This window comes from Thiomonas sp. FB-6 (assembly GCF_000377645.1).
In the GTDB taxonomy this organism is placed as follows: Bacteria; Pseudomonadota; Gammaproteobacteria; order Burkholderiales; family Burkholderiaceae_C; genus Thiomonas_A.
Genome location: NZ_KB898491.1, coordinates 1 through 52,531 on the forward strand (window position 1 = coordinate 1; position 52,531 = coordinate 52,531).

The window sequence follows — 52,531 nt, forward strand, 5'->3', positions numbered from 1 at the left end:
CGAGCGTAGCGAGGAGGGCAGTCCAGTGAGCGCCGTGCACGGCCGCTCCGAAGCGGCGCTCCACTCCCTCGGGGAGTCGAGCGTAGCGAGGAGGGTAGTCCAGTGAGCGCCGGGGACGGGCGGCGGCCGGGGCGGCGCCTGCGCGCGCTGCTGCAGCCCGTCCAATCGCGTCTGGGAAGCCTGCGCCGCGGGTGGGCCTCGATCGGCCCGCAGGCCCTGGCGGCGCTGCTGGCGGCGCTGGCGGGCGCCATGCTGGTGCGTCCGCAGTTCGCGCACGTGGCGGGCTCGCTGCGCGTGCTGAACGATCCGCAGGCCGTGCTGGGCCTGGCCGACCTGCTGGTGCTTCCGCGCGTGCTGCTGGGCCTGGGCCTGGTGCTGATGAGCTTCGGCCTGCTCGCGAGCGCGCGCCTGGCCTGGGTGATCACGCTGCTGCTGAGCCTGCTGGGCGCTGGCGACGCGCTGGTATCGCTCCACCACACGGGGCCCTTGTTCGTGATGTGCCTGCTGCAGCTGGCCGTGCTGCTGCTGTGGGCGCGCCGCTTCAACCGCAGCAGCATTGCCGCGGGTTCGCTGTTCGCGCTGCTGAGCATCGGCAGCCTGCTTCTGTACGGGGTGCTGGGCAGCCTGTGGTTCGGCGCGGGCTACGCGCCGCCCATCCGCAACCTGGGCACGGCGCTGTATTACTCGGTGGAGACCATGTCCACCGTGGGCTATGGGGACATCGTGCCGCGCAGCCCGCACGCGCGCATGTTCACGGTCTCGCTGATCGTGCTGGGCATCTCGGTGTTCGCGACCACGCTGTCGCTGATCATCGGCCCGGTGATCGGCGGAAGCATCAAGCGGACTCTGGAGGGTCGCATGCATAAGCAGCAACGCCGCAATCATTACGTCATCCTCGGCATCTCGGCGCTGGCCTACACGACCTGGAAGGCGCTGCAGCAACGCGGGGTGCCGGTCACCGTGGTGGTGTCCGCGGCCGCGAATTCCCCGTTTCCGCCCGAGGCCGACGTGGTGGTGGGCGACGCCAGCAGCGACGAGGTGCTGGAGCAGGCGGGCGTGCCCCATGCCAAGGCGGTGCTGACCCTGCGCGAGGACGACGCCGAGAATGCCTTCGCGGTGCTGGCGGTCAAGGAACTCGCCCCGGGCGTGAAGACCATCGCCGGGGTCAACGATGCCCGCCACGTGGCGAAGATCCGCCGCGTGCAGCCCGACATGCTGTTCGCGCCGCAACTGCTGGGCAGCGACCTGCTGGTGCGCTCGCTGTTCGACGAGCCCATCGACAACCAGACGGTGGCCCGGCTGCTGTTCGCCGACTCGCTCTGATCCGCGCGACTCGCTCGACACGCGCGCCGTACGACCTGGATCAAGGGCGGCACCGACGCGCCTTGCTAAGCTGGGCGCGACAGGACAGCCGGGGCGAGCCATGGAATCAGCCGAGCCACGCGACGGGCCGCCGTTCTCGCTGCGGCCCAGGCGTCTGGGTGTCGATACGCACCACGAACCCGTCGTGGTGCTGCGTGCCGACTCCCCGGTGGTGCGCGCGGAGGGCTTCGAGGCGCATGCGCGCATCGAGGTGCTGGGCGAGCGCGCCAGCATCGTCGCCACGCTGAACATCCTCAGCTCGGGCGGGCTGCTCGGGCCCGACGAGGTCGGCTTGTCGGAGGCGGCCTGGGCACGCCTGCAGCCGGGCGCGGGCGAGCGCCTGCGCTTTCGCTTCGCGCGCCCCAGCGACGCCATGAGCCACGTGCGGGCCAAGATCTTCGGCAAGCACCTGAGCGAGGGGGCCTTCGAGGCGATCATCGGCGACACCGTGGCGGGGCGCCTGTCCAACGTGGAGATCGCCGCCTTCCTGGTGGCCTGCGCCGCGGGCAGCATGAGCCGCGCCGAGGTCAACGACCTCACGCGGGCCATGGTGCACAGCGGCGCGCGCATGAGCTGGCCGCATGCGCTGGTGGTGGACAAGCACTGCATCGGCGGCCTGCCCGGCAACCGCACCACGCCCATCGTCGTGTCCATCGCCACCGCGCTGGGGCTGATCATGCCCAAGACCAGTTCGCGCGCCATCACCTCCCCGGCCGGCACCGCCGACACCCTGGAGACCATCACCTGCGTGGACCTCGACCTGGCGCGCATGCGCCGCGTGGTGGAGGCCGAGGGCGGCTGCATGGTGTGGGGCGGGGCCATGAACATGAGCCCCGCCGACGACCTGCTGATCCGCGTGGAGCGCATGCTGGACCTGGACAGCGAGGCGCAACTGGTGGCCTCGGTACTGTCGAAGAAGGCGGCGGCCGGCTCCACCCACGTGGTGATCGACATCCCCACCGGCCCCACGGCCAAGGTGCGCAGCGCCGAGCAGGCACAGTCGCTGCTGCGCGCTCTGTACGCCAGCGCCCACGCGCTGGGCCTGCGCATGGTGGGCCTGATCAGCGACGGCTCGCAGCCCGTGGGCCGGGGCGTCGGCCCGGCGCTGGAGGCGCACGACGTGTTGCGCGTGCTGCGCCGGCACCCGCAGGCCAGCACCGACCTGCGTGAACGCTCGCTGGACCTGGCCGCGGCGGTGATCGAGCTCGGCGGCCTGGTGCCCGCCGGGGGTACGGCCGCGGCACGCGAGCTGGCCGCAGGCGCGCTGGACGACGGGCGAGCGCTGCGCAAGTTCCAGGCCATCTGCGAGGCCCAGGGAGCCTTTCGCGAGCCCGGCGTGGCACCCTTCCAGCGCCCGGTTCCATCCCCCTGCGCCGGGCGCGTGCAGGCCATCGACAACCGGCTGCTGGCGCGCGCGGCCAAACTGGCCGGGGCTCCGCACGCACGCAGCGCCGGGCTGCTGCTGGGCGCGCACGTGGGCGAGCGCGTGGAGCGCGGCCAGCCCCTGTTCGAATTGCACGCCGAATCGCAGGGAGAGCTCGATTACGCGCTGGATTTCGTCCAGGGGCATCCAGGCATGTTCCATCTGGAGGCGCAATGAGCGACCCGGCGGGTACGCCCTGGCAGCTGTACGCCATGCCCGGCAACGAGGCGCGCACCGATGCGCTGGTGGTGCGGCTGGGACCGCGCGCGCGGCGAGCGGGGCTGTGGCTGCACCGTTTCCCGGACGGCGAATCGCTGGTGCGCGTGGCGCCGCCGCCGGTTTCGGCGGCGCTGGTGTGCACGCTGCGCGATCCCGACCCGCTCACCGTGCCGCTGCTGATGGCCGCGGCCACGCTGCGCGAGCTCGGCGCGGCGCGCCTGGGCCTGATCGCCCCCTACCTGGCCTACATGCGCCAGGACCGTGCCTTCGAGCCCGGGCAGGCGGTGTCCGCGCGCATCTACGCGGCCTGGCTGTCCGGCCATTTCGACTGGCTGCTCACGGTGGATCCGCACCTGCACCGCATCGATTCGCTGGACCGCGTGTACAGCCTGCGCAGCCGCGTGGTGCACGCCGCCGCGCCGCTGGCACGCTGGATCGCGCGTGAAGTGGCGCAGCCCCTGCTCATCGGCCCGGACGCCGAGAGCCGGCAATGGGTGTCCGAGGTCGCGGCAAGCGTGGGGGCGCCGATGCTGGTGCTGGACAAGCAGCGCCGCGGCGACCTGGACGTGTCCAGCCGGCTGCCCGAGCTGAGTCGCTGGGCCGGGCGCACGCCGGTGCTGCTCGACGACATCGCCAGCTCGGGGCGCACCCTGGCCGTGGTGCTGGAGCAACTGCGCGGGCGCTCCATGGCCCCGGCGGTGTGCGTGGTCACGCACGGGTTGTTCGCGGGGGACGCGCTGGAGCTGCTGCGCGCCGCGGGAGCCGCGCGCGTGGCCTGTACCGACAGCGTGGAGCCGCCGCCCGGCGTGGAGCGCATCGCGCTCGACGCGGAGCTGGCGGCGGCGCTGCCCGAACTCTGCGACCTCTCCCAGGAGCTACTCCCATGATCCAATGGTCCTGTCACGGCGCGGCCAAGCAGGTGACCGGTTCCTGCCACCTGGTGCGCACCGCATCCGCCAGCGTGCTGGTGGACTGCGGTCTGTTCCAGGGCGGCCGCGAGCTGGCGGAGGAGAACGCCGCCGAGTTCGGTTTCGACCCGGCGGGCGTGGACGTGCTGCTGCTCACCCACGCCCACCTGGACCACTGCGGGCGCATCCCCCTGCTGGTGAAACGGGGCTTCAAGGGGCGCATCGTCTGCACCGCGGGCACGCGCGAGCTGGCCCGCCTGGTGCTGGCCGACGCGGCCGGCCTGCAGGAGGAGGATGCGCGTCGCGCCCAGCGCCACGGGCGGCGCCAGACCCAGGACGCCGAGCCGCTGTACACGCTGGCCGACGCCTTCCACGCCATGGACTTCTTCGACGGATCGGCGGAGTACGGGCTGCGACGGGAAGTGGCCCCCGGCGTGCATGCCACCTTCGTCGACGCCGGGCACATCCTGGGCTCGGCGTCCATCCTGCTGGAGCTGGAGGAGCCGGGCGGGCATTGCAGCGTGTTTTTCTCCGGCGACATCGGCAACCCCGGGCGGCCGCTGCTGCGCGACCCGCAGGCGCCCCCCAGGCACCCCGACTACGTGGTCATGGAAACCACCTACGGCGACCGCGACCACCGCGACTGGCAGGCCTCGAGCGACGAGTTGGTGCATGCCGTCTCCGACACCCTGGCGCGCGGCGGCAACGTTGTGGTGCCCACCTTCGCGCTGGAGCGCGCGCAGGAGCTGCTGTACGTGCTGGCACGGGCGGTGGAGCGCGGACAGCTTCCGCGCCACCTGCCGGTGTTCCTGGACTCGCCGATGGCCATCTCGGCCACCGAGATCTTCCTGCGCTACCCCGGCTGCCTGCGTCCGGAGTTCTCCTCGCGCCTGCATGGGCCCGACCCGCTGCAGCTGCCCGGGCTGCGCCTGAGCCGCGAAACCGCGGAATCCATGGCGATCAACACCATCCGGGGCGGCGCCGTGATCATGGCTGGCTCCGGCATGTGCAGCGGAGGGCGGGTGCGTCACCACTTGCGCCACAACCTGGGCAACCAGTCGAACAGCGTGGTCTTCGTGGGTTTCGCCGCGCAGGGAACCCTGGCGCGGCGAATCATCGACGGCGCGCGGCAGGTGCGGCTGTTCGACGAAGTGGTCGAGGTGCGGGCGCGGATCCACACCATCAACGGTTTTTCCGCCCACGCCGGGTGCACCGAGTTGCTGGCCTGGCTCAAGGGTTGCGGGCGCACGCGGCGGGTGTTCCTGGTCCACGGCGACCTGGATACCGGCATGCGCGCCTTCGCGCAGCGCCTGGAGCAGCAGGGCATCGCGCACCAGATCCCCGGCGCCGGCGAGCCGATCCTGCTGCGCTGATCCCGCCGGGGCGCGCGCCGTGCCGCGAGCGCCGGGCTGCGCCACGTCAAGGAAGCCGCGCCGCGCCGGGGGCACACTGTGCAGGCTGCCGCGGCTGCCAGGCACGCCTGCCGGGCGGGCGGCCCTGCCGGAGAGACGTGATGGACCACCCGGATTACGCGCGCAGGCGCCAGAACATGGTGCGCGAGCAGATCGCATCGCGGGGCGTGGACGACGAACGCGTGCTGGAGGCCCTGCAGCAGGTCGCGCGCGAAGCTTTCGTGCCGGAATCGGCGCGCGAGGCGGCCTACGAGGAGGTCTCGCTGCGCCTGGACGACGGCCGCCTGCTGCCCCAGGCCCACGTGCTGGCGGTGGCGCTGGCGGCGCTGGAGCTGCGCGCGGGCGAGAAGGTGCTGGAAATCGGCACCGGCTGCGGCTATGGCAGCGCCGTGCTCGCCCGGCTGGCCGCCGAGGTGCGCACGGTCGAACCCGACGCGCGCATGGCCGAGCGCGCCGCCTCCCTGTTCGCCCGCCTGGGCCTGCGCGAGCTGCATGTGCGCCACGGCGAGGCTTCGGCCGGCTGGGAGGAGCAGGGCCCCTACGATGCCATCCTCGTGCAGCCGGGGGTCGAGGCCTCTGCGCAGGCCCTGCGCGCGCAGTTGCGGGTGGGCGGCCGCCTGGTGATGGCGCAACCCGCCGCGGCGGCCGTGGTGGAACTGGTGCGCACGCGCCGCGTCTCCGAGCTGCGATTCGAGTCCGAGGACCTGGCCGACCTGCGCATCGCGCCCGCGGCCGGCGAGGCGGCGCGCGACGGCGCCGCGCGCCGCGGCGCGGACGCCGCCGCCGGGGCGCAGGCACGCCTGGCGGCGGCGGTGGGCCGTGCCGGGCAGGCCTTCGAGGACCTGGATGCCGCGGATCTGGAGCCGCTGCTGCGGCGCATCGGACGCGCGCGCGTGGTGCTGATCGGCGAGGCCACCCACGGCACCTCCGAGTTCTACCGTATGCGCCAGCGCATCACCCGCGCCCTGATCGAGAAGCGCGGCTTCGATTTCGTCGCCGTCGAGGGCGACTGGCCCGACTGCGCGCGCATCGACCAGTACGTGCGCCACGGCGAGGAGCCGGCGGCGCGCTGGAAGGCCTTCGCGCGCTTTCCGTCGTGGATGTGGCGCAATCGCGAGGTGGCCGAATTCGTCGACTGGCTGCGCGGCTTCAACGCGCTGCAGCGGCCGGCGCTGCGCACCGCCTTCCACGGGCTGGACCTGTACAGCTTGTACGGCTCCATCGAACGCGTGCTCGACTACCTCGAGCGCGTGGACCCCGCGACCGCGCGCCTGGCCCGCCAGCGCTATGGCTGCCTCAGCCCCTGGGAGGACGATCCCGCCGGCTACGCGCGCGCCACGCTGACCGCCGGCTACCGCTCCTGCGAGGCCGACGTGGTCGCCATGCTGGGCGAACTGCTGCACGCGCGCGCCAGCTACGGCGGCTACGACGGCGAGCGTTTCCTGGACGCGCTGCAGAACGCGCGCCTGGTGGCCAACGCCGAGCGCTACTACCGCACCATGTATTACGGTTCGCGCGAATCCTGGAACCTGCGTGACGGACACATGTTCGAGACCCTGCGCACGCTGCTGGACTTCCGCGGGCCGCGCAGCCGCGCCGTGGTCTGGGCCCACAACTCCCACGTCGGCGACTCGGCGGCCACCGAGATGGCCCTGCGCGGGGAATTCAACCTCGGGCGCCTGTGCCGCAAGGCCTTCGGCGAGCAGGCCTACACCATCGGTTTCGGGACCCACGCGGGGCAGGTCGCGGCCGCCGAGTCCTGGGGCGGGGACATGCAGGTGATGGATCTGCGCCCCAGCCTGGCCGGCAGCCACGAGCGCGTGTTCCACGACTGCGGCGTGCCGGGCCTGCTGCTGCCCATGCGCGAACTCGCACCCGACCCCGATCTGGCGGGCCTGCGCGAATCGCGCCTGCAGCGCGCGGTCGGGGTGCTCTACCGCCCGCGCACCGAGATGGCCAGCCACTATTTCGAGTCGGTGCTGCCCGAGCAGTACGACGAGTACATCTGGATCGACCGCAGCCACGCCGTCACCGCGCTGGACAGCCTGAGCCTGGAAGGCCAGCCCGACACCTACCCCTTCGGCGTGTGAGCCGCGGCCGGGCCGCGCTGATCCAGGTCAAGGACACGCGGGACGCCAGGATCGATACTAGATTGTGAGCTCATCCTGGTTACCCGCCGCAGGAGTTGCGCCATGAACCCCAAATCCCAGATCCAGGCCGCCCAGCGCGCCGAGGTCGAATGCTTCACCGACCTGTTCGACGCCGCGCTGGACGGATTCGAGCAACTCACGCGCCTGCAGCTGCAGACCATGCGCGAGTTCTCCCGCAACACCTCGCAGCGCCTGTTCGACGCTCTGGAGGCGCGTGATGCGGGCGACTGGGCGAAGCTGCCCCAGCAGACGCTGCGCGGCGAGCCCGACGGCGCGACCCGCTACCTGCAGGAATTCGGGCGTATCGCCGGCGCCATGCAGGCCGCCATGTCCGAGGCCCTGCAGCAGGGCGCCGCCCGTTGGCAGAGCCATCTGCAGGAAGCCGCCGAGACAGCGCCGGCCGAGGCGCCGGCCGCTCCCGCCGCGCGGCGCGCTCCCGCGGCACCCACCCGTGCGGCCGCCCGCCGCACGTCCTGATCCAGCATTCACAGGGCGGCCGGCCCCCACGGGCAACGGCGGCCCGGGGGAGAGCACCATGACGAGAATCGCCCTGGTCACCGGCGGCACGCGCGGCATCGGCGCCGCCATCGCGCGCCGCCTGGCCGCCGACGGGCTGCGCGTGGCCGTGAACTACCGCGGCAACGAAGCGGCGGCCGAGGCCTTCCGGCGCGACACCGGGCTGAGCGCGTACCGCTGGGACGTGGCTGACTTCGACGCCTGCCAGGCCGGCGTGCGCGAGGTCGAGCGCGAACTCGGCGGCGGCATCGACGTGCTGGTCAACAATGCCGGCGTCACCCGCGACGCCATGCTGCACAGGATGGACCTGCGCCAGTGGCGCGAGGTCATGCAGGACGACCTCGACGCCATGTTCCACATGTGCCGCGCGGTGATCGAGGGCATGCGCTCGCGCGCCTGGGGGCGCATCGTCAATATTTCCTCGGTCAACGGACAGAAGGGGCAGTTCGGCCAGGCCAACTACTCCGCTGCCAAGGCCGGGGTGATCGGATTCACCAAGGCGCTGGCGCTGGAGTCCGCGCGCAAGGGCATCACGGTCAACGCCGTGGCGCCGGGCTACACCGACACCGACATGCTGGCCGGCCTCGAGCCCCCGGTGCTCGAGGCCATCAAGGCGCAGATTCCGGCCGGCCGCCTGGGCCGCCCGGAGGAGATCGCGCACGCGGTATCCTTTCTCGTCGACGAGCGCTGCGGCTTCGTCACCGGCGCCACGCTGGCCGTCAACGGCGGTCAGTACATGGCTTGAGTCCTCATGGCGCGAAACCCACCCGGCGCGGGCCGGAAGCTTCCCGCGGAGCCGCCCGAAGTCGAGGCGCGCCCCGACTCCTACGCGAAGACGCTGCGCGCGCTGCAGATCGAACTGGTCAAGTACCAGAAGCACCTGATTGCCCACGACGAGCGCCTGTTGCTGATCCTCGAGGGGCGCGACGCGGCCGGCAAGGACGGCAGCATCAAGCGCATCGTCGAGCACCTCTCCCCGCGCGAGACCCGCGTGGTGGCGCTGGGCAAGCCCTCCGACCGCGAGACCGGCGCCTGGTATTTCCAGCGCTACGTCCCCCACCTGCCCAGCGCGCAGGAATTCGTGCTGTTCAACCGCAGCTGGTACAACCGCGCGGGCGTCGAGCCGGTGATGGGCTTCTGCGACGCCGCGCAGTACCAGGAGTTCCTCGACACCGTGCCGGTGTTCGAACAGATGCTGGTGCGCTCGGGAATCCGGCTGTTCAAGTACTACCTGGACATCGACCGCCAGGAGCAGCGCAGGCGCCTGCAGGCGCGGCGCCGCGACCCGCTCAAGCAGTGGAAGCTCAGCCCCATCGACGTGGCCGCGCAGGCGCACTGGAAGGACTACAGCCACGCGCGCGACACCATGTTCGCGCGCACCCACACGCTGCACGCGCCCTGGTACGTGGTGCGCGCGGCCGACAAGCGCGCGGCCCGGCTGGACCTGATGCGCCATCTGCTGAGCCACCTCGAATACCACGGCAAGGACCACGGCCTGCTCGGTGCCGACTCCGGCCTGGTGTTCGCCTATTCCGACGAGGCGCTGCGCGCCGGCCACATCGCTCCCTGACCCCGAGGCCGCCATGTACTCCCGAATCCTTCTCGCGCTGGACGCCAGCGCCACCGCCCAGCAAGCCGCCGAACACGCCATCGCGCTGGCACGCGCGCTCCAGGCTTCGCTGCGCATGGTCTGCGTGGTCGACGTGGCGGGGCTGGCCGGCGCACTGGCCGACGTGAGCCGCGTGATGAGCGACGACGCGCGCCTGCTGCTGGACGACTGGATGAACCGCGCCGCGCAGTTCGGCGTGGACGTGAGCACCGCGATCGTCGAGACCGGGCGCCAGACGCCGCGCGTGGGCGATGCCATCCGCGCCGAGGCGCGCCGCTGGGAGGCCCAGCTCATCGTGCTCGGCAGCCACGGGCGCAGCGGCGTGGGCAACCTGATGCTGGGCAGTGTGGCCGAAGCGGTGGCGCGGGACAGCCGCTGCGCCGTGTTGCTGGTGCACCCGGGCGACGCCCAGGACCGCTGAGCGGCAGGCTTCACACGGTCGGTGCCGGCCGCCGTGCCGACCGCGCGCGGGATCCGGTGCGGCTCGCCGGGTTCCAACGGCACTCTTGCACACTGACTCCATGAATGCATTTTCATGGTGTTAAGTGCTGCCAAATTGGAAAAATTTCGCTTTTTTCCGGGTCTATTCTGGTTTCGCGATTCGGCCATGCAAGCACGACGATGCTTGCGCGAGAGGGCCGGATCGGGGAGTTGGCGCCACGCCGCGGCATGGCATCCGTTCCACCAGACCCGAGAGCGATCATGTCCGAGTTCCGTCACGAAGCGCCACCGCGCGCGGTTTCACGAAGCCCCCATTCCGGCCGGGGGCCGGTCCCGAAGTGGCGCCACCGCGCGGCGCGCTGGCGTTGCGGGCTGGCGCTGGCGGCGGCCTGCGCGCTGAGCGCCTGCGGCGGAGGTGGTAGCGCCGGCAACGCCGCAGCGGGCGGCGGCGCACGCGGCCTGGGGGCACCGCCCGCGACGGCGGCCGACCAGGCCTACACCGATCCCGTGCGCTACGACATGGGGCCGAAAGCCTCGCTGGCCCTCGCGCAGGCCATCCCCGGAGCCGCGGTGAGCCACCACCGTTTCATGGTGCAAGGGCGCCTGGAGTCCTACACCGCCACCACCGGCCACCTGCTGGTGCGTTCGCCCGAGACCGGCGAGGTCGAGGCGAGCATGTTCTACACCGCCTACACCCTCGACGGCCAGCCCGCGGCGAAGAGGCCGGTGAGCTTTTTCTGGAACGGCGGACCGGGCTCGTCCAGCATCTACCTGCACCTGGGCGGATGGGGGCCGAAGACCCTGCAGATCGACGAGATGAACCTGCCTTCGTCCGCGCTGAGTACCTCGCCCGATTTCAGGCTCGAGACCAATCCCGACACCCTGCTGGGCAGCACCGACATGGTGTTCGTCGACCCGGTCGGCACCGGGCTGTCGGAGGCGGTGGCGCCGAACACCAACCAGTCCTTCGAGGGCGTCGACCCCGACGCCCGCTCGGTGCTGCATTTCATCGACGCCTGGCTGCTCGCCAACCAGCGCCAGATGTCCCCCAAGTTCCTGTACGGCGAATCCTACGGGGGCATCCGCACCCCCATCGTCGCGCGCCTGATGGAGCAGCAGGGGCCGCTGGCGCCGCAGGCCCCGGTGCTGGACGGCGTGATCCTGAATTCCCCGGTGCTCGACTACAACGCGAACTGCGACACGCGCTGGTACAACGCCCGGGCCCCCGAGCTCAAGACCCCGGACGGCGCCGTCGCCGCCGCCCCGTCGCCGGTGTCCTGCGAGGGCGACATCCCCAGCTACCTGATGGTGCACTTCGCGTCGACCCATCTGAACTATTCGATCGAGCAGGCCTCGCGGGCTGCCGACCGGGCCATGACCCTTGCGCGTGAGGTCTGGGCCCCCGCGTACACCAGCTACGAGGCCACGGTGGGCTCGGACGCCTTCCGCAAGGCCTACGCGCTTCCGTATCGCGCCAGCGATTTCCCCAGCGCGCTGCAGCAGAGCTTCCAGACCCTGGCCGACGCCAGCGGGCTGAGCGCCGACGACTGGGCGCGCGCCTTCAACATGGGCTATGTGGACTTCGGCTCGGCGCGGCTCGGCCTGAGCGACCGGCAGTGGGACCGGCAATCCAGGCGGCTGGACGTGTACAACGCCATGGTCAGCGTGCCGCCGAATGCCTGGGGCTACGTGGACTTCGACGGCCGGCCGGAGCGCTGGGCCGGGGCCTCGGACTATTTCAACAAGGCCTTCCTGGCCGCGGGGCGCAGCTATTTCAGCGACTTCCTGGGCTACCGCTGCGCGACGCCCTACGTGATCACCAACGGCGGCATGATGCGCGACTGGAACTGGCACCACGACGGCAACCTGAGCACGCTGCCGCAGACGGTGAGCGACCTGAAGGAGGCCATCGACCTCGGCGGCCATCTGCCGGTGCTGATCGTGCACGGCGAACAGGACCTGATGACGCCGTTCTTCCAGACCGTGCTGAACCTGGAGAGCGCCGGGCTGCGCGACAAGGTCGAGTTCCGCCTGTACCCGGGCGGGCACATGGTGTACCTGAGTCGCCGCAGCCACGATGCCTACAAGGCCGCGCTGGAGCGCTATTTCAGCCGCGTGGCCGGCGGCACATGGTCCCCCGACACCCCTGCAAGGAGCCTTTGATGCGTACCCCCCACCGACCCCTGTTCCGGCTGTTCCTGGGCGTCTGCCTGCTCGCGCCCTGGGGCTGTGCCGCGCTGGCCTCGGCGCTGCCCGCGGCGGCCTCGCAGCCCTCGAGCGACGCCTCGCGGCCCGACCCGTTCCAGCCTCCCCAGGGGCTGGAGGGTTTCGGAGTTCCCCCGCCGGACCCCACGGCTGCGCCTGCCGCGCCCGTCACCCCGGCGAGCGCCCTGCAGTTCATGAAGCGCGACATGCGCCACTACTTCGACCGTGCCGCGGACCCGAACACCCATCGGGTCAGCAAGGAGGGCGCGCAGCGCTCGGGCTGGGGTTACGCGGCCGAGCATTTCGAGGCCATGGACGCCAACCAAGACGGCGAACTCAGCTTCGACGAGGTCTGGCGCTACGTGCTGGCGCACATCCCGAAGGACTGACGGGGCCGGCCGCACCCTAGGCCGGAACGGCGGCCCAGGCCAGCGAGATCAGCATGCTGGCGGCCAGCCAGGCGGCGGCCGGCAGCATGCCGCGCCGCCGCGACAGGGCCAGCGCGTACACCGCCTTGAGCAGGTTGTTGCTGCCCGAGGCGATGAGCACGGCGTGGATCACCGCGGAGGCGCCGACCTGGAAGTGCCCCGCCAGCAGCGACAGCACGAAGGGGTCGATGTCGCTGAGCCCGACCACGAAGCTGAGCAGGTTCAGCCCGCCGACTCCGAAACGGGTCGTGACGAAGGCCGTCAGCCCCGCGAACACCACGAACAGCGCCGCGAACAGCAGCGCCACCGGCAGGTCCAGCGGGTTGCGCGAGGCCAGCAGCGCCGGCGCCGGCGCGGCGGCGCCGCCGGCCCCCGCCGCGCGCCGCCACAGCAGCCAGGTCACGCCCAGGCTGAGCGCGCACAGCAGCCCGAAGGGCAGGGCCAGGCGCAGCGCCGCATCGAGGTGGCCCAGCGCCGCGATCACCACCCACAGGCGCAGGTACATCATGGCCGTGGCCAGCACCGTGGCGGCCGGGGCCAGCGCGGCCGTGGCCTCGTCGCGCCGCGCCTGGCGCGCCAGCACCACGGTGGCCGCGGTGCTGGAGTACACCCCGCCCAGCAGCCCGGTGAGCAGGGTCGACGCGCGCGGGAACAGGTAGGTATGCGCGAGGTAGCCGGCGTAGGAAATGGCCGAGATCAGCACCACCGCCAGCCACACCTTGGAGTAGGTGATGGTGCTCAGGCCCGGGATCGGCGTGTCCGGCAGCAGCGGCAGCACGAGTCCCGCGATGATCAGGAACTTCGCCAGCGTGACCCCCTCGGACACCGGCATGGCGTCGGAGATCTTGCGGATCAGCGGCTTCTCGGCCAGCATCAGGATGGCCACGATGAGCACCGCGGCGACCATCCACGGCGGCTGGCTCTGGATCAGCGGGCCCAGCGCGTAGGCCAGCAGCGCGATCATGCCGGGGAGCAATTCGCCGCCGGTGCCGCCGTCGCGCCCGGCGCGCGCCAGGTCCACCGCCAGCCACAGCGCCAGCGCGGCCAGGCCGGCCAGGTACAGGCCGCGCGGCTGCACGCCGTCGAGCAGCCACAGCACGAAGCCCGCGGCGCCGATCAGGGTCAGCGTGCGCGTGGTGCCGAAGCCCACGCCCTCGTCCTGCGCGCGCCGGTAGCTGTGCAACTCCAGGCCGAGCACGAAGGCCAGCGCGGCGGTGGCCGCGAACTGCAGCAGCAGCGGCGGCAGGCTCGGGTTCATTCCAGGCGCCTGCGGGTGTCGGCGAGCAGCCGGCGCATGCGCATGAAGGCGGCGCGCTGGTCCTGCTCGCGGATGGCCTCGAAGATGCGCAAGTGGTCGTCGAGCGCCTCCTTGAAGGTGTCGGCGCGCCGCGCCGACACGCCCAGCAGCATGCCCAGGGCCGAGCCGATCACCGAGGACAGCGGAATCAGCAGCTCGTTGTGCGTGGCTTCGAGCACCGCGACGTGGAACTGCAGGTCGGCGGCCACCCATTGCTCGATCACCTGCGACGCGCGCATCGCGTCGCAGGCGCGCTCGAGGGCGCGCAGGTCCTCGGCGTCGCGGTTGCGCGCGGCCAGCATGCAGGCATTGGGTTCGATGATCTCGCGGATCTCGCCCAGCTGGCGCAGCATGTCGCCGCCGGGATCGGCCGCGCATCGCCAGGCCAGCACCTCGGGGTCGAGCATGTTCCAGGCCGACACCGGCTGCACGCGCGTGCCGATGCGCGGGCGCGCCTTGAGCAGCCCCTTGGCGGCCAGCACCTTCACCGCCTCGCGCAGCGCGGTGCGGCTGACTCCCATTTCGTGGCCCAGCACCTCCTCGCTGGGCAGGGTGCTGCCGCTGGGGTAGCCGCCGCCGACGATGCGCTCGCCCAGGCGCTGCACGACCTGCCGGTGCAAGGCGGGCCCCGCCGAGGCACCCTGGCCGGAAGGCGGGACGGAAGCGGTCTTGGTCATGGCGTCGCGAGCAAGTATTGTATGATGATTGAAAGGATCGTACACCTCAGACCTGCCCAGGAAAACGCATGGCGCCGCGCCCCCACCGCGCACCTCCGACCGGTCCGGCCGAGATCATCGGCATCGACTGGGGGACCACCCATCTGCGAGCTTACCGCGTCGCGCCGGACGGGCAACTGGTCGCGCGCTGCGAGGGCGACGACGGGGTGCTGCGCGCGCGCGGGCGCTTCGGCCAGGTCTGCGCCGGGGTGATCGAGGGCCTCGGGGCCAGGCCCGGCGAACTGCCGGTGATCCTGTCGGGCATGGTGGGCAGCACCCAGGGCTGGCAGCCGGTGGACTACCTGGGCATCGACCAGCCGCTGCGCACGCTGGGAGCCCACCTGGTGCCGCTGCGCGCCGCGGACGCGCCGCCGCGCTGCCATGTGGTGCCCGGCTACGCGGTGATGCCCGAGCAGGCCGGGCCGGAGCAGGGCATCGACGTGATGCGCGGCGAGGAGGTGCAACTGCTCGGCGCCACGCTGCTCGAACCCGATGCGCGCAACCGCATGGTGGTGCTGCCGGGGACCCACTCCAAGTGGGCGCAGGTCGGCGGCGGCCTGATCCGCTGGTTCGCCACCTACATGACCGGGGAATTGTTCGCCTGCCTGAGCCAGCACGGCACCCTGGGAGCCTTGATGAGCCGCAGCGAGGAATCGCCGCAGGCCTTCGCCGAGGGCGTGCGCCGGGCCGGTGCCTCGCGCCTGGCGGGGGCCCTGTTCAGTTGCCGGGCCATGGTGGTCACGGGCGCCATGCCCGCCGAACATGCGCGGGAGTACCTCAGCGGCGTGCTGATCGGCGCCGAGTTGCACGAGGCGCTGGGCCGCGGAGGTCCGTTGGCGCGCGCGGTCTCCATCGTCGCCTCCAGCGCGCTGGCGCGGCGCTACCGCGACGCCGCCGCGCTGCTGGGCATCGAGGCGCGCTGCCTGGACCCGGACGCCGTCTACGTGGCCGCGCTGCGCGAACTGGGCAACAAGCTGCCGGCCCCGTCCCCCTGAGCCGCCAACCCGTTCCGCGGCCCGGCCGCGGGCGCCATCCTTCGAGGAACCCGCCATGAACCCATTCCCACCACGCCATCCGGGGCTTGCGCCCGGCGCCGAGCCGCTGGTGGCCATCCTGCGCGGGCTGCTGCCGGACCAGGCGGCGGCCGTCGGCGCCGCGCTGTTCGAGGCCGGGTTTCGCTGCCTGGAAGTGCCGCTGAACCGGCCGCAGGCACTGCGCTGCATCGAGATCCTGGCCTCCATGGCGCCGCCGGACGCGCTGGTCGGCGGCGGCACCATGCTGAGCCCGCGCGACGTGGACGAGGTGACGTCGGCGGGCGGAAGCCTGATGGTGGCGCCGCATTGCGACCCGGAACTCATCGCCCATGCGGCCGCGCGGAGCATGTTCTGCGCCCCGGGCGTGGCCACGCCCAGCGAGGCCTTCAGCGCTCTGCGCGCCGGCGCGCACGCGCTGAAGCTGTTTCCGGCCGAGCAGATCGGCACGCGGGGCCTGAAGGCCTTGTGCACCGTGCTTCCTCCCGGCACGGCGGTGTGGCCGGTGGGTGGTGTCGACGAGGCGCAGATGGCCGAATGGGTGCGCGCCGGAGCGACCGGCTTCGGCATCGGCTCGCAGCTGTTCCGGCCGGGGCTGGAGGCGGCCGAGGTCGGCCGGCGCGGCGCGAGCATGTTGCGGGCCTGGCGCGAGGCCAGGGCGTAGCGAAGCCGGGGCGGCGGGGCCGCGAGCGCGCTGCGCGGCCAGGCTCAGCGATCCGGGGCGCTCCAGTCCAGCGAGCGTTGCACGGCCTGCTGCCAGCGCCGCAGCAGGCGCTCGCGCTCCGGTGCCGGCATCGAGGGCTCCCAGCGGCGCTGCTCCTGCCAGTGCGAGGCCAGTTCGGCGGTGTCGCGCCACAGGCCCACGGCCAGGCCGGCGGCGCAGGCCGCGCCCAGCGCGGTGGTCTCGCCGCACACCGGGCGGATCACCGGCGTGTCCAGCAGGTCCGCCTGGAATTGCATCAGCAGCGAGTTCACGCTCATGCCGCCATCGACCTTGATCTCGCGCAATTTCATGCCGCTGTCGCGTTGCATCGCCGCGACGATTTCCTGCACCTGGAAGGCCGTCGCCTCCAGCGCCGCGCGCGCGACGTGGCCGCGATGCGCGAAATGGGTCAGGCCCACCAGCACGCCGCGGGCGTCCGGGCGCCAGTGCGGTGCGAACAGGCCGGAGAAGGCGGGCACGAAATACACGTCTCCGTTGTCGGGCACGCTGCGTGCGAGTTCCTCGATCTCCGCCGCCGATCCGATCAGGCCCAGGTTGTCGCGCAGCCAGCGCACCAGCGAGCCGGTGACGGCGATCGAGCCCTCCAGCGCGTAGCACGGCGCCTGTTCGCCCAGGCGATAGGCCACCGTGCCCAGCAGGCCGCTGGCCGACGGCGTGGCCTGCTCGCCGGTGTGCATCAGCAGGAAGGATCCCGTGCCGTAGGTCACCTTGGCCTGGCCCGGCGCGAAGCAGGCCTGGCCGATCAGCGCGCCCTGCTGGTCGCCTACCAGCGCGGCCAGTTCGGCGCCGCGCAGGGCGCCTTCGCGGATGCGCCCGATGCGCTGCGAGGTCGACACCACGCGGGGCAGGCAGGCCGGGGGCACGCCCAGCGCCTCGCAGATCTCGGCGTCCCATTGCAGGCGCCGGATGTCGAACAGGTTGGTGCGGCTGGCGTTGGTCACGTCGCTGACATGCTGCCCGCCGTCGGCGCCCCCGGTGAGGTTCCACGCCAGCCAGGCGTCGATGGTGCCGAACAGCAGCTCGCCGCGCGCGGCCGCCTGCGCCGCGCCGGCGTGCTCGCGCAGCAGCCACTGCAGCTTGCAGGCCGAGAAATAGTTGGCCGGCGGCAGGCCCGTGCGCTCGCGCCAGCCCTGCGGCCCGACGCGCGCCACGATGTCGCGCACCAGCGACTCGGTGCGGCAGTCCTGCCAGACGATGGCGCGGCCCAGCGTGCGCCCGCTGGCACGTTCCCACAGCACCGCGGTCTCGCGCTGGTTGGCGATGCCCACGGCCGCCAGCTGCGAGGCCGCGATTCCCGCCTCGCGCAGCGCCTGCGCCGCCAGCTCGTGCACGTTGCGCAGGATCTCGGCGGGATCGTGCTCGACCCAGCCCGGCTGCGCGCAGATCTGCCGGTGCTCGCGCTGCGCCACGGCCACCACGCGCAGCGCGGCGTCGAACACCATGACCCGCGTGCTGGTGGTGCCCTGGTCGATGGCCGCCACAAAGCTGTTCAAAGGCTTGCTCCCGAATGCACGGCCGCGGGTTCGCCGCGGGCCTGGAGATCGAACCATGCGCTGACCGCCTCGCGTTGCGCGGGGCTCAGGTCCAGGCCGCATTTGCTGCGGCGCCAGAGGAAGTCCTCGCCGCTGCGCGCCCATTCCCGATGCGCAGCGTATTCCAGTTCGGCCTCGAACACCCCCGGCGCGATCTCGGCGCCGAGGTCGGCCGGGCCGGCGGCCGCGCCCAGCCAGCGATGCACGCGCGTGCCGTAGGCGCAGGCCACGCGCCGGCGCATCGCCGCGGGCATCCAGGCATGGCGCGCGCCCAGCGCCCGCTCGAAGGCTGCCAGGTCGTCGGGGCCCGGCCCGGAGCGGCCCAGCTCGGCGTACAGGTCGCCGCCCGGAAGCAGCGCATGCGCGGTCCAGGCGCCGCGCCGGCAGCCCAGGCTGCCCGCCAGGCGGTCGGCCGCCTGCTCGGCCAGCAGCCGGTAGGTGGTGATCTTGCCGCCCCAGACGTTGAGCAGCGGCGCGCCCGCGGCGTCGAGCTCGATGCGGTAGTCGCGGGTGACCGCCGAGGGATCGCCGCTGTGGTCGTCGAGCAGCGGGCGCACGCCGGAAAAGCTCCACACCACGTCCTGCGCTCCCAGGCGCAGGTCGAAATAGCGCATCACGCTCGCGCACAGGTAGTCGGTCTCCTGCTCGCTGATGCGCGGTGCCGCGGGGTCGCCGTCGTAGACCACGTCGGTGGTGCCGATCAGCAGGTGCTCGGCGCCGTAGGGAATGACGAACACGATGCGCCGGTCGGGGTTCTGCAGCAGCCAGGCCTGGTGCATGGGCCCCCAGCGCCGCACGACGATGTGCGAACCCTTGATCAGGCGAGGGCGCCGCGCGGCCGCGGCCCCGGCGTCTTGCGCGACGCGCCCGGCCCAGGGCCCGGCGGCGTTGACCAGGCTGCGCGCGCGCACCTGGAAGCTGCCCCGCGGGCCGTGCAGCTCGGCCAGCCAGGCGCCGGCCTCGCGGCGAAGTTCGCCCACGCGCGTGCGCGTGAGCACGCGCGCGCCGCGCTCGGCGGCATCCAGCGCGTTGAGCACGACCAGGCGCGCATCGTCCACCCAGCCGTCGGAGTAGGCGAAGCCGTGGCGCCATTGCGGACGCAGCGAGCAGCCGGCGGCCTCGGCCTGCAGATCCACCATGCGCGAGCCCGGGAGCCAGCGCCGCCGCGCCAGGTGGTCGTACAGCCACAGCCCGGCGCGCAGGGTCCACAGCGAGCGCAGGCGCGGGTCGTGGGGCACGACGAAGCGCATCGGCCCCATGATGTGCGGCGCGCTGGCCAGCAGCACCTCGCGTTCCTGCAGGGCTTTGCGCACCAGCGCGAATTCGTGGAACTCCAGGTAGCGCAGGCCGCCGTGGATGAGCTTGGTGGAGGCCGACGAGGTGTGCGCGGCCAGGTCATCCTGCTCGCTCAGCAGCACGCGCAGCCCGCGCCCCGCGAGGTCGCGCGCGATGCCGCAGCCGTTGACCCCGCCGCCCACCACCAGCACGTCCCAGGGCTCGCCGACGCCGGCGGCGCCGGCCCCGGGGCCCTGCGTCGGGAGCTGGTTCATGCGCGCTCCATGCCGAACACCAGCGCCGCCTCGGGATGCAGCGCGGGCAGCGGCAGGCCGCATTGCGCGAGTTCGTGCCCGTCGGCCAGCACGCCGGGGCCGGCGAGGGCGTGCAGCCAGGCGCTGGACTGCTCGGCGCGCTGGCGCAGCTGCCCGGCGCGTCCGAGCAGGCGCACGCGCCAGCGGCCGCTGCCGCGCAAGGGCGGCAGGCGCAGCGCCGCGGATTGCGTGCCGGGCATGGCCTCGGGCTGGAACACGCACAGGAACTGGCGTTGCGGGGTGGAGGCCAGCCACCAGCGCGCGCCGCTGGGGCTGCGCCCCTGCGCGATCTCGCCGTCGTGGATGGTTTCCCGCCACTGCTTGTACAGCGCGATCCAGCCGGCCAGGCGCTCGCGCTCGTCGGCGCTCATCGCGCGCACGTCGGCCTCCACGCCCATGTGCCCGAAACAGGCCACCGCGCAGCGCAGGTCGATGGATTGGGAGCGCCCGGTGGCGTGCGCCGGCGCCGGGCCCACGTGGCTGCCCAGCAGCTCGGGCGGAAACAGGCGCAGCGCGCCGGACTGGATGCCGATGCGTGAGCTGGCGTCGTTGTTGTCGCTGGTCCACAGGCGCTGCGTGTAGCGCAGGATGCCCAGGTCGGCGCGCGCCCCGCCGGAGGCGCAGCTCTCGATCTCCACCCTCGGGTGCGCGCCGCGCAGGCGCTCCAGCAGCGCGTACAGGGCGAGCACCTGGGCATGCATGCCGGGGCGCCCCTGGGCATCCAGCGCTTGCGCGAGATCGCGGTTCATGTCCCACTTCAGGTACGAAATCGGCGCGCCGCGCAGCAGCGCATCGAGCTTGTCGAACAGGTAGTGCGAAACCTCCGGGCGGGCCAGGTCGAGCACCAGCTGGTGGCGCCCGAACACCGGCTCGCGCCGAGGGTCGCCGAGCACCCATGCGGGGCGCTCGCGGTACAGGCGGCTTCGCGGGTTGACCATCTCGGGCTCCACCCACAGCCCGAATTCCATGCCCAGGGAGCGTACATGTTCGGCCAGCCCGCCCAGGCCATGAGGATACTTGCGCGCATCCGGCCACCAGTCGCCCAGCGCGGCGCGGTCGTCGTCGCGCCCCTCGAACCAGCCGTCGTCGAGCACGAAGCGTTCCACGCCGAGCGCGGCCGCCTGCGAGGCCAGTTCGCGCAGCTCGCCCTCGTCGTGGCGGAAGTACAGAGCCTCCCAGGTGTTCAGGTGCACCGGACGCGGGCGCCGCCGGCCGCCCGGCCAGCGCAGCACCTCGCGCCGCGCCAGCGCGTGCAGGCCGCGCGAGGCCGAGCCGATGCCGGCCTGGCCCAGCGCCAGGTGCAGCGGCGGCACGCGCAGGCGCGCCCCGGGCGCCAGGCGCAGCTCGCCGGGGGCGAACCATTCCCCGGCCTGCAGCAGCAGGCGCCCGTCGTCGTGGCGCTCCAGCGCGAAACGGTGGTTGCCGCTCCACGCCAGCTGCGCGCCGAGCGCCGGACCCTGGTGCTCGCAGGTATGCGCGGCCAGCACGAACAGGCCCGGCGGAGCCTGGTGCGAGCTGCGCCCGCGCCGGTTCTCGCGCGACCAGCCGCTGGGGCCGACGGCCTGGCGCTCCCACTGGAATTCCTGCGCCCACTCGCCGTGCGGGTAGCAGACCTCGCCGAGTTCGGCGGGCAGCGCGATGCTGGCCCCGGCCAGGCGGTCCACCTGCAATTCGGTGTCTCCGCGGTTGTGCAGCTCGGCCTCGACGCGCAGCACGTCGGTGGCGCCGTCCAGGCCGAGCTCGATGCGCAGGCCCAGGCCGGCGCCGAGGTCGCCGAGCTGCAGGCTCAGCGAATCGGCGGCGGGCTGCTCCCAGGACTCCACGCTCCATTCGTGGATGGCGTCGAGCCCGTCGCGGTGGGCGCGCAGCACGCCGTCCTGCGCCAGGCCGTTGCCGTGGCCGGGGGCCAGGCGCGGCGGGCTCGGCGCATCCATGCCGCCCGGCGGCATGGACAGCAGCTCGGTGCCGGGCCAGGCGGCCAGCAGGTCCAGCGCGTCCAGGCGCGAGCCCAGGTGACGCCACAAGGCGGCGCCGCCCTGGGTGACTTCCAGCACGGCGCTGCAGGCATTGCCCTCGAGACGCAACAGACTCGCTGGCATGGCGTCAACCCTTGGTGGCGCCGAGGGTCAGCCCGGCGATGAAATGGCGCTGCATGGCGAAGAACATCACCACCGGGGGCAGCGCGGCGAGGATGGAACCGGCGGCGACCAGTTGCCACTGCGAGATCCACTGGCCGTTGAGGGACATGAGCCCGCCGGTCACGGGCATGGCGTGGCTGCCCTGGGTGAGCACCGTGGCCCAGAAATAATCGTTCCAGACGAAGGTGAAGATCAGCACCGCCAGCGCGGCCATCGCGGGGCGGATCAGCGGCAGCACGATGCGCAGGAAGATGCGCAGCTCGCCGGCGCCCTCGATGCGCGCGGCCTCGATCAGCTCGCGCGGCAGATCGCGGATGAAATTGCGCAGGAAGAAGGTGCAGAAGCCGCTCTGGAAGGCGGTGTGGAACAGGGTCAGCCCCAGCGTGCTGTTGTACAGCCCCAGGTGCAGCGAGAGCTGGCGTACCGGAACCATGAGGATCTGCGCCGGCACGAAGTTGCCGCCGACGAACAGGAAGAACACGGCCAGGTTGGCGCGGAAGCGGTACACGCCGAGGGCGTAGCCGGCCAGGCTGGCCAGCGCGATGGATCCGGCCACCGCGGGCACCGTGACCTCGAAGCTGTTGAGGATGTAGCGCAGCAGCGGGGTGTTGCGGAACACCTGCACGTAGTTGCTCACGCCGGCCCAGGAGGAGGGCAGGCCCCAGTAGTTGCCCGAATTCATGTCGGCCGGCGTGCGCACCGACATCATGGCCACCGCCAGGATGGGCAGCAGCCACACCAGCAGCAGCAGCGGAATGCCCACGCGGTAGGCCGTGCGCGTCAGCGGACGCGTCTGTTCGATCGGGGTCGGGAACATCAGGCGTTCTCCTTTTCCTGCAGGTACACGCGGCGCAGCACGAACACGATGAACACCAGCATGATGAAGAACAGCACGGTTGCGACGGCGGCGCCGTAGCCCATGCGGTAGCCGTACTCGCTGAGCGCGACCTCGTACATGTAATAGGCCAGGGTGCGCGAACTGCCGTAGGGGCCGCCCTGGGTCATGATGGAGATCATGTCGAAACTGCGCAGCGAGCCGATCACCGTGACCACCACCGCGATGAAGGTGGCCGGACGCAGCTGCGGCAGCACCACCCTGGACAGCATGGACCAGCCCTTGGCCCCCTCCAGCCGGGCGGCCTCGATGAGGTCGGCGCGCACGCCGTTGAGCCCGGTGAGGTACAGGATCATGCAATAGGCGATCTGCGGGTACAGCCCGGCGGCGACGATGCCGTAGGTGACCAGGTGCGAGTTCGACAGCACCGCCACCGGAGGCAGTCCCAGGGCATGCAGCAGGTGCACGAACAGCCCCGAGGTGGGGTCGTAGAACAGCGTGAACACCAGGCCGATGACCACCTGGGAGATCACGAAAGGAAAGAAGAAGGCCGACTTCATCAGGCGCAAGCCGGCCATGGTCTGATTGAGCAGCAGGGCCAGCGCCAGGCCGATGGGTACCGACAGCAGGTAGCCGAACAGCCAGATCAGGTTGTTGCGCAGCGCGGTCAGGAAGGCCGGGTCCGAGCCCAGGCGCAGGTAGTTGGCCAGCCCCACCCAGCGCGCGGTGCCCAGCCCGTCCCACTTGTACAGGCTCAGCCCCATGGACTCGACGATGGGCCCGAGCACGTAGACCGTGAACAGGAACAGGCCCGGGGCCAGGAACAGCCAGGGAGCGAGGGACATGTGGTGCCTCGCCCACCAGGATCGGCGGGGCGGCGTGCGCGCGGGAGAGGACATGGCGGAATCGGCGGCGGCTGCCGCGCGCCGGCTTCGGGCCGGCGCGCGGACGGGGGCTGACGGGCCCGGGGGCCCTGCGGTTACTGGCTGTAGACCTGCTTCTCCACCTCGTCGAGGTGCTTCAGGATGTCCTGGCGCTGGGACGGATCCATCAGATAGTGCTGGAAGCCGTCCAGGCCGGCCTTGGCCATCTGCGCGGGCGCGTCGCGGTCATAGAACTGCGACAGGTCCTTGGCGTTGGACAGCAGCTTGAAGCCGGCCTGCAGGAAGGGATCGTCCGGCAGCTTGGCGTTCTTGTTGGTCGGCAGCTGTCCGAGGATCGCGTTCATCTTCGACTGCACCTCCGGGCGCGCCAGGTAGGCCAGGAATTTCTCGGCGTCGGCCTTGTGCTTGGCATGCGCGGGGATGAACACGATGTCGGTGGGCGCCTCCTCGGCGTCGGGCACCTTCGGGTCGATCACCGGGAAGGGCACGAAGCCGATCTGCGACTCCTTCAGCCCGGCCGACTTCATCACGTCCACCGCGAAATTGCCCATCAGGTACATCGCCGCCTGGCCCTTGACGAACAGCGGTACCGCTTCCTGCCAGGCGTAGGACGCGCTGTTGGGAATGAAGTAGCCGGGCTTGGTCAGCTGGTCCCAGTAGTCGAACACCTTCTCCACGCGCGGATCGGTATAGGGCACCTTGCCCGCCATGAGCTGCATGTGGAAGGCGTAGCCGTTGACCCGCAGGTCGAGGTAGTCGAACCAGCCGGCCGCCGGCCACGGGGCCTTGGTGCCGATGGCGAAGGGGGTGATGCCGTGGGACTTCAGCGTGGCGCAGTCGGCCAGCAACTCCTTCCAGGTCTTGGGCGGCTGGATGCCCAGCTTGTGGAACAGGTCCTTGCGGTAGTAGATGCCCCACTGGTAGTAGGTCAGCGGCAGGCCCCACTTGCGGCCGTTGAGGGTCATCGACGACGCGGAGGAGGCGAAGGCCTGGTTCCAGCCGTCCTTGTTCCACAGCGGGGTCACGTCGGTGAACAGCCCGTCCTTGACGAAGGGGGCCATGCGGTTGGCCGCGTACCAGGTGGCCAGGTCCGGCGGATCGGCGGACAGGAAGTTGAAGATGGCGCTCTTGTAGCCCTCGTGGTCGAAGGTGTTCACCTTCACGTGGATGTTGGGGTAGGCGGCCTCGAAGCCCTTCACGCCGGCGGCGATGGCCGCCTTCGGTCCGGGGTCGGAGTAGTCGGTGTTGAACACCAGTTCGTCGGCGTGCGCTGCGGCTGCGGCGGCGCCCAGAAGCGCGGCGCCGAGCACCAGCTTGCGGGACAGGCGTGGCATGTTGTCGTCTCCTCGTGAGTCTTGGTCAATGTGCGGAAGCAGCTGGGAGCAGCTTCCATACGGATAGGCCCCGGGGGGGCAGTTCCAGCGCGCCCAGCAGGCGCGTGGCCTCGCCTTGCGGTGGCTCCCAGCGCACCGGCGAATCGGAGAAGTTCAGGGCCAGCGCCAGCTCGCCGACGCGGCTGATGCGCAGTCCCTCGGGCAGGCGTTGCAGGCCCAGTCCAGCGGCCGGCGCCAGGTGTTCGATCAGCGCCAGCCAGCCGGCCTGGTCGAGCCAGGCGGCCAGGTACCAGCAGTCGTCCTTGCGGGTCAGCGCGGCGGAGCCGTCGGCGAAGCGCGCCTGCGCCTGCGCGCCGCGCAGCGCCAACTGCTCGCACCAGCGCGACGCCCGCAGCGTGGGGCCGTCGTCGCCCAGGCGCAGCGGCAATTCCACGCCCGGCGGCAGCGAGCTCACCCGCTGCACCTGCACGCCGGCGAGTTCGGCGAAGGCACCGGGCGCCAGGCCGGCAGGAATGTGCAGTTCTTCCGTCTTGGAGCCCGCGCGGGGCCCCAGCAGCACCTGCGCGCCGCTGCGCCGCAGCGCCTCGGCCAGCGCGGCCTCGCCGCGCAGCTGCGCCGGCAGCAGCACCAGCGCGTAGCCTTGCAGTTCGGCGCCGGGGGGCAGCAGGTCCACGTCCAGGCCCCACTGGCGCAGCGCGGCGTAGGCACGAAAGCAGGCCTCCAGCGCCAGGTAGTCGCGGCCCTGGGGCTGGATGTCGGCCATCCACAGGCTGGCGTAGTCGAACACCAGCGCCACCGGGGCCTGCCGGCGCTGGCGCGCCGCGCGCAGCGGCTCGCGCAGGGCGTCGAGCTCGCGCGCGACCTGGGCGACCTCCAGCGCGCCCAGGTCGTCGCTGCCGTCGGGGCGTTGCAGCCCCGCGTGCATCTGCTCCTGCGCGTAGGGGGCCTGGCGCCAGCGGAAGTAGCTGATCACCTCGGCGCCGTGGGCCAGGGCCTGCCAGCTCCACAATCGCACCATGCCGGGATGCGGGGCGGGGTTCCACTGCGCCCAGTTCACCGGTCCCGGCTGCTGCTCCATGACCCACCAGCGTCCCTGGCACATGCCGCGGTACAGATCGTGGTGGAAGGCGGGAATGTCGGGGTGTCCGGTGAAGGCGTGGCGCTGCTTCTCGTGCGCGTCGAGGAAGAAGTTCTGCGTGGCGCCCAGGGGGTAGGAATCCCAGGCGGCCACGTCCAGGTCGCGCGCCAGGCGGTGGTGGTCGAACTCGGTGAAAAACCCCATGAAGTTGTGCAGCACGTCGCGGCCCGGCGAGTGCCTGCGCAGGATGTCCACCTGCATGCGGTTGAACTCGGCCACCTCGTCGGAGGCGAAGCGCCGCCAGTCGAGGCGATGCGAGGGGTTGGCCTCGGTCACCGTGCCGGCGGGGGGATCCACCTGCGCGAAGTCGGTGTATTCCTGGCTCCAGAACACCGTGCCCCAGGCCTGGTTGAGGGCTTCGATGGTGCCGTAGCGCTGCTGCAGCCACGCGCGGAAACGCTCGCGTGCCGCGGCGGAGTAGCTCAGCACGGTCGAGTGGCAGCCGTATTCGTTGTCGGTCTGCCAGGCGCACACGGCCTCGTGGCTGCCGTAGCGCTCGGCCATCAGCGTGACGATACGTGCGGCCTGCGCCCGGTATTGCGGGCTGGAGAAGCAGTAGTGGCGCCGCGAGCCGAAGCCGCGCGCATGTCCGTGCTCGTCCAGCGCCAGGATGTCCGGATGCGCATCGACCAGCCATTTGGGAGGGGTGGCGGTGGGCGTTCCCAGCACCACGCGCAGTTCGTGCCGGTGCAGGGTGTCGAGGGCCTGGTCCAGCCAGTCCCAGCACAACTCGCCGCTACGCGGCTCGATGCGGCTCCAGGCGAATTCGCCGATGCGCACCACGCGCAGCCCGAGTTCGCGCATGTGGCGAGCGTCGCGCTCCCACAACTCCCGCGGCCATTGCTCGGGGTAATAGCACACGCCCAGTTCGATCATGCTCAGGCTCTCCGGTGCGCGCGGCGCTCAGGCCGCCACGGCCAGCGCCGGCAGCCCCTCGGGCTGCACGGTGCGCGGCAGGGCGTTGTCGGCGGCGTCGAACACGTGCACGCGTTCGGGCGGCAGGCGCAGGGTCACGCGGTGGCCCGGCGCGGCACTGAAGTGGCCCGGTGCCTTGGCCACCCAGGGGTCGCCGCAGCCGGCGGCGTCCAGGTACAGGTAGGTGGCCTCGCCCAGGCGTTCCTGCCACAGCACGTCACGCGCCAGCGCGGGCTCGCCCGCGCCGACCTCGACGTCCTCGGGGCGGATGCCCAGGCTCAATTCGGCGCCGGGCGCCTGGCCGCGCGCGTCCACGCGCGCCTGCACGCACTCCCCGCTGCGCAACTGCAGCGTGGCCAGTTCGTGGTCGTATTGCAGCAGCCGGGCCGGCGCGAAATTCATGCGCGGCGAGCCGATGAAGGCGGCCACGAAACGGTTGCGCGGCTGGTGGTACAGCTCCAGCGGGGTTCCGCATTGCGCCACGCTGCCGTCGCGCGCCACCGCGGCGCCGGTATTGAGCAGCACGATGCGGTCGGCCAGGGTCATGGCCTCCACCTGGTCGTGGGTGACGTAGATGGCGCTGGCGCGACCGAAGTCGCGGTGCAGGCGCGCGATCTCGAAGCGCGTCTGCACCCGCAGCGCCGCGTCCAGGTTGGACAGCGGCTCGTCGAACAGGAACACCTCGGGCTCGCGCACGATGGCGCGGCCGATGGCCACGCGCTGGCGCTGCCCGCCCGACAGCGCCTTGGGCATGCGCTCCAGCAGCGGCTCGAGTTGCAGGATCTGCGCGGCCGAGCGCACGCGGCGGTCGATGTCCGCCGGCGTGCACTTGGCCAGGCGCAGTCCGAAGGCCATGTTCTCGAACACGCTCATGTGCGGGAACAGCGCGTAGCTCTGGAACACCATGGCCGCGCCGCGCCGCGCCGGCGGCACGTCGTTCATGACCGTGTCGCCGATGCGCAGCAGGCCGGAGCTGATGGGTTCCAGCCCCGCGACCATGCGCAGCAGCGTGGACTTGCCGCAGCCCGAGGGGCCGACGAACACGCAGAACTCGTTGTCCCCGATGCGCAGGTTGACGTCGCGCACCACCGGAGCCAGCTTGCCGTAGGCCTTGCTGACGTGTTCGAGCTGGATACTTGCCATGATCGGTACGGGTGGGCCCGGGCGACGAGGCCGCCGGGGCGGAAGGAAGAGGGCGCGATCAGTGGGATTCGCGGGGCACCGCGTCGCCGCGGCAGCCGGTGAGAAAGTCCAGGTCGGCGCCCAGGTCGGCCTGCTGCACATGGCGCACGTACAGGCGCACGTAGCCCGAGTCGGGCAGCGGCGGCGGGCTCCAGGCGGCGCGCCTGCGCTGCAGCTCGGCCTCCTCCACGAGCAGCTGCAGGCGCCGCGCGCCGACGTCGAGCTCGATCAGGTCGCCGTCGCGCACCAGCGCCAGCGGTCCGCCGGCGGCGGCCTCCGGCGCGGTGTGCAGCACCACGGTGCCGAAGGCGGTGCCGCTCATGCGCGCGTCGGAAATGCGCACCATGTCGGTCACGCCCTGGCGCAGCAGCTTGGGCGGCAGGCCCATGTTGCCCACCTCGGCCATGCCGGGGTAGCCGCGCGGGCCGCAGTTCTTCAGCACCAGCACCGAGCCGGCGTCCACGTCCAGCTCGGGGTCGGCGATGCGTGCCTTGTAGTCCTCGATCGACTCGAACACCACCGCCCGCCCGGTGTGGCGCAGCAGGCCGGGCGTGGCGGCGGAAGGCTTGAGCACCGCGCCGTCGGGCGCCAGGTTGCCGCGCAGCACCGCGAGGCCCCCCTGGTCGACCAGCGGATCGGACAGCGGGCGGATCACCTGATCGTCGTCGCACTGGGCCTGCATCACGTGGTCGGCCAGCACGCCGCCGGCGACGCTGGGCGCGCGGCCGTGCAGCAGCCCGGCCTCGAGCAGGCGCCGCAGCACCACCGGCAGGCCTCCGGCGTAGTAGAAGTCCTCCATCAGGAAACGCCCCGAAGGCATCAGGTCGACGATGGTCGGCACGTCGCGCCCGAGGCGGTCCCAGTCGTCCAGGCTCAGCGGCACGCCCACGCGTCCGGCGATGGCCAGCAGGTGGATCACCGCGTTGGTCGAGCCGCCGATGGCGCCGCACACGCGGATGGCGTTCTCGAAGGCTTCGCGGGTCAGCACCTGGGAGGGCCGAAGGTCCTCGCGCACCAATTCGACGATGCGCCGCCCGGCGCGCTGAGCCAGGTCGGCGCGCCGCGCGTCGACGGCGGGAATCGCCGCGTTGCCGGGCAGGGCGATGCCCATGGCCTCGACCAGGCAGGCCATGGTCGAGGCCGTGCCCATGGTCATGCACACGCCGCTGGAGCGGGACATGCAGCGCTCGGCCTGCATGAACTCCTGCTCGCTCATGGTGCCGGCGGCGACCGCCTCGGCGAATTTCCACACGTGGGTGCCCGAGCCGATGGCCTGGCCGCGGAAACGCCCGTTGAGCATGGCGCCCCCCGAGACCACGATGGTCGGCAGGTTCACGCTGGCCGCGCCCATCAGCGTGGCCGGGGTGGTCTTGTCGCAGCCGGCCAGCAGCACCACGCCGTCCAGCGGGTGGGCGCGGATGGCTTCCTCCACGTCCATGCTGGCCAGGTTGCGGAACAGCATGGCCGTCGGGCGCATCAGGGTCTCGCCCAGCGAGCTGACCGGGAATTCCAGCGGCAGCCCGCCGGCCTGCAGCACCCCGTGGCGTACCCGCTCGGCCAGATCCCGGAAGTGGTGGTTGCAGGGGGTCAGGTCGCTCCAGGTGTTGCAGATGCCGATCACCGGGCGGCCGTCGAAGCTGTCGTCGGGCAGGCCCTCGCTTTTCATCCAGCTGCGGTGGATGAAGTTGTCCTTGCTGCGGCCCTCGAACCAGGCCTGGGAACGTCGCTTCTTCGGCGGGGATGACGACATGGCGGGTAGGTGCGCACGGAATTCGTGGGAGGAATGACATTCATCCTACAAATAAACCGCATCCGGCAACTCCGAGGTATCCCTAGGAGCCTGGGCCGCGCGGCTGGCGCTCGCCGCCGGCTCAATCCCCCGCGGGTGCGGGGATGGCGCGGCGGCGTGCGGCGCGGCGCAGCGAAGGAGGGCGCCGGTCGAGTCGCCCGGCGTCGCGCGGCGGGGCCGCGGCTTCGGGGCCCGGGCCCTGGGCGAACTGGCGCCGGTAGGCGCTGGGCGTGGTCTGGCGCGCGGCCTTGAACTGGCGATTGAAATGCGCGAGGTTGCCGAAGCCGCAGCGCGCGGCCACCTCGGACACCGGCAGGCGCGTGTCGGCCAGCAGGCGGCAGGCGCGGCCGATGCGCAGGCGCGTGAGGTGCTGCACCACGCTTTCCCCCAGGTGTTGCAGGAAGTAGCGCTGCAGGCTGCGCGGGGACCAGTGCGCGGCCGCGCAGAGGTCGGCCAGGCGCAGCGGCTCGGCCAGGCGCGATTCCATCAGCGCCAGCACGCGGTTGATGCGCTCGGGTTCGTGCCCCGTGGCGGCGCCGGCGGCCCCGGCGGGGCCGGCGAAGGCGGCGGGCGAGGCCAGCGCCTGCGCCGGGGCATCGGCCAGGCGGCACAGCAGATCGAGGGTAGCCGCCAGGCGACGGCGCGGCTCGGCCGCGAGCAGTTCGGGCAGTTGCTCGCGCATGGCCTGCGCTTGCGCCGCGGGAAAGCACAGGCCGCAGGTGCCGCGGCGCAGCAGGCGATGCAGGGGCTCGTACTCGGGGCAGCAGTCGGCCAGGCGCCGCGCCCAGGCGCCGTCGAACCACACCACGATCGCCACCTGCGGCTGGGCCGCATCGGCGGAGCGGTTGGAGGCCCAGGTGTGCGCGAGATCCGGCGGAACCAGCACCAGGTCGTCGGCGCCGTACTCGGCCACCGAATCCCCGATGTAGCGCTTGCCGTGGCTGTTGAGGGTCAGCGTGAGTTCGTACTCGGGGTGGTGGTGCCACTCGAAGGGAATGCGAGGCAGGCGCCGGTGGTAGATGCGCACCGAGCCATGCGCGCCGAAATCCACATGCTCATAAGCGGGCTTCATGGCGGAATCCGCAGCAACAATGGCGGGATCCTATCACTTGGCCGGGCTTCGCGAACCTATGCTGCGCCCATCGCCGGAACACACATTCCAATTCCTGGAGACGAGCATGGCCGCACTGCAGATCGATGACCTCCCCGCAACCATCCGCGCCGTCAAGGCGCGTCTGCGCGAGCAGCTTCCCGACTACGCCCGGGTGTACGCGCAGCTCGAAGCCGACATGCGCGCGCAGGCGGCGGAGATCGCCGAGCTGCGCGGCCGCGGCCTGCCGGTGATTCCCGAGATCGCCTACGCCGACATCGCCGAAGGCCGGGTGAGCGAGGCGCAGGCCCAGCTGGTGCGCAGGCGCGGCGCCTGCGTGATCCGGCGCGTGTTCGAGCCGGCGCGGGCCCGGGCCTGGGACTCCGAGATCGCCGACTACGTCCAGCGCAACGACCTCGACGCGCGCCTGGCCCACCGCGCCGAGGACAAGTATTTCGGCCAGCTGGCGTCGAGCAAGCCGCAGATCTACGGCGTGTACTGGTCGCGCCCGCAGGTGCTTGCGCGCCAGTCGCCCGAGCTCGGCGCCACCCGCGTGTTCCTCAACCGCCTGTGGCGCAGCCACAGCGAGGGCCGCCAGCATTTCGACCCCGAGCGCGTGCCGGCCTACGCCGACCGGCTGCGCCGGCGCCCGCCGGGCTCGGATTCCCTCGGGCTGTCGCCGCATTGCGACGGCGGCTCGGTGGAGCGCTGGATCGACGACAACTTCCGCAGGGTCTACCGCCACGTGTTCGACGGGAGCTGGCAGCGCTACGACCCCTTCGACGCCGCGTGGCGCCCGGAGGTGCGCGAGGTGGCGTCGCCGGCGGTGTGTTCCATGTTCCGCACCTTCCAGGGCTGGACCGCGCTGACCCGCCAGGGCCCCGGCGACGGCACGCTGCAGCTGGTGCCCATCGCCAATTCCATGGCCTACATCCTGATGCGCGCGCTGCAGGACGACGTGGCCGACGACGACCTGTGCGGCGCGCTGCCCGGGCGCGCGCTGTCCATCGCCCCGCGCTGGCACGCGCCGCTGTTCGACGCGCTGTCGTCGATTCCGCTGATGGAGCCGGGCGACGCGGTGTTCTGGCACTGCGACCTGATCCACGCGGTGGAGGACGCGCACCGCGGAACCGGCTACAGCAACGTCATGTACATCGCCGCCACGCCGGGCTGCGCCAAGAACGACGAGTACCTGCGGCGCCAGCTGCCGGCCTTCCTCGAGGGACGCAGCCCGCCGGATTTCCCGGCCGACGACTTCGAGACCGACTTCGTGGGGCGCGCCGGAGCGGACATGCTCAGCCCGCTGGGCCGCGAGCAACTCGGGCTCGACGCGCAGGCCGGGGAGACCGCCAGGAGGGCATGACATTCGGGTTTGTCCCGTGCGGGTTTTCCATTTGTACATCGCATTGATTTATTTAATGCGGGGGGCAACAATGGCGCCGTTCCCGGATGCGGCCACGAGCGTGTCCGGGAGCAGCGACGCCAGTGCCGGCATTCTCGGCACGCCATTCCATAAGCCCTGAGCACGAGGAGACGAACCATGAAATTCCGCCTTGCCGCGCTGGTCGCGGTACTCGCCGGCGCCGCCGGCGCCAGCCAGGCCGCCGAGCCGGTGATCGGCCTGATCACCAAGACCGACACCAATCCCTACTTCGTGACCATGCAGAAGGGCGCGAAGCAGGAGGCCGCCAAGCTCGGCGCCAAGCTGATCACCGGCTCCGGGCGCTTCGACGGCGACAACTCCAGCCAGGTGACGGCGCTGGAGAACATGAGCGCAGCCGGGGCCAAGACCATCCTGATCACCCCGGGGGATTCCAAGGCCATCGTCCCGACCATCGAGAAGGTGCGCAAGCAGGGCGTGATGGTCATCGCGCTGGACAGCCCGACCGAGCCCGCCAGCGCGGTCAACGCGCTGTACGCCACCGACAACTACCAGGCCGGTGAACTCATCGGCGCCTACGCGGCCAAGGTGATGAAGGGCAAGAAGCCGGTCATCGCCACCCTCGACCTGTTCCCCGGCAGCCCGGTGGGCGCGCAGCGCCACAACGGTTTCATGAAGGGCTTCGGGCTGCCGGCGGCGGCGGCCAGCAGCAACGAGCTGTCCAAGGATTCCGACATCGTCTGCATGGCCGACAGCGACGGCGACCAGGCCAAGGGCCAGACGGCGATGCAGAACTGCCTGCAGAAGAACCCGAACATCAACCTGGTCTACGCCATCAACGAACCGGCGGCCGCGGGCGCCTACCAGGCGCTCAAGCAGGCCGGGCGCGAGAAGGACGTGGCCATCGTGGCCATCGACGGCGGCTGCAAGGGCGTCGAGCAGGTCGCGCAGGGCATCATCACCGCGACCGCGCAGCAGTACCCGCTGAAAATGGCCGCGCTCGGGGTCGAGGCCGGCGTGGCCTACGCCAAGACCGGCAAGATGGTCTCGGGCTACCACAACACCGGCGTGAACCTGATCACCGACAAGCCCATCGCCGGCGTGGCCAGTCACGGCACCAAGTTCGGCATGCGCATGTGCTGGGGCAACCGCTGAGCTGGCTGGCCCGGGGCCGGGGGCAACCCGGCCCCGGGGCCAGGCCGACCCGATCCATCATCCGGCGCCGCCTGCGCGCCGTGCGGAGACCACCGCCGTGAACGCCCTCTCGATTCCCCAGCCCGCGCGGCTGCGCCTGAACTGGGCCAGCCTGGGCCCGCTGGCCGCCCTGGTGCTGGCCTGCGCCTTCTTCTCCACCCAGAGCGACCGTTTCCTGCATCTGCAGAACTTCGCGCTGATCCTGCAGCAGGTGATGGTGGTCGGCACCATGGCCATCGGGCAGACCCTGATCATCCTGACCGCCGGCATCGACCTGAGCTGCGGCGCGATCATGGCGCTGTCCAACGTGGTCATCGCCAAGCTCGCCGTCACGCTGGGCTGGAACCCCTACCTGGCGGTGCTGGCCGGCGTGGCGCTGGCCGCCGGCATGGGCCTGGCCAACGGGCTGCTGGTGACCAAGGCGCGCCTGCCCTCGTTCATCGTCACGCTGGGCACCTTGAACATCGCCTTCGCCGCCACCCAGATCTATTCGGGCGCGCAGACCATCACCGGATTGCCGGGCCCGATCACCGCGCTGGGCAACCCGCTGATGGTGGCCGGCGCGCCCGTGCTGTGGGGCTCGCTGATCATGCTGGCGCTGTACCTGCTGGCCTGGCTGGCGCTGCGCGAGACCGCGCCGGGGCGCCATGTGTACGCGGTGGGCAACAGCCCGGAGGCGGCGCGCCTGAGCGGCATTTCCGTGCACCGCGTGCTGCTCGGCGTGTACACCACGGCGGGGGCGCTCTACGGCATCGCAGCGCTGCTGTCGCTGGCGCGCACCGGCGTGGGCGATCCGCAGGCCGGGCAGGTCGACAACCTGGCGGCCATCACCGCGGTGGTGCTGGGCGGCACCAGCCTGTTCGGCGGCCGAGGGCCGATCCTGGGCACCCTGGTGGGTGCGCTGATCGTCGGCGTGTTCCGCAACGGACTGACCCTGATGGGCGTGGAATCGGTCTACCAGATGCTGATCACCGGGATCCTGGTGCTGCTCGCGGTGGCCACCGACCAGATCGTGCACAGGAACGGGTGAGATCATGAACGCACGCATGCAGGAGACTTCCATGATCCAGGAAGCGGCAGGGACCGGCGCCGCGGCGCGCCCGGTGCTGGAGGCGCGGGGGCTGACCAAGCGCTACGGCCAGGTCACCGCGCTGCAGGGCGCGGACTTCGAGCTGCGCGAGGGCGAGATCCTCGCGGTCATCGGCGACAACGGCGCCGGCAAGTCCTCGTTGATCAAGGCGCTGTCGGGCGCCATCATTCCCGACGAAGGAGAGATCTTCCTCGACGGCGCGCCGGTGCGCTTTCGCTCGCCCCTGGACGCGCGCCGGCAGGGCATCGAGACCGTCTACCAGGACCTCGCGGTGGCGCCGGCCATGACCATCGCCGAGAACCTGTTCCTCGGGCGGGAGATGCTGCGTCCGGGTCCCCTGGGCCGCTGGCTGCGCCTGATCGACAAGCGGCGCATGCTGGCCGAGGCGCAGTCGCACATGGCCAAGCTGAAGATCGGGCTGCGCTCGCTGAGCCAGCCGGTCGAGACCCTGTCGGGCGGCCAGCGCCAGGGCGTGGCGGTGGCGCGCAGCGCCGCCTTCGCGCGCCACGTGGTGATCATGGACGAGCCCACCGCCGCGCTGGGCGTCAAGGAGGGCAACATGGTGCTGGAGCTGATCCGCAATGTGCGCGAGCGCGGCCTGCCGGTGATCATCATCAGCCATAACATGCCGCATGTGTTCGAGATCGCCGACCGCATCCACATCCAGCGCCTGGGCCGCCGCGCCGCGGTGGTCGACCCCAGGCACATCGGCATGAGCGAGACCGTCGCGGTGATGACCGGCGCCATGCAACCCGAGCAACTTCCGGCCGAATGCCTGGCCTGAGCCCATCCCTGCCATGCTGAAGAACATCGATCCCCTGCTGACCCCCGAGTTGCTCAAGGTGCTGGCCGAGATGGGCCACGGCGACGAGATCGCCGTGGTCGACGCCAACTTCACCGCGGCATCGCTGGCGGCGGCGCACGGCCGCGTGCTGCGCCTGGCGGGCGCCGGCCTCGTGGCCGCCTGCGACGCGGTGCTGTCGCTGTTGCCGCTGGACGCCGGCGACGCCAGCCCGGCCGCGTTCATGCAGCATGCCGGCATGCCCGAGGGCCAGCCCTCGGCGCTGCAGGCGCGGGTGATCGACTCGCTGGTGCGCGTGGGCGGGGTGCCGGCGCGTTCCTGCCAGGCCATGGAGCGCTTCGCCTTCTACGAGCGGGTGCGGCACGCCTGGGCCGTGGTGCAGACCTCCGAGGCGCAGCCTTTCGGCAATTTCCTGTTCAAGAAGGGCGTGATCCTCGCGCAGCAGGCATGAGGATGGAATCCTCGAGCGACGAGCCGCGGGGAGACGAGGCGCCGCCGGGCGACGAGGCGCCTGCGCGCACGCGGGCCTGGGCGCGCGGCTCGAACCACGTCGGCATGCGCCAGTTCAACGAGCGGGTGGTGCTGCAGGCCATCCGCGTGCAGGGCAGTTGCTCGAAGGCGGAGATCGCGCGCAGGACCCACCTGACCGCGCAGACCGTGCAGCAGATCATCGGCCGCCTGGAGGCCGACGGGCTGGTGCTCAAGCAGGGCAGGGTGCGTGGACGCGTCGGCCAGCCCTCGGTGCCCATGGCGCTCAACCCCGACGGCGCCTACGCCATCGGGCTGACCATCGGCCGGCGCAACGCCGAGGTTCTGCTGGTCGACTTCTGCGCCAAGGTGCGGCGGCGCCTGAACGTCGAGTACGCCTTCCCCGACCCGCAGACCCTGTTCGCGCGCATCGAGGAGATGGTCTCCAGCCTGCTCGAGGATCTGGGGCCCGCGCAATCCCAGTTGCTGTGCGGCATCGGCGTGGCCGCGCCGCTGTCGCTGGAAGCCTGGCAGGGCCTGCTGGGCTTCGAGTCGCAGGCGCGCGCCTGGCAGGCCATCGACATCCGCGCGCGCATCGAGCAGATGTTCGGCATGCCGGTGCGGTTCATCAAGGACACCAGCGCCGCCTGCGTGGCCGAGCTGGTGGTGGGCCGCGGGCACGATACCCGCGACTTCCTGTACCTGTTCATGGATACCTTCATCGGCGGCGGGCTGGTGCTCAACAACCAGCTGCACGTGGGCCTGCACGGCAATGCCGGCGCGGTGGGTTCGCTGCCGGTGCGCCTGGCCCTGCCCGGGCAGCGCGAGCGGCCCGAGCAACTGCTGGGCGTGGCGTCGCTGCACCAGTTGCAAGCCGCCTACCGGGAAGCCGGGCTGGAGCCGCTGGCCTGGCGCGACCAGCGCGCGCTGGCCGCGCCGTGGCGCGAGCACACGCTGCGCTGGATGGATTCGGCAGCCTTCGCCATCGCGCTGGCCATCCACAACGTCAGCTGCCTGCTCGACATCGACCACGTGATCATGGACGGCTGCTTCAGCGCGGACTTGCGCGATGCGCTGCTGCAGCGCCTGCCGCAGGCCATGGACGCCTACGACTGGCAGGGGGTGGTGCGCCCGCGCATCCACGCCGGCGCGGTGGGTGCCGACGCGCGCGCGCTCGGTGCCGCGCTGCTGCCGCTGTACGCCGAGTTCATGCCCAGCCCCGAACTTTTCCTGAAGGCGCTACGCTGAAGCCCGCGTTCCGTTTCGAGATCCACCGTACCGATGACCACGCAATTCCCCAACTACCAGGCCGACCCGCAACGCTACGACGGGCGCATGCCCATGCGCCGTTGCGGGCGCAGCGGACTGCAGCTGCCGCTGCTGTCGCTGGGCCTCTGGCACAACTTCGGCGACTCCTCGTCGCTGCAAAACCAGCGCGAGATGCTGCGCACGGCCTTCGACCTGGGCATCACCCACTTCGACCTGGCCAACAACTACGGCCCGCCCTACGGCAGCGCCGAGTCGAATTTCGGCGAGCTGCTGCGCCGCGACTTCCGTCCCTACCGCGACGAGCTGATCATTTCCACCAAGGCCGGCTGGGACATGTGGCCGGGCCCCTACGGCCAGGGCGGGGGCTCGCGCAAGTACGTGCTGGCCAGCCTCGACCAGAGCCTGGCGCGCATGGGGCTGGACTACGTGGACATTTTCTATTCCCACCGCTTCGACGCCCACACGCCGCTGGAGGAAACCGCCGGCGCCCTGGCCACGGCGGTGCACAGCGGGCGCGCGCTATACGTGGGGATCTCCTCCTACTCCCCGGCGTCCACGCGCAAGATGGCCGCGCTGCTGGCCGAGCACAAGGTGCCGTTGCTGATCCACCAGCCGTCCTACAACCTGCTCAACCGCTGGATCGAGCCGGAACTGCTCGGAACCCTGGAGCAGGCGGGAGCCGGCTGCATCACCTTCACCGCGCTGGCGCAGGGCCTGCTCACGGGCAAGTACCTGGAAGGCGCGCCGCGTGACGCGCGCATCCACCGCCCGGGCGGCGCCTCGCTGCGCCCGGAGCACCTGAGCGCCGAGAACATCGAGCGCGTGCGCGCGCTCGATGCCATCGCCCGCCGTCGCGGGCAGTCGCTGGCGCAGATGGCGCTGGCCTGGGTGTTGCGCGATCCGCGCGTCACGTCCACGCTGATCGGGGCCAGCCGCGCCGAGCAGATCGTGGAGAACGTCGCCGCCTTGCGCAACCTGGATTTCTCGCCCGAGGAACTGGCCGAGATCGACCGCCACGCCCAGGAAGGCGGGGTGGACCTGTGGCGCGCGCCCGCCACGGACCAGGCGGTGTAAGGGGGGCCCCCACGCTCGCTGCGCTCGCTGCCCCCCGAGGGGGCGCAGTCGGCTTGGGGCGGCCCTGCGCCGACTGCGATCCGCGCCCGGCCGGCGGTCGCGGAATGGGCTCCGGCGGGCGATGTATCCGGCGCGCGACACCCTCACTTGCGCTTCGCCGAAAAGCCAGGCAGATCCGTAGAATCCCTGATATTCCCACGTCTTGCCGCGCACGCGCGCGGTCGGTCGACATGCGCATCGAGTTGTCTGTATTCATCGGCACCGTGGCTGCCAGCCTGACCACGCTGTCGTTCGTTCCGCAGGCCGTTCGTACCTTCCGCACCCGCGACGTGGGCGGCATCTCGCTGTGGGCCTACGCCATGTTCTGCACCGGTGTGGCACTGTGGGTGCTCTACGGCATCTACCTGGGCTCGCTGCCGGTGATCCTCGCCAATGTGGTCACGCTGGCCCTGGCGCTGGGCATCCTGGGCATGCGCGTGCGCTTCGCGCTGCGTGCGCGACCGCGCGCCGGCCGGCCCGACGTGGCGCTCTGAACCCAACCCCGGCGGGCCGGGGCATGGTCAGCGCAACAGGTGCAGCAGTCCAGCCTGCTGCAGCAGCGCGACCCAGACGATGAGCGTGGCGAAAGCCGCCGCGGTGGCCAGCAGCACCGTGGCCGAGCACAGACCGTGCAGGCCGCGCAGACGGCCGATCACCGGATAGGAACTCAGCATGGGCATCGCCGCCATCAGCACTCCGGCGGCGGCCAGCCCGTTCGGCTGGGGACGCAGGCACAGCATGGCCAGCAGCACCAGCAGGGGGTGACCGAACAGCTTGGCCAGGCCGATCGCCCCGGCCGGCACCAGGCTGCGCCGCAAGGCCGTGCCTGCCAGCGAGCCTCCCAGGAAGAACAGCGCGGCGGGCGCCGAAGCGTGCGCCAGCAGGCCGATCGCATCGTGCACGGGCCGCGGGGTCTGCAGGCGCAGCGCCTGCAGCAGCAAGGCCAGCGCGATGGCCGCCAGCACCTGGTTGCGCCCCAGCGCGCGCAAGGTCCCGAGCAGCAGGCGCCAGCGGCTGCCCGCCGGCTGCTCCCCTTGCCTCTTGGGTTGGGCGAGGCTCAGGCACAGGGGCAGCATCAGGCTGTTCTCGACCACCACGGTGAGTGCGAGCGCCAGCGAGGCGATCGGCCCGAGCAGCTGATGCAGGATGGGGAAGCCCATGAAGGCGCTGTTGGAGCAGGAAACGCCCAGGGCCAGCACCGCTGCGTCGCCGCGCGGCAGGTCGCGCAAGCGCCGGGCGAACAGCAGGACCAGCCCGAACATGCCCAGCGAGCCCAGCGCGTAGGCCGCCAGGTAGCGCGCGTCGAGCAGGTCGTGCAGGGGGAATTCCGACACCGCCGAGAAGATGAGTGCCGGCAGGCACACGCGCAGCACGAAGGCGGCCAGGCCGTCCAGGCTCGCGCCGCCCAGGTAGCCGGCGCGTACCGCCAGCCAGCCGGCGGCGATGAGCAGGAACAGCGGCGCGCTGGTCTGCGCGATGGCGGCGGCCAGGCTCATCGGGGGAGCGCGCGCGACGCGCCCGCCGCAAGGCCCGGGGCGCGGCTCTCAGGCGGCATCGGTGACGCGCAGGCTGAGCAGCAGGCGCCGCGCGCTGGCTTCGTTGGTGGCGCAGGCCACGTCGTGCACGTCGCAGGCGCGCAACAGGGCGGTGATGTCGGGCTCGTGGGGCTGCGCCGTCATCGGGTCGCGCAGGAAGATCACCATGTCGATCTCGCCCTGCGCGAGGCGCGCGCCGATCTGCAGGTCTCCGCCCAGCGGGCCGCTGCGCAGGCACTCCACGTCCAGTCCGACCTGCTCGTGCAGACGCGAGCCGGTGGTGCCGGTGGCGACCAGGCGGTGGGCGGCGAGCAGCGCGGCGTGTTCGCGCGCCAGGCGGATCATGGTGTCTTTCTTGGCGTCGTGGGCGATCAGGGCAATGTTCATCGGAAGCTGGCGCGAAGTACCGGATGCAGGGGCCCGGAGCAGAGGCCATGATGCAACAGTCGGGGATGTGAAAACCTGTAGTTAAGTATCATCATAACAACATCCCCCCTCCCGAATCCCCGGCGAAACTGCGGCTTGATCCGCGAAAAACCGCTGAAATCTAGGGGAAAATCCGACTATTTCAAATTGTAATTGTTGCTCTTAGGGAAAACACGAGCAGGCGTGTTGCGTAGTATTGCTACATTGTCTCCATCCGGCAACGAAGCCCGATCTCAAGGGCCGGAACCGGATCCACGCGCGGTGCAGGGGTGCGAAGGGGCCCCGCTGCGTCGCTCAAAACTCGCCGACAACTCTCTGGCATAGGAGACAACACAATGCAATCCCTGAGGAGACTTCAACTCACCGCGATGGGCGCTGCCATGGCCGCGGCCTTCGGCATGAGCCTGCCCGCGCATGCGGACACCTTCGGCTTCAACGGCTACTTCCGCGCGGGTCCCGGCACCACGAGCAACAGCTCCAACGGCGGGCCGGCGCGTCAGTGCTACAACCTGCCGGGGGTCGACGCCGGGCACTACCGTCTGGGCAACGAGTGCAACTTCTACGGTGAGTTCGGCTTCAACGACTACGGCTCCGTGGGTACGGCCAAGTACCACAACGAAGTCATGATCAACGAATACAGCCCGGGCACGGACATCGGCACATCGAGCTCGAGCTTCGAGCAGATGTACGGTTCGGTCAGCGGCGTGGACTTCGCCCCCGAAGTGCACTTCTGGGCCGGCAAGCGCTTCTACGGTCGCGCCAACATCGACATGCTCGACCACTTCTTCGTGCGCATGGACGGTGTGGGCGGCGGTGCGGATCACATCGCGCTGGGCAACAGCGGCGCCACCGTGGGCCTGGCCTACTTCGGCTCGGATTCCTACGCCGGCTTCGGTGACGGCGGCAATGACCTGTCGACCAAGTCGGGCCGCCGCTTCAACGTCGACGTGATGTCCATCCCGGTCAACCAGGGCGGCACGCTGCGCATCACCGGCACGCTGACCAAGAGCAACGCGGTGGGCGGCACCAGCGGCAGCGCCATCAGCTTCCAGCACAACCAGAAGCTGCCGCAGATCGGCGGCGGCAACGTGCTGTGGCTGCAGTACGCCCGCGGCTCGGCCTCGCTGGCGCAGAACTTCGGCTCCGACACCTCGCCCAGCAGCGCCGCGGCGTGGCGCATCGCCGATGCCGTGGACTGGCAGGCCGGCCGCTTCGGCGGACAGGGCGACCTGGTCTACGGCCATCACGACGCCGGCAGCAACAACAACACCCTGGCCTATGCCAACGGGTTGGTGGCCTATACCAACACCTCGCTGGGCGCACGCTTCACCTACGCGCTCACCGGCAACCTGCGGGTGATCGGCCAGTTCGGCCACATGACCAAGAAGCCGGACGGCAACTCGACCGAGACCCTCAACCTCGAGACCATCGGCCTGAGCGTCGTGCCCGATGCGTACAAGTACTACTCGCGGCCTGAAATCCGCCTGTACTACACGCACGCCTCGTGGAACGCCGCCGCCGCGCTGGATCCGGCCAACACCGCCTACAACGGCGACAACGGCCTGCCGGGCTACAGCACCACCGGTGCCGCCGGCTCCACCAGCGGCAACAGCATCGGCTTGCAGGTCGAGGCCTGGTTCTAAGGGCTTCGCAAGGCAGTACCGGAATCCGGCGGCGTGGGGACGACGCCGGATTCCCGCCAGAGTTGTGTTTTTTGACGAGAGCGTGGAGATGCGTCGAATCGTTTTCCAGGGTTGGGTTCGATGATCTGGTTGGCTCTTGGGCCGGCATGTTCGCGATGATCCATGCCGGCCTTTTTTCCTTTTGTTTCCAGTCTTTCCAAGCCACGCCATCGCGTCTCCAGGATGGCCCGCGGACTGCTAGCATCGAGTGGGACGCGCCACGTCAGTCGGCGCGCATCGACGACCTCCAGGAGACATTCACCATGACGTTCAAAGCCCGCGCGCATCACCTCGTGGCCTTGGCCACTCTGGGCGCGGCCGCAGTGCTCGCGCAGCAGCCGGCGCAGGCCGGGATCTTCGACGGACTGCTGGGCAGCGCGCATGCCAGCGAAGGCGCCCCCAGCGGGCAGACCACGTGGCAGATCAGCCACTTCTCCTTCGTGCGCATCGTGCCCGAGGAGGCCGGCGCGGAGCCGAATTCCCAGCCGCTCAAGCTCGACCGTGACGCGCTCGCCAAGTGGCTGGAGCAGATCCACTTCACCACGTCGCAGGGCCAGGAACACCTGTTCGCCCGCGACGAGGCACGCAGCCTCGCGCCCGCGCTGGTCGAGGCCTTCGCCAACGCCAGGCCGGACCAGGACATCGTGTTCTCCAGCGCGTCGCGCCGCGGCAGGGGCTTCCTGGTCGGGCCGACCGCGGTCACCGCGCGGGTGTTCGTGCGCGACGGTTTTTTCAACCTGATCGTGCATGACGCGCGCGACGACTTCTACGACCAGTACCGCGGCACCCTGCAGATGCCCACCTTCACCTACGGCTCGCGCACCCAGGCCGGCAAGGTGCAGTTGTCCTGCCCCGAAGCCGTCAACGTGAAGGCCGACTGGATCCGCCTGCCGCTGAACCCCGGCGCGGTGCCGCAGCCGACGGCGCCGTCCTCGCTGCTGCAACAGCCGGCCGCCGCGCCCGGCGCGCTGGTGCCCGCCCCCGCGCAGCCGATGCAGCAACCCATGCAGCAGCCCATGCCGCAGGCCGCCCAGCCGGCGCCCAACAGTCCGGAAGGCATCGAGCACCGCCTGGCCGTGCTGAAGGACGCCTACCAGCGTGGGCTCATCACCAAGCAGGAGTACGAGGCCAAGCGCGAGGAACTGGTCAAGCAGTTCTGATCGGCGCGGACGCACCGGCAAGCCAGGGCCGCCCTTCGGGGCGGCCTTGTTCTTGAGGGAGCCGCGGCCGGCACGCGCGAGCGGCGCGTGCGCCGGTTCAGCGGCAGGCCGCGTACAGCGCGCGAAAGCGCGCGTGGCGCTCGCGCAGGAGCTCGCGCGTGGCGGCTGCGGGTTCGAACACGCGCTGCGCCGCCGGCGGCGCCCGCAGCACCTGCTCCAGCGGGCGTCCGGCCGCCAGAGCTCCCAGGCGCGCCGCCCCCACCGCGGCGCCTCCGGCGGCGTCGGCGCGCACGCGCAGTGGGATTTCCAGCACGTCGGCCAGCAGCTGGGCCCACAGCTCGCTGCGCGCGCCGCCGCCGACCAGGTCCAGCATGCGCACGCGCGCGCGCAGCGAGGCCGGCATGCATGCCAGGCCGTCGCGCAGGCCGAAGCTCACGCCCTCGATCACCGCCCAGGCCAGCGCCGCCGCATCGTGCTCATGGCCCAGGCCGTGGAACAGGGCCCGCGCGCGCGCATCGTTGTGCGGGGTGCGCTCGCCCCCGAGGTAGGGCAGGAACAGCGGCGCGCCGGCGCGCTGCCCGGCGTCCAGGCGCGCGGCCGCGGCCAGCGCATGCGCCTCGTCGGGCTGTCCGCTCAGGCGTGTGACCCAGCGCAGGCATTCGGCCGCGGACAACATCACCGACATCTGGTGCCAGGTGCCCGGCAGTGCGTGGCAGAAGCTGTGCAGGGCACTCGCCGGATCGGGCTCGTAGCGGTCGGCCGAGACGAACACCACGCCCGAAGTCCCCAGGGACACGAAGCCCTCGCCGGGCGCGACAGCGCCGGTGCCGATGGCCGCGGCGGCGTTGTCTCCGGCGCCCGCGGCGATCGGCACCCCGGCGGGGATCGACCAGCGCCGGGCCAGTTCCGCGCGCAGCGTGCCGGCGGCGGCGCAGGCCTCCAGCACCGGCGGCATCTGCTCGCGCCGCATGTGCCCGGCCTGCAGCAGCGCGGGCGACCAGTCGCGCCGCGCGATGTCCAGCCACAAGGTGCCCGAGGCGTCGCTGGCATCGGTGGCGGCTTGCCCGCTCAGGCACAGGCGCAGGTAGTCCTTGGGCAGCAGCACCAGGTCGACGCGCTCGAAGTCGCGCGGCGCATGCTCGCGCAGCCACAGCAGCTTGGGCGCGGTGAAACCGGGCATGGCCAGGTTGCCGGCCACGCCTTCGAAGTCCCGCAGGTTCGCGCGCAGGCTGCGGCATTGCGCCTCGCTGCGGGTGTCGTTCCACAGCATGGCGGGGCGGATCGGTTCGCGCGCGGCGTCCAGCAGCACGGCGCCGTGCATCTGCCCCGACAGCCCGATGCCGGCGACGCGAGCGCCGAAGCCCTCGGCGCACAGCCGGTCCAGGCAGTCGACGCAGGCCGTCCACCAGTCGCGCGGATGCTGTTCCGACCAGCCGGGTTGCGCATGGTGCAGGGCCAGCGCGGCCGAAGCGCTGCGCACGACCCCGCCGTGCTCGTCGATCAGCACGGTCTTGAGTTCGGAGGTTCCCAGGTCGATGCCCAGGAACAGGTCGGCGCCGGGCATCGCGTCAGCGCCGCGCGAAACAGGTGCTGGCCTGCTGCCGGAACTGGCTGGGCGTGACGCCCTTGATGCGCAGGAACTGGCGGTTGAAATGCGCCACGTTGTTGAAGCCGACGTCGAAGCACACGTTGGCCACGTAGGCGTCGGTCTCCATCAGCAGCTGGCAGGCCTTGTGCACGCGCAGGCGGTTGACGAAGTCGGTGAAGGTATTGCCCGTGGCGCGCTGGAAAAAGCGCGAGAAGGCGCTCTCGGACATGCCTTCGAGCCGGGCGATCCGCGCCATCGACAGGTTGGCCGCGCTGTGCTCGGTCAGGTAGTCGATGATGCGGGCGATCCGCGCCTGCGCCTTGGCGTCGTCCAGGCTCTGCAGTTGCACCGAGGACAGCAGCCGATAGTCGGCGCAGCGGGTCAGCCGTTGCAGCAGCTCGACGAACACCGCGAAGCGTTCGATGCCGCGGGTCGCGTGCACCTGCCGGATGGCCTGCTCGGCCTGTTCGCTGATGCCGAAGAACTCGATGCCGTGGCGCGCGCGCTCCAGCAGCTGCAGCACCTCGGCGAACTCGGGCAGCGCCTCGGCCGCCTGGCGCATCGGGGCGTCGGGGAACTGCAGCAGGATGTCGCGCTCGGGCAGGCCGCCCGGCGGCGTGTCCAGGGAGATCCAGTTGTGGGGCAGGCGGGGGCCGGTGAGCACCAGGTGGCCGGGCTCGAACTGGCCGATGTAGTCGCCCACGAACACCCGCCCGCTGCTGCCGAGGATCAGGTGCAGCTCGTATTCCTCGTGGTAGTGCCAGCGCACCAGCGGGTTGGGGTAGCCGTGCTCCAGGTAGCGCACGCAGCCGTAGGAGCCGGGCTCCTCGTAGCCCAGGCTCGCGCTGCGCGCGCCATCGTGCTCGAGTTCGGGTCTGTGCCGGAATGCGTCCATCGCGGCTCTCGCAGATCGTCCTTCGCCCCCGCGGGGCCTTCAGCTCATCACGTTGCCGCCGTCCACGTTCAGGGTCTGCGCGGTGACGTAGCGGGATTCGTCGCTGGCCAGGAACACGGCGGCCCCGCACAGGTCGTCCGGGCGGCCCATGCGCCCCAGCGGCACCGCGCGCCCCACGGCGATCTTCTTCTCCCCGGGGCGCAAATGCTCGTAGCGCGCGAACAGCGAGTCCACATGATCCCACATCGGCGTGTCCACCACACCGGGGGAAATCGCATTGACCCGGATGCCGTGCGGGGCCATGGCCAGCGCGGCCGACTGGGTGTAGCTGATCACCGCGGCCTTGGTCGCGCAATAGTGCGCCACCAGCGCCTCGCCGCGACGCCCGGCCTGCGAGGCCATGTTGATCACCGCGCCCGCGTGCCCGGAGCGGCACATGGCGCGCAGGACCGCCTGCATGGTGAAGAACATGCCCTTGACGTTGACGTCGAACAGGCGCTGGTAGCTCGCCTCGTCGGATTCGAGCAGCGGCCCCATGTCGAAGATCGCGGCATTGTTGAACAGCACGTCCAGCGCGCTGAACTCGGCCTCGGCCTCGTCGACCAGCGCGGCCATCGCCCGCGGGTCGCGCACGTCGGCCGCGCGGTAGCGCAGCGGCAGCCCGGCGTCCAGCAGGGCCTGCACCGCCTCGGGCGCGCGCGGGGCGAGGTCGACCACGGTGCAGCGCGCGCCCTGTTCGAGATAGGCGCGGGCCACGGCCAGCCCGATGCCGCCGCCGGCCCCGGTGAGCAGCGCATGGCGCTGGTGCAGCCGGGCGTAGGGTCCGGGCAGCGGGGTGGGAACCGCGTCGGTGGCCGGCGCGGCGGCGGGGGCTGAGGACATGGACATGCGCTCTCCTGCGGGACTTTCGGGGCTGTCGGGGCCGTGGGGCTTGCGGATCACTGGGTGGCGCGCCACGCGCGCACCTGGCGCAGGGCTTGCTCGAAGGCGGCGACCAGGCGCGGATCGCCGGCGGCGCTGCCCCACAACGCACGCTCGCAGGCGAAGGCGCGCGCAGCGTCGGCGCCGGCCAGCAGGGCGCGCACGTGCGGCGCGTCCATGGCCTGGTCGTCGTAGGGGTCGCGCAGGCGCCCGGCGGCCCATTCGCCCAGGAATTCGAGGAACAGCGCCGGCAGCACCAGGGCGGGGCGCGGATCGATGCCGTGCTCCAGGCATTCGCGCACCGTGGGCGCGATGAAGCCCGGCACCTTGGAATAGCCGTCCATCGCCACGCGGCGGTTGGTGTCGCGCAGGAAGGCATTGCCGAAGCGGTCCAGCACGGTATCCCGGTAGGCGCCCAGGTCGACCGGGTAGGGGTCCTGCTGGTGGCGCAGGCAGGGAATCACGCAGTCGCTGACGTAGGCGTGCGCCATGGCACGGATCGAAGGGTTCGCGGTGCCCTGGTCGATGGTCTCGTAGCCCAGCAGGGAACCGGCCCAGGCGATGCAGCTGTGGCTGGCGTTGAGCACGCGGATCTTCGCTTCCTCGTAGGGCTGCACCGACTCCACCAGTTGCACGCCCACGCGCTCCAGCGGCGGGCGCACGCCCGCGAAACGGTCCTCGATCACCCACTGCAGGAAGGACTCGGCCATCACCGGGGCCGCGTCCTCGCGCCCCGTGGCGGCCAGCACGCGCTGCGCCAGCCCGGGGCCCGGGCGCGGGGTGATGCGGTCGACCATGGCGTTGGGGCAGGTGGTGTGCGCCTGCAGCCAGGCCGCCAGCGGCTCGTCGCCGCGCAGCCGCACGAATTCCAGCAGGCCGGCGCGGAAGCGGTCGCCGTTGTGGCGCAGGTTGTCGCAGTTCAGCAGGGTCAGCGCGCCGCCGCCGGCGCGCATGCGCTGCGCGCACAGGGCGGCCACCGCGCCGTAGATGGTGCACCGGCTGCGCCCGTCCAGGTCCGCGCGCAGTTCCGGGTTGGCGCTGTCCAGGCGGCCCTGCTGGTCCAGGTAGTAGCCGGCTTCGGTCACGGTGAAGGAGACGACGGCGGTGGCCGGCTCGGCGCCCAGCGCCACCAGTTCGTCCAGCTGCTCGCTCCAGGGCACCACGTGCGCGATGGATTCGATGCGCTGGTAGGCGTGCTCGCCGGACGGCGTGACGGTCTCCAGCGTGTAGGCGCCGTGCTGCGAGCCCAGCGCGCGCATCAGCTCCTGCGCGTCGGGGCGGATGTTGCCTCCGGCGAGCACCCAGTCGCCGACCTGCGCGTCGCGCAGGCGCTGCAGGTACACCGCCTGGTGCGCGCGGTGGAAGGCCCCGAGTCCGAGGTGCAGGATCAGGCGGGTGCCGGAAGGCGGCGTCCAGGAGGGCGGGGTCGGGGCAGGCAGGGTCCCGGAAGCGGTACGGGGTTCGGTCATGGGGGCTCTCCCGGCGCTCACACGGCGCCGGCCAGGGTGTTTCCGTCGCGGTCGAAGCAGTGCAGCCCGGCTCCGTCGAAGCGAAGGCCGACTTCCTGCCCCGGACGCAGGGAACTGCGCTCGGACTGCCGCGCCACCAGTTGCGTGCCCTGCGCGTTCAGGTAGATCAACGTGTCGGCGCCGAGGGACTCGAGCAGCTCGACGCGGGCGGGCAGCCCGTCGGGCGCGCCCACCTGCACGCATTCGGGGCGCACGCCCAGCAGCGCGCCGGCGGGGGCGCGCTCGAAGCGCGCGTCCAGCCCGGCCGCGAAGTCGCTCAGCGGCACCACGTTCATGCCCGGCGTGCCGAGGAACTGGGCCACGAAGCGGTTCGCCGGACGGTCGTACAAGTCCAGCGGCGGGCCGCTTTGTTCCAGGCGCCCGTCGCGCAGCACCACCACGCGGTCGGCCAGGGTCATCGCCTCCACCTGGTCGTGGGTGACGTAGATGGTGGTGGCACCCAGCTCCCGGTGCAGGCGCGCGATCTCCACCCGGGTCTGCCCGCGCAGCGCGGCATCCAGGTTGGACAGCGGTTCGTCGAACAGGAACACCTTGGGCGCGCGCACGATGGCGCGGCCGATGGCCACGCGCTGGCGCTGGCCGCCGGAGAGTTCCCGTGGGCGGCGTTGCAGGTAGGGCTCCAGGTTGAGCTTGCGCGCGGCCGCCTGCACCTTGTCGCGGATGGTGGCGGCGTCGACCCCCGCCAGGCGCAGCGCGAAGGACATGTTGTCATACACGCTCATGTGCGGGTACAGCGCGTAGGACTGGAACACCATCGCCAGGTCGCGCTTCGCCGCGGGCACGTGAGTGATGTCGCGCCCCTCCAGGCTCAGCACGCCCTGGTCGATTTCCTCCAGGCCGGCGATCAGGCGCAGCAGCGTGGTCTTGCCGCAGCCCGAGGGGCCGACGAACACCACGAATTCTCCCTGCTCGATGCTCAGGTCGATGCCCTTGATGGCATCCAGGCTGCCGAATTGCTTGCGGATGTGTTCGAGTCGCAGATAGGACATGCTCGCGTCTCCAGACGATTCCGGGCCGGGCCCGGGTTCTCGCGGCCCCGTCGCCGGAGCCTTGGAAGGATTCATTTCACGGCGCCGAAGGTCAGCCCCGACACCAGTTGCTTCTGGCTCATCCAGCCCAGCACGATGATGGGCGCGACCGCCATCAGCGAAGCCGCCGACAGCTTGGCCCAGAACAGGCCCTCCGGGCTGGAGAACGAGGCGATCATGGTGGCCAGGGTTCCCGCGTTGGCCGAAGCCAGGTTGATGGACCAGAAGGATTCGTTCCAGCTCATCACCAGGGCCAGCAGCCCGGTGGAGGACAGGCCGCCGATGCTCAGCGGGAGCACCACGTAGCGCAGTTCGTGCCAGGTGCCGCCGCCGTCCATGCGCACCGCCTCCAGGATCTCGTTGGGGATTTCCTTGAAGCTCGAGTACAGCAGCCACACCATGATCGGCAGGTTCATCAGCATGAACAGCAGGGTCAGCGCGCTCAGCGAGTCCAGCGCGTGCGCCCAGCGCGCGATCAGGTATACGGGAACCAGCGCGCCCACCGCGGGCATCATCTTGGTCGACAGCATCCACATCAGCAGGTCGCGGGTGCGCCGGGTGCGGAAAAAGGCCATCGAGTACGAGGCCGGCGCGGCGATCAGCAGGCCGATCAGCGTGGACAGCCCGGCGGTGATCGCGGAATTGCGCGCGTACAGCAGGTAGTCGCTGCGCGCCTGCACGGCCGCGAAGGCGTGCAGCGTGGGCTTGAACAGGATCTGCGGCGGTATGGAGATGGCCTGCATCTCGCTCTTGAACGCGGTCAGCGCCATCCAGATCAGGGGGAAGGCCACGAGCAGGCCGAGCACCCAGGCGACCAGGGTGCGCAAGGCGGTGGGCAGGAATCGCTGTGCCATGGTGCTTCAGTCCAGGTTCTTTCCGATGGCGCGGATCGCGAACAGCGCGACCACGTTGGCCAGCACCACCGCGAGCAGCGCGCCGGCGGAGGCCATGCCGACGTCGAAATTCACCAGCGCCTGCTTGAAGATCAGGTAGGCCAGGTTGGAGCTGGCGTTGCCGGGCCCGCCGCCGGTGGTGGTGAAGATCTCGGCGAACACGCTGATGAGGAAGATCAGCTCGATCATCACCACCATGGAGATCGAGCGCTTGAGGTGCGGGAAGGTCAGGAACCAGAAGCGCTGCAGCGCATTGGCGCCGTCCATGCGCGCGGCCTCCATCTGCTCCTGGTCCAGCGACTGCAGCGCCGTCATGAAAATGAGGAAGGCGAAAGGCAGCCATTCCCAGGACACGATGATGATGATCGACAGCAGCGGCAGCTCGGTCAGCCAGTCCACCGGCTTGAACCCCAGGGCCAGGCTGATCTGCGCCAGCACGCCGTAGATCGGGTTCATCATCATGTATTTCCACAGCAGCGCGCTGGCCGCGGGCATGACGAAGAAGGGCGCGATGAGCATCAGGCGAACCACCGGCCGGCCGGGGAAGGGCTCGTGCACCAGTTGTGCCAGCGCGATGCCCAGCACCACGGTGATGGCGATCACCGAGCCCAGCAGTTCCAGGGTGTTGACCAGCGAAGTACCGAAGGCCGGATCGCTCATGAAGTAGCGATAGTTCTGCAGGCCCGTGAACAGATGCCGGCCCGGCATCAGCAGGTTGTAGTGCACCAGCGAGAAATACACGGTCATCGCCAGCGGGACCAGCATCCAGGCCAGCAGCGAGACGACCGCCGGCGCCAGCAGCAGGCGGGGAACCAGGCGTTTCATCGTGAGCTCGTTCGGGAGGTCGGGCCGGAGAAGGCCGGCGGGGCGGTCCGCGAGCGGTCCGCCCCGGGGCAGCCTGGCGATTACTTGAGGTAGCCGCCCATCTTCATTTCGCGCGTGGCGGCCGCGTTGCCTTCGGCCAGTGCCTTGTCCACGCTGATGCGCCCGGTCAGCGCCGCGCTGATGTCCTGGCCCACCTGGGTGCCGATGGCCTGGAACTCGGGGATGGCGGCGAACTGGATGCCCACGTACGGGCTCTTGGGCAGCGTGGGGCTGTCCGGATCGGCGCTGCGGATGGCCGCCAGCTCGTCCTTGGCCCACGGCGCCGCGGCCTGGAACTTGGGATTGTCGTAGGTGGACTCGCGGGTGCCGGAGGGCACCAGGCCCCATCCGTCATGCGAGGCGACCAGCTTCACGTAGGCGCGAGACGTGGCCCAGTTGATGAACTTCTGCGCCGCGGCCTCGTGCTTGGCGTCCACGTCGGCCGGAACCGCCAGCGCCCAGGACCACAGCCAGTGCGATCCCTTCGGGGTGACCGCCACCGGGGCCTGGGCGAAGCCCACCTCGGAGGACACCTTGCTCTGCTTGGGATCGGAGACGAAGCCGGCTGCCACGGTGGCGTCCACCCACATGGCGCACTTGCCCTGGTCGAACAGCGACAGGTTGGCGTTGAAGCCGTTGGACGCGGCGCCGGGGGGGCCGTACTTGTTGAGCAGGTTCACGTAGAAGCTCACCGCGTCCTTCCACGGCGTGCTCTGCAGTTGCGGCTGCCACTGCATGTTGAACCACTGCCCGCCGAAGGTGTTGACCATGGTGCTGAGCAGGGCCATGTTCTCGCCCCAGCCCGGCTTGCCGCGCAGGCAGATGCCATACACGCCGGCCTTGGGGTCGTTCATCTTCGCGGCGAAGCCCTGGACCTGCTTCCAGGTCGGGTCGGCGGGCATGCTCAGGCCGGCCTTTTGCATCAGGTCCTTGCGGTACATGAGCATCGAGCTCTCGCCGTAGAAGGGCGCCGCGTACAGCGTGCCCTTGTAGGACAGGCCCGAGCGGATCGCCGGAAGCAGGTCGGCCTCGTCGTAGCTGGCGTCGGGCTGGATGGGCTTGAGCCAGCCCAGCTTGGCCCAGATGGGCACTTCGTACATGCCGATGGTCATGACGTCGAACTGACCGCCCTTGGTCGCGATGTCGGTGGTGACGCGCTGACGCAGCACGTTCTCCTCCAGCGTGACCCACTTCACGTGGATGTCGGGGTTCGCCTTCTCGAAGGCCCCGGTGAGTTTCTGCATCTGGATCATCTGACCGTTGTTGACGGTAGCGATCACCAGGTCCGTGGCATGTGCCGGCAGCATGGCAGCCAGCCCGAGTGCGGTGGCGCCGGCGATGAGCTTCGCTTGCATGAGCCAATCTCCTCGTTTGGAATGGTTTGTTATGGGGGCCGCGAGTCGCCCGCCGCCCAGCCGAAATTCTAGGAAGGACCCTTGCGCGCATTGATACGTTGCGGTCGATCGCCGATACGAATTTGCACCGACAGCTAGGACTTTCCCCAGTTCGGCGCAATTAAGGATGTGCGGCGCAGCATGGCAACGCTCATCGATCTGCTGGAATTGCAGTTAAGGCAACGCTGAAGAAGGTCCACCGCCGAGGGGGCTCGTGCGTTGAAGGTAGATGAAGCAACAGACCCTTGCCATGGCCGCCGATCAAGCCGCCGGATTTGAGCAATACCGTAAGCCGACGAAGCGCGACGTGTTCCTGCAGACGATGGACGAGATCGTGCCGTGGGCGCAGTTGTGCGAGGTGATCGAGCCGCACTATCCCAAGGGCAAAGGTGGGCGGCCGCCGATCGGGCTTGAGCGCATGCTGCGCATGTA

At 71.0% G+C, this 52,531-nt stretch carries 45 protein-coding genes and 1 pseudogene; 24 read left to right on the top strand and 22 right to left on the bottom strand.

Features of this window, described 5'->3' with window-relative positions; all coding sequences use genetic code 11:
• The first annotated feature begins 102 nt into the window (after window positions 1-102).
• The 11 genes from kch to D466_RS0114110 all read left to right on the top strand — a co-directional run bounded on the left by kch (window position 103) and on the right by D466_RS0114110 (window position 12,634).
• Window positions 103-1,323 carry a voltage-gated potassium channel protein gene (kch, locus tag D466_RS0114060; RefSeq protein ID WP_018914345.1) on the top strand — a complete coding sequence of 407 codons (1,221 nt, stop codon included), beginning with the start codon at window positions 103-105 and terminating at the stop codon, window positions 1,321-1,323.
• Between the two features lie 100 nt (window positions 1,324-1,423).
• Window positions 1,424-2,962: a thymidine phosphorylase family protein gene (locus tag D466_RS0114065; protein WP_026285282.1), complete on the top strand. Its 1,539-nt coding sequence runs from the start codon at window positions 1,424-1,426 to the stop codon at window positions 2,960-2,962.
• Window positions 2,959-3,891 (top strand): ribose-phosphate diphosphokinase, encoded by a 933-nt coding sequence (locus tag D466_RS0114070; RefSeq protein WP_018914347.1) that lies wholly within the window; start codon window positions 2,959-2,961, stop codon window positions 3,889-3,891. The genes D466_RS0114065 and D466_RS0114070 overlap by 4 nt, the downstream gene beginning before the upstream one ends.
• Complete coding sequence (locus D466_RS0114075) at window positions 3,888-5,285, top strand: MBL fold metallo-hydrolase (RefSeq protein ID WP_018914348.1); 1,398 nt, start codon at window positions 3,888-3,890, stop codon at window positions 5,283-5,285. The genes D466_RS0114070 and D466_RS0114075 overlap by 4 nt, the downstream gene beginning before the upstream one ends.
• A 140-nt stretch (window positions 5,286-5,425) precedes the next feature.
• Complete coding sequence (locus D466_RS0114080) at window positions 5,426-7,414, top strand: erythromycin esterase family protein (protein WP_018914349.1); 1,989 nt, start codon at window positions 5,426-5,428, stop codon at window positions 7,412-7,414.
• A gap of 102 nt (window positions 7,415-7,516) precedes the next feature.
• Window positions 7,517-7,951 carry a phasin family protein gene (locus D466_RS0114085; RefSeq protein ID WP_018914350.1) on the top strand — a complete coding sequence of 145 codons (435 nt, stop codon included), beginning with the start codon at window positions 7,517-7,519 and terminating at the stop codon, window positions 7,949-7,951.
• 58 nt (window positions 7,952-8,009) lie between these two features.
• Window positions 8,010-8,735 carry an acetoacetyl-CoA reductase gene (phbB, locus tag D466_RS0114090; protein ID WP_018914351.1) on the top strand — a complete coding sequence of 242 codons (726 nt, stop codon included), beginning with the start codon at window positions 8,010-8,012 and terminating at the stop codon, window positions 8,733-8,735.
• A gap of 6 nt (window positions 8,736-8,741) precedes the next feature.
• Window positions 8,742-9,560, top strand: coding sequence for a polyphosphate kinase 2 (ppk2, locus tag D466_RS0114095; RefSeq protein ID WP_018914352.1), 819 nt, complete (start codon window positions 8,742-8,744; stop codon window positions 9,558-9,560).
• A 13-nt stretch (window positions 9,561-9,573) separates the two neighbouring features.
• On the top strand, window positions 9,574-10,020 hold the full coding sequence (locus D466_RS0114100; protein ID WP_018914353.1) for a universal stress protein: 447 nt from the start codon (window positions 9,574-9,576) through the stop codon (window positions 10,018-10,020).
• Window positions 10,021-10,301: 281 nt separating this feature from the next.
• The gene (locus tag D466_RS0114105; protein WP_018914354.1) at window positions 10,302-12,203 is read left to right on the top strand and encodes a hypothetical protein; all 1,902 of its coding nucleotides are present in this window, start codon (window positions 10,302-10,304) and stop codon (window positions 12,201-12,203) included.
• Window positions 12,203-12,634, top strand: coding sequence for a hypothetical protein (locus D466_RS0114110; RefSeq protein WP_018914355.1), 432 nt, complete (start codon window positions 12,203-12,205; stop codon window positions 12,632-12,634). Before D466_RS0114105 ends, D466_RS0114110 begins: the two co-directional genes overlap by 1 nt.
• A gap of 16 nt (window positions 12,635-12,650) precedes the next feature.
• On the opposite strand, the gene D466_RS0114115 is transcribed toward D466_RS0114110, so the two are convergent.
• Together D466_RS0114115 and D466_RS0114120 are read right to left on the bottom strand one after the other, a co-directional pair.
• Window positions 12,651-13,931, bottom strand: a complete 1,281-nt coding sequence (locus D466_RS0114115) for a DUF4010 domain-containing protein (RefSeq protein ID WP_018914356.1) — start codon at window positions 13,929-13,931, stop codon at window positions 12,651-12,653.
• Complete coding sequence (locus D466_RS0114120; RefSeq protein WP_018914357.1) at window positions 13,928-14,647, bottom strand: FadR/GntR family transcriptional regulator; 720 nt, start codon at window positions 14,645-14,647, stop codon at window positions 13,928-13,930. Before D466_RS0114120 ends, D466_RS0114115 begins: the two co-directional genes overlap by 4 nt.
• Window positions 14,648-14,715: 68 nt before the next feature.
• Between D466_RS0114120 and D466_RS0114125 the strand changes: the two genes are divergently transcribed.
• Together D466_RS0114125 and D466_RS0114130 are read left to right on the top strand one after the other, a co-directional pair.
• Entirely contained in the window at window positions 14,716-15,681 is a 966-nt protein-coding gene (locus D466_RS0114125; protein WP_018914358.1) for a 2-dehydro-3-deoxygalactonokinase, read from the top strand.
• Window positions 15,682-15,736: 55 nt separating this feature from the next.
• On the top strand, window positions 15,737-16,381 hold the full coding sequence (locus D466_RS0114130) for a 2-dehydro-3-deoxy-6-phosphogalactonate aldolase (RefSeq protein ID WP_018914359.1): 645 nt from the start codon (window positions 15,737-15,739) through the stop codon (window positions 16,379-16,381).
• A gap of 44 nt (window positions 16,382-16,425) precedes the next feature.
• Here the strand turns inward: D466_RS0114130 and glpK are convergent, their stop codons facing one another.
• The 10 genes from glpK to D466_RS0114180 all read right to left on the bottom strand — a co-directional run bounded on the left by glpK (window position 16,426) and on the right by D466_RS0114180 (window position 30,849).
• Complete coding sequence (gene glpK / locus D466_RS0114135; protein ID WP_196803485.1) at window positions 16,426-17,991, bottom strand: glycerol kinase GlpK; 1,566 nt, start codon at window positions 17,989-17,991, stop codon at window positions 16,426-16,428.
• Entirely contained in the window at window positions 17,931-19,523 is a 1,593-nt protein-coding gene (glpD, locus tag D466_RS0114140) for a glycerol-3-phosphate dehydrogenase (protein ID WP_018914361.1), read from the bottom strand. Before glpD ends, glpK begins: the two co-directional genes overlap by 61 nt.
• Window positions 19,520-21,661, bottom strand: coding sequence for an alpha-galactosidase (locus tag D466_RS0114145; RefSeq protein WP_038166346.1), 2,142 nt, complete (start codon window positions 21,659-21,661; stop codon window positions 19,520-19,522). Before D466_RS0114145 ends, glpD begins: the two co-directional genes overlap by 4 nt.
• A 4-nt stretch (window positions 21,662-21,665) precedes the next feature.
• Window positions 21,666-22,517, bottom strand: coding sequence for a carbohydrate ABC transporter permease (locus D466_RS0114150; RefSeq protein ID WP_018914363.1), 852 nt, complete (start codon window positions 22,515-22,517; stop codon window positions 21,666-21,668).
• Window positions 22,517-23,380, bottom strand: a complete 864-nt coding sequence (locus D466_RS0114155) for a carbohydrate ABC transporter permease (protein WP_018914364.1) — start codon at window positions 23,378-23,380, stop codon at window positions 22,517-22,519. The genes D466_RS0114150 and D466_RS0114155 overlap by 1 nt, the downstream gene beginning before the upstream one ends.
• A 134-nt stretch (window positions 23,381-23,514) precedes the next feature.
• Window positions 23,515-24,753, bottom strand: a complete 1,239-nt coding sequence (locus D466_RS0114160) for an ABC transporter substrate-binding protein (RefSeq protein WP_018914365.1) — start codon at window positions 24,751-24,753, stop codon at window positions 23,515-23,517.
• A 25-nt stretch (window positions 24,754-24,778) separates the two neighbouring features.
• Window positions 24,779-26,767, bottom strand: a complete 1,989-nt coding sequence (locus tag D466_RS0114165) for a beta-galactosidase (protein ID WP_018914366.1) — start codon at window positions 26,765-26,767, stop codon at window positions 24,779-24,781.
• A gap of 27 nt (window positions 26,768-26,794) precedes the next feature.
• A complete protein-coding gene (locus D466_RS0114170; RefSeq protein WP_018914367.1) occupies window positions 26,795-27,949 on the bottom strand; it encodes an ABC transporter ATP-binding protein in 1,155 nt (384 codons plus the stop codon).
• A 58-nt stretch (window positions 27,950-28,007) separates the two neighbouring features.
• Window positions 28,008-29,738 (bottom strand): IlvD/Edd family dehydratase, encoded by a 1,731-nt coding sequence (locus tag D466_RS0114175; RefSeq protein ID WP_018914368.1) that lies wholly within the window; start codon window positions 29,736-29,738, stop codon window positions 28,008-28,010.
• Between the two features lie 121 nt (window positions 29,739-29,859).
• A complete protein-coding gene (locus D466_RS0114180) occupies window positions 29,860-30,849 on the bottom strand; it encodes a helix-turn-helix domain-containing protein (protein WP_018914369.1) in 990 nt (329 codons plus the stop codon).
• 106 nt (window positions 30,850-30,955) lie between these two features.
• Here D466_RS0114180 and D466_RS0114185 point away from each other — a divergent pair, with 106 nt between their 5' ends.
• From D466_RS0114185 to D466_RS21855, 8 genes are all read left to right on the top strand, one after another.
• A complete protein-coding gene (locus D466_RS0114185) occupies window positions 30,956-32,230 on the top strand; it encodes a DUF1479 domain-containing protein (RefSeq protein ID WP_018914370.1) in 1,275 nt (424 codons plus the stop codon).
• Between the two features lie 177 nt (window positions 32,231-32,407).
• On the top strand, window positions 32,408-33,403 hold the full coding sequence (locus D466_RS0114190) for a sugar ABC transporter substrate-binding protein (protein WP_018914371.1): 996 nt from the start codon (window positions 32,408-32,410) through the stop codon (window positions 33,401-33,403).
• 97 nt (window positions 33,404-33,500) lie between these two features.
• Window positions 33,501-34,472 (top strand): ABC transporter permease, encoded by a 972-nt coding sequence (locus D466_RS0114195; protein ID WP_018914372.1) that lies wholly within the window; start codon window positions 33,501-33,503, stop codon window positions 34,470-34,472.
• A 31-nt stretch (window positions 34,473-34,503) separates the two neighbouring features.
• Window positions 34,504-35,316, top strand: a complete 813-nt coding sequence (locus D466_RS0114200; RefSeq protein ID WP_038166348.1) for an ATP-binding cassette domain-containing protein — start codon at window positions 34,504-34,506, stop codon at window positions 35,314-35,316.
• A 13-nt stretch (window positions 35,317-35,329) separates the two neighbouring features.
• Window positions 35,330-35,785: an RbsD/FucU family protein gene (locus D466_RS0114205; protein WP_018914374.1), complete on the top strand. Its 456-nt coding sequence runs from the start codon at window positions 35,330-35,332 to the stop codon at window positions 35,783-35,785.
• A gap of 2 nt (window positions 35,786-35,787) precedes the next feature.
• Window positions 35,788-37,050 (top strand): ROK family transcriptional regulator, encoded by a 1,263-nt coding sequence (locus D466_RS0114210; protein WP_018914375.1) that lies wholly within the window; start codon window positions 35,788-35,790, stop codon window positions 37,048-37,050.
• A gap of 33 nt (window positions 37,051-37,083) precedes the next feature.
• Window positions 37,084-38,145 carry an L-glyceraldehyde 3-phosphate reductase gene (gene mgrA / locus D466_RS0114215; protein WP_018914376.1) on the top strand — a complete coding sequence of 354 codons (1,062 nt, stop codon included), beginning with the start codon at window positions 37,084-37,086 and terminating at the stop codon, window positions 38,143-38,145.
• A gap of 230 nt (window positions 38,146-38,375) precedes the next feature.
• Window positions 38,376-38,678, top strand: coding sequence for a SemiSWEET transporter (locus D466_RS21855; RefSeq protein WP_018914377.1), 303 nt, complete (start codon window positions 38,376-38,378; stop codon window positions 38,676-38,678).
• Window positions 38,679-38,705: 27 nt separating this feature from the next.
• On the opposite strand, the gene D466_RS0114225 is transcribed toward D466_RS21855, so the two are convergent.
• Complete coding sequence (locus tag D466_RS0114225) at window positions 38,706-39,680, bottom strand: AEC family transporter (RefSeq protein ID WP_018914378.1); 975 nt, start codon at window positions 39,678-39,680, stop codon at window positions 38,706-38,708.
• 48 nt (window positions 39,681-39,728) lie between these two features.
• Window positions 39,729-40,106 carry a methylglyoxal synthase gene (locus tag D466_RS0114230; RefSeq protein ID WP_018914379.1) on the bottom strand — a complete coding sequence of 126 codons (378 nt, stop codon included), beginning with the start codon at window positions 40,104-40,106 and terminating at the stop codon, window positions 39,729-39,731.
• A gap of 374 nt (window positions 40,107-40,480) precedes the next feature.
• Between D466_RS0114230 and D466_RS0114235 the strand changes: the two genes are divergently transcribed.
• Entirely contained in the window at window positions 40,481-41,788 is a 1,308-nt protein-coding gene (locus D466_RS0114235; protein ID WP_081629965.1) for a carbohydrate porin, read from the top strand.
• 302 nt (window positions 41,789-42,090) lie between these two features.
• Window positions 42,091-42,987, top strand: a complete 897-nt coding sequence (locus D466_RS0114240) for an SHOCT domain-containing protein (RefSeq protein WP_018914381.1) — start codon at window positions 42,091-42,093, stop codon at window positions 42,985-42,987.
• A gap of 97 nt (window positions 42,988-43,084) precedes the next feature.
• On the opposite strand, the gene xylB is transcribed toward D466_RS0114240, so the two are convergent.
• From xylB to D466_RS0114280, 8 genes are all read right to left on the bottom strand, one after another.
• The gene (gene xylB / locus D466_RS0114245) at window positions 43,085-44,551 is read right to left on the bottom strand and encodes a xylulokinase (RefSeq protein ID WP_018914382.1); all 1,467 of its coding nucleotides are present in this window, start codon (window positions 44,549-44,551) and stop codon (window positions 43,085-43,087) included.
• 4 nt (window positions 44,552-44,555) lie between these two features.
• Window positions 44,556-45,470: an AraC family transcriptional regulator gene (locus D466_RS0114250; RefSeq protein ID WP_018914383.1), complete on the bottom strand. Its 915-nt coding sequence runs from the start codon at window positions 45,468-45,470 to the stop codon at window positions 44,556-44,558.
• A gap of 39 nt (window positions 45,471-45,509) precedes the next feature.
• Window positions 45,510-46,358, bottom strand: a complete 849-nt coding sequence (locus tag D466_RS0114255) for an L-iditol 2-dehydrogenase (protein ID WP_018914384.1) — start codon at window positions 46,356-46,358, stop codon at window positions 45,510-45,512.
• Between the two features lie 50 nt (window positions 46,359-46,408).
• On the bottom strand, window positions 46,409-47,860 hold the full coding sequence (gene dalD, locus D466_RS0114260; protein WP_018914385.1) for a D-arabinitol 4-dehydrogenase: 1,452 nt from the start codon (window positions 47,858-47,860) through the stop codon (window positions 46,409-46,411).
• A gap of 17 nt (window positions 47,861-47,877) precedes the next feature.
• Window positions 47,878-48,909: an ABC transporter ATP-binding protein gene (locus tag D466_RS0114265; RefSeq protein WP_018914386.1), complete on the bottom strand. Its 1,032-nt coding sequence runs from the start codon at window positions 48,907-48,909 to the stop codon at window positions 47,878-47,880.
• 71 nt (window positions 48,910-48,980) lie between these two features.
• Entirely contained in the window at window positions 48,981-49,802 is an 822-nt protein-coding gene (locus D466_RS0114270; RefSeq protein ID WP_018914387.1) for a carbohydrate ABC transporter permease, read from the bottom strand.
• 6 nt (window positions 49,803-49,808) lie between these two features.
• A complete protein-coding gene (locus tag D466_RS0114275) occupies window positions 49,809-50,666 on the bottom strand; it encodes a carbohydrate ABC transporter permease (RefSeq protein ID WP_018914388.1) in 858 nt (285 codons plus the stop codon).
• Between the two features lie 80 nt (window positions 50,667-50,746).
• Entirely contained in the window at window positions 50,747-52,060 is a 1,314-nt protein-coding gene (locus tag D466_RS0114280) for a sugar ABC transporter substrate-binding protein (protein ID WP_018914389.1), read from the bottom strand.
• 289 nt (window positions 52,061-52,349) lie between these two features.
• On the opposite strand from D466_RS0114280, the pseudogene D466_RS0114285 reads away from it, so the two are divergent.
• A pseudogene (locus D466_RS0114285) lies at window positions 52,350-52,531 on the top strand (IS5/IS1182 family transposase); the annotation flags it as partial.

Bases quoted from the DNA above. Each gene is read 5' to 3' on its own strand.
- D466_RS0114130 (WP_018914359.1), top strand. From the start codon at position 15,737: ATGAACCCATTCCCACCACGCCATCCGGGGCTTGCGCCCGGCGCCGAG.
- D466_RS0114240 (WP_018914381.1), top strand. From the start codon at position 42,091: ATGACGTTCAAAGCCCGCGCGCATCACCTCGTGGCCTTGGCCACTCTG.
- D466_RS0114150 (WP_018914363.1), bottom strand. From the start codon at position 22,517: ATGTTCCCGACCCCGATCGAACAGACGCGTCCGCTGACGCGCACGGCC.
- D466_RS0114235 (WP_081629965.1), top strand. From the start codon at position 40,481: ATGCAATCCCTGAGGAGACTTCAACTCACCGCGATGGGCGCTGCCATG.
- D466_RS0114180 (WP_018914369.1), bottom strand. From the start codon at position 30,849: ATGAAGCCCGCTTATGAGCATGTGGATTTCGGCGCGCATGGCTCGGTG.
- D466_RS0114205 (WP_018914374.1), top strand. From the start codon at position 35,330: ATGCTGAAGAACATCGATCCCCTGCTGACCCCCGAGTTGCTCAAGGTG.
- D466_RS0114170 (WP_018914367.1), bottom strand. From the start codon at position 27,949: ATGGCAAGTATCCAGCTCGAACACGTCAGCAAGGCCTACGGCAAGCTG.
- D466_RS0114155 (WP_018914364.1), bottom strand. From the start codon at position 23,380: ATGTCCCTCGCTCCCTGGCTGTTCCTGGCCCCGGGCCTGTTCCTGTTC.
- glpK (WP_196803485.1), bottom strand. From the start codon at position 17,991: ATGGTTCGATCTCCAGGCCCGCGGCGAACCCGCGGCCGTGCATTCGGG.
- D466_RS0114210 (WP_018914375.1), top strand. From the start codon at position 35,788: ATGGAATCCTCGAGCGACGAGCCGCGGGGAGACGAGGCGCCGCCGGGC.
- D466_RS0114115 (WP_018914356.1), bottom strand. From the start codon at position 13,931: ATGAACCCGAGCCTGCCGCCGCTGCTGCTGCAGTTCGCGGCCACCGCC.
- D466_RS0114265 (WP_018914386.1), bottom strand. From the start codon at position 48,909: ATGTCCTATCTGCGACTCGAACACATCCGCAAGCAATTCGGCAGCCTG.
- D466_RS0114200 (WP_038166348.1), top strand. From the start codon at position 34,504: ATGATCCAGGAAGCGGCAGGGACCGGCGCCGCGGCGCGCCCGGTGCTG.
- D466_RS0114125 (WP_018914358.1), top strand. From the start codon at position 14,716: ATGGCGCCGCGCCCCCACCGCGCACCTCCGACCGGTCCGGCCGAGATC.
- D466_RS0114070 (WP_018914347.1), top strand. From the start codon at position 2,959: ATGAGCGACCCGGCGGGTACGCCCTGGCAGCTGTACGCCATGCCCGGC.
- D466_RS0114160 (WP_018914365.1), bottom strand. From the start codon at position 24,753: ATGCCACGCCTGTCCCGCAAGCTGGTGCTCGGCGCCGCGCTTCTGGGC.
- D466_RS0114075 (WP_018914348.1), top strand. From the start codon at position 3,888: ATGATCCAATGGTCCTGTCACGGCGCGGCCAAGCAGGTGACCGGTTCC.
- phbB (WP_018914351.1), top strand. From the start codon at position 8,010: ATGACGAGAATCGCCCTGGTCACCGGCGGCACGCGCGGCATCGGCGCC.
- D466_RS0114110 (WP_018914355.1), top strand. From the start codon at position 12,203: ATGCGTACCCCCCACCGACCCCTGTTCCGGCTGTTCCTGGGCGTCTGC.
- D466_RS0114100 (WP_018914353.1), top strand. From the start codon at position 9,574: ATGTACTCCCGAATCCTTCTCGCGCTGGACGCCAGCGCCACCGCCCAG.
- D466_RS0114105 (WP_018914354.1), top strand. From the start codon at position 10,302: ATGTCCGAGTTCCGTCACGAAGCGCCACCGCGCGCGGTTTCACGAAGC.
- D466_RS0114270 (WP_018914387.1), bottom strand. From the start codon at position 49,802: ATGGCACAGCGATTCCTGCCCACCGCCTTGCGCACCCTGGTCGCCTGG.
- D466_RS0114080 (WP_018914349.1), top strand. From the start codon at position 5,426: ATGGACCACCCGGATTACGCGCGCAGGCGCCAGAACATGGTGCGCGAG.
- D466_RS0114165 (WP_018914366.1), bottom strand. From the start codon at position 26,767: ATGATCGAACTGGGCGTGTGCTATTACCCCGAGCAATGGCCGCGGGAG.
- D466_RS0114065 (WP_026285282.1), top strand. From the start codon at position 1,424: ATGGAATCAGCCGAGCCACGCGACGGGCCGCCGTTCTCGCTGCGGCCC.
- D466_RS0114225 (WP_018914378.1), bottom strand. From the start codon at position 39,680: ATGAGCCTGGCCGCCGCCATCGCGCAGACCAGCGCGCCGCTGTTCCTG.
- D466_RS0114280 (WP_018914389.1), bottom strand. From the start codon at position 52,060: ATGCAAGCGAAGCTCATCGCCGGCGCCACCGCACTCGGGCTGGCTGCC.
- D466_RS0114190 (WP_018914371.1), top strand. From the start codon at position 32,408: ATGAAATTCCGCCTTGCCGCGCTGGTCGCGGTACTCGCCGGCGCCGCC.
- D466_RS0114250 (WP_018914383.1), bottom strand. From the start codon at position 45,470: ATGGACGCATTCCGGCACAGACCCGAACTCGAGCACGATGGCGCGCGC.
- D466_RS0114085 (WP_018914350.1), top strand. From the start codon at position 7,517: ATGAACCCCAAATCCCAGATCCAGGCCGCCCAGCGCGCCGAGGTCGAA.
- D466_RS0114185 (WP_018914370.1), top strand. From the start codon at position 30,956: ATGGCCGCACTGCAGATCGATGACCTCCCCGCAACCATCCGCGCCGTC.
- D466_RS0114255 (WP_018914384.1), bottom strand. From the start codon at position 46,358: ATGTCCATGTCCTCAGCCCCCGCCGCCGCGCCGGCCACCGACGCGGTT.
- mgrA (WP_018914376.1), top strand. From the start codon at position 37,084: ATGACCACGCAATTCCCCAACTACCAGGCCGACCCGCAACGCTACGAC.
- xylB (WP_018914382.1), bottom strand. From the start codon at position 44,551: ATGCCCGGCGCCGACCTGTTCCTGGGCATCGACCTGGGAACCTCCGAA.
- glpD (WP_018914361.1), bottom strand. From the start codon at position 19,523: ATGAACCAGCTCCCGACGCAGGGCCCCGGGGCCGGCGCCGCCGGCGTC.
- D466_RS0114120 (WP_018914357.1), bottom strand. From the start codon at position 14,647: ATGACCAAGACCGCTTCCGTCCCGCCTTCCGGCCAGGGTGCCTCGGCG.
- D466_RS0114275 (WP_018914388.1), bottom strand. From the start codon at position 50,666: ATGAAACGCCTGGTTCCCCGCCTGCTGCTGGCGCCGGCGGTCGTCTCG.
- dalD (WP_018914385.1), bottom strand. From the start codon at position 47,860: ATGACCGAACCCCGTACCGCTTCCGGGACCCTGCCTGCCCCGACCCCG.
- D466_RS21855 (WP_018914377.1), top strand. From the start codon at position 38,376: ATGCGCATCGAGTTGTCTGTATTCATCGGCACCGTGGCTGCCAGCCTG.
- D466_RS0114230 (WP_018914379.1), bottom strand. From the start codon at position 40,106: ATGAACATTGCCCTGATCGCCCACGACGCCAAGAAAGACACCATGATC.
- D466_RS0114175 (WP_018914368.1), bottom strand. From the start codon at position 29,738: ATGTCGTCATCCCCGCCGAAGAAGCGACGTTCCCAGGCCTGGTTCGAG.
- ppk2 (WP_018914352.1), top strand. From the start codon at position 8,742: ATGGCGCGAAACCCACCCGGCGCGGGCCGGAAGCTTCCCGCGGAGCCG.
- D466_RS0114145 (WP_038166346.1), bottom strand. From the start codon at position 21,661: ATGCCAGCGAGTCTGTTGCGTCTCGAGGGCAATGCCTGCAGCGCCGTG.